This window comes from Gemmatimonadota bacterium, from assembly GCA_016714015.1.
Taxonomy (GTDB): domain Bacteria; phylum Gemmatimonadota; class Gemmatimonadetes; order Gemmatimonadales; family Gemmatimonadaceae; genus Pseudogemmatithrix.
In genome coordinates, this window is record JADJNZ010000009.1 from 57,672 (window position 1) to 115,342 (window position 57,671).

A 57,671-nucleotide genomic window follows, 5' to 3' on the forward strand; every position below is an offset into this window, starting at 1 on the left:
CGTAGACCTCGAGGCGCGTGGCGATGGCGCGGACGTGGGTGGGGTCGCGGAACCCCTCCTTCAACCGCACCTCGATCGACGCCGGCAGGATCCCCGCCTCGAAGACGTCCTCGAACTCGCCGAGCTCGCGGCGCGCGCGGTCGAGGGCCTGCACCTCGGAGACCATGCGGACGCTCGCGACCTCGGGGAAGGCGCCGATGTCGCCCACCGCCGCGGCGGTCGCCTCGGGGTTGGTCCCCTCGGCGACGAAGCCGCGGATCTCGACGCGCTCCTCGATGTCGGCGAGGGCCGAGCGCAGGTTGAGCGCGACGAGCCCGAAGAGACCGAACGCGAAGAGGGAGAAGGCGATGGTGGTGACGCTGAGCGCGCTGAGCATCGGCGCGCGCTGGAAGGCGCGGAGCGCCTCACGGAGGGCGAGGTTCATGGCGTCGCTCCCGTGGGGTCGGGGACCGGCGGGTCGAACTCGTCCGCAGGGACGGGGTGCTCGGCGCCCGTGTCGTACACGAGCTTGCCGCGGTTCATCTCGAGGGTGCGGAAGGCGTGCGCCTTCACCGTCGCCAGGTCGTGCGTCGCCATGAGCACGGCGGTGCCGGTCGCGTTGATCTCCTTGAGCAGCTGGAAGATCCCGCGCGTCGCGCGGTCGTCGAGGTTGCCGGTGGGCTCGTCGGCGAGGAGGACGAGCGGGTCGTTCACGAGCGCGCGCGCGATGGCGACGCGCTGCTGCTCGCCGCCGGAGAGTTCGTGCGGGAGGGCGGTCGCCTTGGCGGCGAGCCCCACCTGCGTGAGCACGCGCGCGACCTTGGGGCCGATGTTCTCCTGCGGCGTGCCGATCACCTCGAGGGCGAACGCCACGTTCTGCTCGGCCGTGCGGTCCTCGAGGAGCCGGAAGTCCTGGAAGACGACGCCGAGCCGGCGGCGGAGCGCGGGGATCTGCCTGGGGGTCAGCGTCGCCGAACTCTGGCCGGCGACCTTCACCTCGCCGTGCGAGGGGCGTTCCTCGACGTAGATGAGCTTGAGCACCGTGCTCTTGCCCGCGCCCGAGGGACCGGTCAGGAAGACGAACTCCCCGCGATTGACGTGGAAGGAGACGTCATCGATCGCGGGGCCGCCCTTCGGGTACTGCTTCGTGACGTGGGAGAAGCGGATCATCGGGTCACTTGAGGGCCTGCTCGAGGTCGGCGATCAGGTCGCCCACGTCCTCGAGCCCGACGCTGAGGCGGAGGAAGCCGTCGGGGATGCCGATGCGGGCGCGCTCCGCCGACGTCATCTTCGCGTGCGAGGTGTAGCGCGGCTCGCTCACGAGCGTGTCCACGCCGCCGAGGCTCGGCGCGTGGGTGACGAGGCGCAGGCGGCGCAGGAAGCGCTCCGCCGCCTTGCCGCCGCCCGCCAGTTCGAGCGCGAGCATCCCGCCGAAGCCGTCGAGGATCTCGGCGGCGATCTTGTGGTCCTCGTGCGTCGCGAGCCCGGGATAGTGCACGCGCTTCACTTCCTTGCGCGCGGAGGCCCACTCGGCGATCGCGCTCGCGCTCGCGTTGGCGCGCTGCACGCGCACGTCGAGCGTCTTCATGCCGCGCTCGAGGAGCCAGAGCGCGAACGGGTCGGGCGTCTGGCCCCAGAGCATCTCCTTCTGGAGCACTTCCTCGATGTACGGCTGCGAGCCCGCGACCACGCCGGCGAGGACGTCATGGTGCCCGTTGAGGTACTTCGTCGCCGAGTGGATCACCACGTCGGCGCCGTGCTCGATGGGGCGGAAGTTCACCGGGCTGGCGAAGGTCGAGTCGACGACGAGCGCGAGCCCCTCGGCCTTGGTCAGGTACGAGATGGGGCGCAGGTCGATCACGCGGCAGGTGGGGTTCACCGGCGACTCGACGAAGACGGCGCGCGTCTCCTTGCGGAGGCGCTTGCGGAACGACCGCGGCTCGAAGGGATCGACGAGCGTGACCTCGATCCCCATCGCCGCGAACTCCTCGAGGAAGAGCCGGTGCGTCCCGCCGTAGATGTACATCGACGACAGCAGGTGGTCGCCGGGGCGGAGCAGGGCCATGAGCGCGCACGCGGTCGCGCCCATGCCGCTCGACAGCACGAGCGAGGCCTCGGCCCCCTCGAGCATCGCGATGCGCTTCTGCACGCGCTCGGCGTTGGGCGTGTTGCCGTAGCGCGTGTACTTGAGGCCCGTCGGCGGTGCCGAGGGCCTGCAGGTGGTTCACCGACTGGACGAGCGGCTCGACGACCGGGTCGCCCGGACGATGCGCCTCGCGCGCGCCGTGGATGGCGAGCGTGGCGAGGGCGGGACCTTTGGTGGGCTTCGCGCGGGACACGGGAGACCTCAGGCGAGATTCGTGGTGAGCACCGGACGGTGATCGACATCCATCTTGACGAGCCGCACGATCTCGGTGATGGCGACGCCGCCGAGATCGCGGACGACGACGCCACCCTTGGGCAGCGTCTCATCGTACACCGCGGGCGCGAGTTCGTGGCGGCGCGGACCGTACACCCAGACGAGTTCGCCGTCGCCGATGAGGCGCATGCGGGCATCGTCCGGCCGGAGGCGCACCTGCGGTCCGCGGTCGGTGTCGCCCTTGCGGGTGGCGACGTAGCCGACGACCTGCAGCGGGAGGAAGGCGCGGCTCATCAGGCGACGCGTCCGAGGGGGCAGAAGCCGTCGGAGTCGCGCCGCAGGAGGCGACGGCGCGCGAGCGAGTCGAGCAGCTGCTGCGCCTCCTCGGGCGAGAGGTCCGCGTCGGCCGGCAGCGCCGCCGCGCTCGCGCGTCCCGCGTGCATGACGAGCTCCCAGACCCGCCGCTCGCGCTCGGTCACCGCGCCGACGAGGCGCGTGTCGCCGTCGTTGAACTGCACGACGAGCGCGAGCCCGTGCGCATGGAGCACCGACTCGATCGCATCGACGTGGCCGTCGTTCACTCCGCGGAAGATCACGTAGCCGTCGCGCGTGGGATGGTCGCCGCTCAGGGGGAGCATGAGCTTGGCGACGAACTCGTCGGCGCAGGAGCGGTCGAGCACGCCGATGTGCGTGAAGTCGAGGAACGCGACCGAGCCGTCGGCGAGGCCGGCGAGCTGGCCCTCGATGACCGTGCGCACGGCGGCGCCGGTGCGCCGCGTCACGAGGTCGTGATACGGCATCGACAGCGAGCTCTCCAGCGCGACCTGCACGTCGATGTGCGTCATGGGCGGGTCACCTTCTTGGGGATGATGACCTGCAGCTGCGCGCCGGGGAAGGCGGGGAGCCCGTCGGAGCGCGCCTCGTCCTCGTCCCAGTCGGGGATGACCGGGGCGATGCGCGACGTGCCGGAGCGGACGGTGAGCTTGCCGTCGAAGCGGTGCACGAAGCCGCGGATGCCCTTGAGGCCCTGCCCGCGGCCCGGATCCTGGAGGCGGCTCACGCCGTTGATCACCGCGCTCTCGAGCGCGATCCCGTCGTCCCACCGGTCGGCGAGGGCGCGCGCGCGGCTCGTCTCGAGGGAGCGGCGGAAGCCGATGCCGGCGTCGTTGACCGCGATCTGCACGACGTCGCGGCCCACGCGGCGCTTGGCCCAGCTGTATCGCTGCACCATCACCCACCCGCCACGCCCGGCGTGCTCGATGATGTTGGAGCAGGCCTCGGAGAGCGTCATCACGAAGCTCATCGTCGCGCGCGGGTCGAGGTCGAGCTTCTGCACGAGGATCTGCGTCGCCTTCTCCTGGATCCGCGACACGATCGCGTGCACGTCCTCGTTCCGCGCGACCGGCGTCACCTCGAGGAGCACGTCCGACTCCCGGCCGGGGCGCGGCCGCGGGAGCGTGCCCCGGATGGTGAAGAGCTCCTCGGCGTACTTGAAGAAGTCGCAGCGGCTCCAGTAGCTCGAGGTGTCCGCCTCCTCGGGCGGGGCGAGGTCGGGCTTCTCCTCGCGCGACTGCGCGAGGCAGAGGAGGGCGGTGAGCCCGTACGGCGTCGCGAAGCGGCAGTGGCGCGCGTCGACCAGCACCTTGGCGTCGGCGGGCACGCCCGCGAGCTGCTCGATGACCGACTCGAAGCTCTGCTCATCGAGCGACGACGGGAGGGTGATGACGGCGGTCACGGCGTGTGCAGTTCCCCGCGAAGGTGGTGGGCGAGGCCGGTCGCGCCCCGGTGCTCGACGTTCCGCGCCGCGGCCTCCATCGCCCGGCGCAATGCGCCACTCATTATATCACCCGCGAGCAACCGCGAGAAATAGGTCGCACCCCACACATCGCCGCAGCCGGTCGGATCGCCCGGGCCCTCGACGCGCGCCGCGGCCGCCGGCACCAACGCCGTGCGGAGTGGCCCGGCGCCCGGACGCGGCGGCACGCGCAGGTCGGCGAGCCGGTCGAAGCCGGGCTCCGCGAAATAGACGACCCCACGCTTGCCCAAGGTAACGAGGAGGTTCCGCACCCCCGCCCCCATCGCGGTCGCCGCGAGCGCCAGGCCGTCGGGCGCCATCATCGCCAGCTCGTCCTCGTTCACCTGCAGGAGGTCGAAGCAGCCGCACCAGGCCGCGACCTCGGGGAGCGGCCGGTACGTCCGCAACCCGTTCGCCTCGAGCGCCAGCACCAGCGAGTGCAGGTCGCAGTAGATCGGGCCCTTGAAGTGCTGCCGGATCAGGCGCGCCGTCGCGAGGTCGAGCTCGAACCCGCTGATGAGATTGATGTACAGCGCGTCGAGGTCCCGGAGCAGGGGCTGCAACCCGGCCCAGGTCCACGGCGGCACGCCGCCCGAGAGGACCTCGCTGCGCCGCTCGTCCGAGTGGTAGCGCAGCTCCACGCGGTTGTTCGCCTGCGGCACCTCGATCGGCGCGGCGTCGGGGGCGAGGTGCCGCAGCGTGCGCAGGAAGCGTCGCGCCTCGACGATCCGGTCCTGCCCGACCTTGGCGAGGGGGACGAGCGACCAGTCATCGCCGAGGGCGGCGTCACAGGCGCTGAGCGCGTAGGTGATCCCGCCCCACTCCTCGATCGCCGCCTGGCGGACATCGCGGCCGTGGATCACGTCCCAGACGAAACTGCCGATCACGCCGAGGCGCTTCGCGCGCCCCGGCCCGGCCGCCCCCACGATGCTCACGCCAGCCCGTGCGCCTGCACGAAGGTCGCGACGGCCCCGACCACACCCGCGTTGCCATGCAGCGCGCCCGGCACGATCCGGCACGCTTCCACCGCCGGCGCGAACGCGCGGCGCCGCACCTCGGCGCGCAGCGGCTCGAAGAGCGCCTCGCCCGCCTGCGTCACGCCGCCCGCGATCACGACCACTTCGGGATTGAAGATGTTGAGGAAGTTCGCGACGCCGATCCCGAGGAACTTCGCCGTGTCGCGCACGACATGGCCGGCGAGCTCGTCGCCGCGGTGCGAGGCATCGAACACCGTCGCGGCGGTGATGCGCGAGAGGTCGCCGTCCACGAGCGAGGGCATGATCGAGCTCTCGCCCCCCTGCAGCGCCTCGCGCGCGCGCTGCGCGATCGCCGGGCCGGAGGCGTACGCCTCGAGGCAACCGTAGTTGCCGCAGCCGCACTTGCGGCCGGTGCTGTCGATGGTGATGTGCCCGAGCTCGCCCGCGGCATCGCTCGCGCCATGGTAGAGCTTGCCGTTGAGGATGAGCCCGCCGCCGATCCCCGTGCCGATCGTCAGGCCGACGACCTGCTTCGCGCCCTTCGCGGCCCCGATCCACCACTCGCCGAGTGTGGCGCAGTTGGCGTCGTTGTCGAGCGTCCCCGGCATGCCGAGCGGGCCAGCGACCTTGTCGCGCAGCGGGAAGTTGGTCCAACCGAGGTTCGGCGTGACGATGACCACGCCACTCTCGCGGTCCAGCGGCCCGGGCGATCCGATGCCGACACCGAGGAAGTCCGCCCGCGCGCAGCCGGTGGCCGCCATCGTCTCGGCGATCACGCGCTCGCAGAGCTCGACGATCCGCGCGACGACGGCGTCGCCGCCGAGGTCGGCGCGCGTCGGCACGGTGAGCATCGCGTACTGCGAGGCCCCGTCCGCCGTCATCGCGCCCGCGACGATGTTCGTGCCGCCGAGGTCCACGCCGATGATGTAACGCTGGGCCGCGTCCGTGCGGCTCGTGATCCCGGTCACCACTCCTCCGTTCTCCTGTCGTCCCCGTCGGGCGCTGGCTAGCTTTCGAGCCGAGCCCCCGCGCCATCGCGCGGCCCAACAAAGGTAACGCCTCTTCATGCGCCTGTCCGTCGTCATCACGACCTACAACCATCCGGAGTGGCTGGAGAAGGTGCTCTGGGGGTTCGAGGCGCAGACGTTCCGCGGGTTCGAGGTGCTCGTCGCCGACGACGGCTCCGACGACCGCACCCGGACGCTGCTCGAGCGCGTCCGGTCCGAGGTGCGCTACCCGATCGTCCACGTCTGGCACCCCAAGGAGGGGTTCCGGAAGTGCACGATCCTCAACGAGGCCATCGCGCGCTCGCAGGGGGAGTACCTGTTCTTCACCGACGGCGACTGCATCCCGCGGGCCGACGTCCTCGCGGTGCACGCGCGCCTCGCGGCCCCCGGCCGCTTCCTCTCCGGCGGCTACCTCAAGCTCCCCATGGCGACCAGCCAGGCGATCACGCGCGACGACATCATGGCCGGCCGCGCGACCGACTACGCCTGGCTCCGCGCGCACGGCACGCCGGCCGACAAGCAGTCGCGGCGCCTCTACTGGGGCCCGACGGTCTCGCGCGTGCTCGACGCGCTCACCACCACGCGACCGAGCTTCAACGGCCACAACGCGAGCGTCTGGCGTGACGACCTCGTGCGGGTGAACGGGTTCGATGAGCGCCTCGAGTGGGGCGGACTCGACCGGGAACTCGGCGAACGCCTCGAGAACGCCGGCGTGCGCGGGACGCAGGTGCGCCATCGCACCATCGTGGTCCACCTCGACCACGGCCGCGGCTACAAGCGCCCCGAGGCGATCGCGAAGAACCGCGCGATCCGCGACGAGGTCGCGGCCGGGAAGCTCGTGCGCACGCCGGCGGGACTCGATCGCCACCTCGCCGGCGCAGGGACGGGCGCCTGAGGATCCACATCGTCAACTCGGTCGCCCTCAATGTGGGCGATGCCGCCATCCTGCAGGGCGAGATCCGCGCGCTGCGCACGGTCTTCGGCGCCGACGCCGAGATCGAGGTCTCGGAGCAGACGCCCACCGTCGCGCAGCGGCTCTATCCCGACATCCGCTTCCATGCGGGGCTGCACGCGCAGCACGCGCACTGGCCCCGCTGGCGCTCGCACGGCGGCGTGGCCTCCCTGCGGAAGCGGCGCACCTCGCTCGCGGTCCGGTTGCTGTCCACGTCGCCGTTCCTCGCGCGGCTGCTCCTCTCGCGCGAGCAGCGCGCGCACCTCGATCGCCTCGCCGCCGCCGACGTCGTGGTCGCCACCGGCGGCACCTACTTCGTGGAGCACTACAACTTCACCGCCAAGGCCGACGAGCTCCTCGCGGCGCAGGCACTGGGGCGGCCGACCTTCCTCTTCACGCAGTCGATGGGCCCGTTCACGCGCCCCAAGAGCCAGCTGACCATGCAGCGCATCGCCGCGGGGAGCCGCGGCGTCTTCCTGCGCGATGCGAAGTCCAAGGGGCACCTCACCGCGCTCGCCGCCGACGCGACCAAGCTGCACGTGCACGCCGACGCGGCCTTCGCGCTCGCCACGCCCGAGGCGCCGCGGCCGCCGCGCGCCGCCGGCGCGCCACGCGCGCGCGTCGCGATCTCGGTGCGCCAGTGGTCGCACTTCAAGCAGGGGAGCGGCGACGACGCGGGGACGCGGTACCGTCGCGCCGTCGCCGACGCGGCGCGCACGCTCGCGCGCGAGGGCGTCGAGGTGACCTTCCTCTCCACCTGCCAGGGCGTCCCCGAGTACTGGACCGACGACTCGCGCTTCGCGGCCCAGCTCGTCGCCGAGCTGCTCCCGGGCGAGCCGAACATCCACGTCGACACGTCGTTCCGCACGCCGGAACAGCTCGCCGAGGCGCTGCGCGGTTTCGATGTGGCGATCGCGACGCGGATGCACTTCGCCATCCTCGCGCTCGCCGTCGCCACGCCGGTGGTCGCGATCGCGTACGAGTTCAAGTCGCGCGAGCTGCTCCGCGCGATGGGGCGCGAGGCGTGGGCGTTCGACATCGAGGAGGTGTCGTCGGAGGGGCTCCTGCGCGCGACGCGCGAAGCGTTGGCCGGCGGCGATGCGCTGCGGGCGGGGATCGCCGCGCAGGTCGTCGGGTATCGCGATGACGCGATCGGTCCGGCGCGCCGGATCCGCGAGGCGCTCGGCGCCGGCACGCGCGGGGGGCGCAAGTGATCGGCGCGTCCACCGGCGAGCGCCGCTCCGCGATCATCTTCCGCAAGCGGATCCTGCCGTGGAGCGAGACCTTCATCGCCGCGCAGTCGGGGGCGATGACGCGCCACGCGCCGGTGCTCGTCGGCTACTCGCGCGACCCGAGCGGTGCGGCGTACCTCGTGGGCCGTCCGCAGCTGCTGCTCGACGAGCACAGCCTCTTCCCTGCGCTCGAGAAGTTCCTGCTCAAGAGCGCCGGCCGCGCACCGCGCCGCTGGTTGCGCGCCATCGCCGAGACGCGGCCGGTGGTGCTGCACGCGCACTTCGGGTCGAGCGCGCTCCCCGCGAGCCGCATCGCGAAGGCGCTCGGGATCCCGCTCGTGGTGACCTACCACGGGATGGATATCACCGTGCGCGCGAAGACCGAGGCCGAGGCCGCGCGCCGGCGCGCCGCGTTCGCCGCGGCCGACCGCGTGATCGCCGTCTCGCGGTTCATCCGTGACGCGTTGCTCGCCGCGGGATGCCCGGCCGAACGGATCACGCTGCACTACATCGGCGTGGACACGACGAAGTTCACGCCGGCGACCGCGCCGCGCTCGGCGACGGAGGTGCTGTTCGTGGGGCGGCTGGTGGCCAAGAAGGGCGTGATCCATCTCGTCCGCGCGATGGCCGCCGTACGGAAGGCGATCCCTGCCGCCGAGCTGGTGATCGCCGGCGACGGCCCGTTGCGCGACGGCCTCGCGACGGAGGCCGCGCAGCTCGGCGTGCCCGCGCGGTTCCTCGGAGTGCAGACGCCGGCCCAGGTGCAGGACCTCATGCGCCGCGCCGCCGTGCTCGCCGGTCCGTCGATCGCCGACGACCGCGGCAACGCCGAAGGGTTGCCCATCACCTTCCTCGAAGCGCAGGCGAGCGGGCTGCCGCTCGTCGTGTCCACGTCCGGCGGAACGGGGGAGGGTGTCGTCCACGGCGAGACGGGGTATCTCTTCTCGCCCGGCGACGAGACCGCCCTCGCCGCGCACCTCACCGCGTTGCTCGCGGATGCGGCGCTGCGCGAGCGGATGAGCCGCGCCGCGCGGGCGCACATGGAAGCACACTTCGACCTCGCGCGGCAGACGGCGGCGCTCGAAGCGATCTACGACGATGTCCGGACCCACCACGACGTACGGACCCGCCACGACGTACGGACCCACGCCCCCTGACCCACGCCCCCTGACCGGAGTGCACGACCGATGATGGACTCGACCACGCACGGGATGTCCCGCCCACTCGCGGGCGCGATGCTCGCCGCCGCCCTCCTCGGCGGCGCGGATGTCGCGACGGCTCAGGACCCTTATCGTCCGCTCCGCGTGGGGCAGCCGGTGACGGCGACCCTCGCCGAGTCGGATCCGCGCTACGGGCAGCGCGGCCGCTTCCACGCCTACAAGCTCGAGGCGAAGGCGGGCCAGCGCTTCGAGGTCACGATGTCCTCGGACGACGTGGACTCGTACGTGTGGGTCGCGCGGTTCGTGAGCGGCCTCACCGAGGAGTTCGCCGCGGACGACGACGGCAGCGGCAACACCAATGCGCGACTCCGCTTCCGCGCCGCGACCGCGGGGACCTACGTGGTGGTCGCGCAGTCGCTCGACGCCGCGGCGAAGGGCGCGTACGAGCTGCGGGTGACCGAGCTCCCGCCGGCCCCCGTGGCGACGGCGATCGCGCTGCAGGTGGGCCAGGCGCGCGAGGGGGCGCTCGATGATCGCAGCCCCATCCTCGACGAGGGACCGGGCGAGACGCGCTACCAGCTCTACACCTTCTCGGCGCGCGGCCAGCGCGTGCGCGTGACGGTGCGCTCGGGCGCGTTCGACGCGATGGTGCGCGTGACGAAGGTGACGACGGGAGGGGAGGAGGAGGTCGGGACCGACGACGACAGCGGCGGCGGCTCCGACGCGCAGCTCATCCTCACGGCCAACGGCGACTATCGCGTCTACGCGCGGCCGCTCGAGAGCGAGAAGACGGGACCGTTCACCGTCTCGGTGAGCGAAGTGGTCGTGCAGCCGGTGACGACGCGGCCCCTGCCGCTCGGCCAGACGACCGAGGCGTCGCTGACCGCGGACGATCCGTCGCTCGAGGACGGACGGCAGTTCCACCAGTACGCGATCACCGGCCGCCCGGGCGAGCGGTTCGTGATCACGATGCGGTCCACGGACTTCGACGCCTTCCTCGACTGGGGAAGCCTGTCGAACAACGTCTTCGAATCCTCGGCGACGGACGACGACAGCGCGGGCGAGACGAACGCGCGGCTCGAGATCACGCTGCCGGCGGACGGGACGTTCGTGCTGCGGGCGATGGGGCTGGAGAGGGGGAAGCTCGGGGCGTACACGATCGCGCTCGAGCGGCGGATGTCGAAGTGACGGGGCGATGTGAGTTGTGAGTTGTGAGTGGTGAGTTCGAACGGCGATGCGGGATTCGTGACCCCGCATCGCCGTTCGAACTCACCACTCACAACTTACAGCTCACCACTCGTCGTTCACCGCGAATCCCGCACCCCGCGATCAATCGACCTGCAACACCGCCAGGAACGCCTCCTGCGGGATCTCCACCGCGCCCACCTGCTTCATCCGCTTCTTGCCCTCCTTCTGGCGCTCCAGGAGCTTGCGCTTGCGGCTGATGTCGCCGCCGTAGCACTTGGCGAGCACGTCCTTCCGCAGCGCCTTCACCGTCGTGCGCGCGATGACCTTCTGTCCGATCGCCGCCTGGATCGCGACCTCGAAGAGCTGCCGCGGGATGAGCTCCTTCAGCTTGTCGGCGATCTTGCGCCCCCAGTCGTATGACTTGTCGGTGTGCGTGATCACCGAGAAGGCGTCGATCGGGTCGCCGTTGATGAGCATGTCGAGCCGCACGAGCTCGCTGCGGCGGTAGCCGAGCATCTCGTAGTCGAGCGCCGCGTAGCCGCGGGTGAGCGACTTCATCTTGTCGAAGAAGTCGAGGATGATCTCGGCGAGCGGGAACTCCCAGTCGATCTCGACGCGCGAGGTGTCGATGTAGCTCATCCCCTTGTACTCGCCGCGTCGCTCGGTGCCGAGCGACATGATCGCGCCGATGTACTCGCTCGGGACCATGATCCGCGCCTTCACGTACGGTTCCTCGACCCAGTCGATCACCGTGCTCGGCGGCATCAGCGCCGGGTTCTCCACCAGCACCTGCTCGCCGTCGGTCTTGAAGACGTGGTACTCCACGCTCGGGACGGTCGTGACGAGATCGAGGTCGAACTCTCGCTCGAGCCGCTCCTGCACGATCTCCATGTGGAGGAGACCGAGGAAGCCGCAGCGGAAGCCGAAGCCGAGGGCGGTGGAGGACTCGGGCTGGTACTGGAGCGACGCGTCGTTGAGCTGGAGCTTCTCGAGCGCGTCGCGGAGGTCCTCGTACTGCTGCGTGTCGGTGGGATAGACCCCGGCGAAGACGAACGAGCGCACCGCCTGATAGCCGGGGAGCGCTTCCGGCGCGCGGTTCTCGGCGTCGAAGATCGTGTCGCCGGCGCGCGTCTCCTTCACCGAGCGGACGTTGGCGACGACGTAGCCGACCTCGCCCGCGGTGAGCTGGTCGGTCACGACGCGGCGGAGCTGGTTGTATCCGACCTCCTCGACCTCGTACACCGAGTCGGAGGCGCCGAAGGTGATCTTGGTGCCCTTCTTGATGACGCCGTCCACGACGCGGACCGAGGGGATGGCCCCGCGGTAGCGATCGTAGAACGAGTCGTAGATTAGGGCGCGGAGCGGCTTCTTCCCGTCGCCGCGGGGGGCGGGCGTCTTCTTGACGACCTCCTCGAGCAGCTCGGGGATGCCGATCCCTTCCTTGGCGCTGACGAGGAGGATGTCCTCGGGCTTGCAGCCGATGAGGTCGACGATCTCCTGGCGGCGCTTCTCCGGCTCGGCGCCGGGGAGGTCGATCTTGTTCAGGATCGGGATGATCTCGAGCCCCGCGTCCATCGCGAGGAACAGATTGGACAGCGTCTGCGCCTGGATGCCCTGCGAGGCGTCCACGACGAGGATCGCGCCCTCGCAGGCGGCCAGCGAGCGCGAGACCTCGTAGGTGAAGTCCACGTGCCCGGGCGTGTCGATCAGGTTCAGCTCGTACGTGGTGCCGTCCTTGGCATCGTACGACATGCGGACGGCGTTGAGCTTGATCGTGATGCCGCGCTCGCGCTCCAGGTCCAGGGTGTCGAGCACCTGGGCCTTCATCTCGCGCTTCTGGAGCATCCCCGTCGCCTCGATGAGGCGGTCGGCCAACGTCGACTTCCCGTGGTCGATGTGGGCGACGATGCAGAAATTGCGGATCAGGTTCGGAGGGGTCACGGCGGCGGGTGCGGAGGGGGCTAGCCTTGAAAGCTAGTCGGGGGTCGGAGTCGGTCCAAGCCTTTGAACGGCAACGGCTTTCACCACAGAGGGCACAGAGGGCACAGAGAACGGCGGAGAACGGCAACGGCTTTCACCACAGAGGGCACAGAGGGCACAGAGAACGGCGGAGAACGGCAACCGCTCTACGGCAGGGGCTGTTCGGCAGGGGCTGTTCGGCAGGGGCTGTACGGCAGGGACTGTACGGCGGGGCTGCACGGTAGCCGCACGAAGACGACCACTCTCGGCGCCGTCCGCCCCTTTGCCCCATCCCCCCCATGCCCCCCGGTGCCCCTCTGTCCCCCTGACCCTGCGCCCCGTCTTGAACCGCAGCCCGATGCCTCTCTCCGCCGTTCTCTGTGCCCTCTGTGCCCTCTGTGGTGAACGCCGTTCGCCCGTGCCGTGTCAAAGACCCGAACGCCCGGACCAACCCGAGCGTATCCTTCCACGGCGGCACCACTTAGCTTCCCCCTTCGCATGACCGCACCGGCAACGCAGTCCGTCCGGGCTGACCTGATGGATCCACAGACCCTCGCGGCCCTCGGGCGCCTCGAGGTCGTCTCGCGTTGGCTGGTGGACGGCCTCCTCGCCGGCCTCCACCGGTCGCCCAAGAAGGGATTCTCCGTCGAGTTCGCCGAGCACCGCTCCTACCAGCCCGGCGACGACCTCCGCTTCATGGACTGGAAGGTCGCCGCCCGCGCCGACAAGTGGCTCATCAAGCAGTACGAGGAGGAGACCAACGTCCGCGCGACGGTCGTCGTGGATGTCTCCAAGTCGATGGACTGGCGCAGCCGGCCGAACCTCCTCACCAAGCTCGCGTACGCCGAGCGCCTCGCCGCGGCCCTCACGCTGCTCCTCATCCGCCAGCGCGACTCCGTCGGGCTCATCCGCTTTGATGAGCAGCTCCGCTCGGTGATCCCGCCGCGTTCACGCTCGGTGCAGTGGAAGCGCATCCTCTCGGCCCTCGCCGAGCCGGGCTCGGGGCAGGGCTCCGATGCGGCGGGCGCGCTCTCGCAGGCGGGGAAGCTCATCAAGCGGCGCGGCATCGTCATCCTCATCTCCGACCTGCTGCTCGACGCGCAGGAGGTGGACGACACCGTCCACGCGCTCCGCGCGCAGGGGCACGACATCACGGTGCTGCACGTGATGGATCCCGCCGAACGGAAGTTCGACGTGCAGGCCGGCGAGGCGCTCTTCGTCGATCCGGAACGCGGCGACTCGCTCGCCGTCACGCCGGCCGATGTGCGGGAACTCTACCAGAGCACCGTCGCCGAGGCGATCGACGAGTGGCGCGCGCGGTTCGCCGCGGCCGGCGCGTTCTACGAGCCGATCATGACCGACCAGCCCTTTGGCGTGCCGCTCCGCCGCGCCTTCGCCGCCCGCCAGCGCCTCTCGTGAGTTTCCTCGCCCCGTGGGCGCTCCTGCTCGCCGTCGCGGCGGGCGTGCCGCTCCTGCTCCATCTCCTCCGCCGGCGGTCGGGCGACAAGCTCGACTTCCCGGCGGTGCGCTACCTGCTGCGCATGGAGCGCGAGCACGCGCGCGAGGTGCGGCTCAAGAACATGCTGCTGATGGTGCTGCGCATCGCGATCGTCGTCGCGCTCGCGCTCGCGGCGGCGCGTCCGGTGGGCTGGCTCCCGGGGGTGGGGCACGCGCCGAGCGCGGTGGCGATCGTCCTCGACAACTCGCTCTCCTCCGCGGCCGCGGGCGCCGAAGGGCAGATGCTCGCGCGCCTCGTCGCGGCCGCGGGCGGCATCATCGACGGCTCGGCCTCCGGCGACCGGCTCTGGCTCATCACGATGGACGGCGCCGTGGTCGGCGGGGACAAGGGCACGCTCCGCGCCGCGCTCAGCGGCGTGCGCGCCCTCGACGGCGCGGGGGATGCCGGGGCGGCGCTGCGACGCGGCACGGCACTCGTGAAGGAGAGCGGCATCCCGTCGCGGCACGTCGTCGTGCTCACCGATGCGCAGCGCACGAGTTGGGAAGGCGTCGTCCCGCCGGCCGACGCCGAGGTGCCGGTCGCGCTCATCGCGCCGGGCGGGACGGTGGGGCTCAATCGCGCGGTGATCGCCGTCGCGACCGAGCCGCAGCACTGGGACCCGCGCGGCACGGTGCGCGCGACGGTCGCCGGCAACGACTCCGCGAGCTGGCGCGTGGTGCTCGACGGCCGGACGCTCGCGCGCGGGACCGCGCAGCCCGGCGCGACGGTCCTCGCCCGCGTGCAGCCCCCGTCGCGCGGCTGGGTGGCCGGCACGGTCGAGCTCGCGCCCGACGAACTCCGCGGTGACGACACGCGGCACTTCGCCGCGCATGTGGGCGAGCCGCCCGCGGTGAACGCCGACCCCGCGAGCGGTCCGTTCCTGCGGGGCGCGGTCGATGCGCTCGTCAACGGCGGACGCGCCCGCCGCGGCGACGGCGTGCTCCTCGCGAGCGCCGAACGCGCGCGCACGCCGGCGCTGCTCTTCGCGCCGGCCGATCCGGTGCGCGTGCCCGATGCCAATCGCGCGCTCGAGCGCGCCGGCATCCCCTGGCGGTTCGGCGTGCGCCGCGACGGGCCCGCGCCCCTGCGCGGTTCCGGCGTCGATGGTGCCGTCGCCAAGTCGTGGCATGTCCTCGAGGCCGCGGGCGACGTGAGCAAGGCCGACACCATCGCGCGCGTCGGCGGCGCGCCCTGGGCGGTCGCGGGTGAGGGCTACGTCCTCGTCGCCTCCGCCGCCGTCGCCGATGCGACCGACCTGCCGGTGAAGGCGAGCTTCCTCCCCTGGCTCGACGGCCTGCTGGCCCAGCGGCTCACCGCGGGCACGGCAGGCGTGACCGAGAGCGCACCGGGACGACCGGTCCGCGTGCCCGCGCTCGCCGATGCGCTCGAGGCGCCCGACGGGAGCGCGGTCACCGTCGTGCCCGGCGCCACCCGCGAAGCCCCGTGGACCGCCGGCGTGCACTTCTGGCGCCGCGGTGCCGAGCGGGTCGGCGCGCTCGTGGTGAACGCCGACGCGTCGGAGAGCGACCTCGCGCGCCTTCCCGCCGACTCGCTCGCCACGCGGCTCGGCGCCACCGTCGCGAGTGCCGATCCGAGTGCCGCCGCCCGCGCCGCCTTTGCCGCCGGCGGCGCGCGAGCGCTCGCCCGCACGTTCCTCCTGCTCGCGCTCGTGCTGCTCGTCGCGGAGACGCTCGTCGCCCGCCGCGGTCAGGCCAAGTCCGAGGACTGATGGCCCTCCCGATCCTGATGGAGCGCCTCGCGGCGCTCAGCGCCTTCACCGCGCTCACCCGCGCGCTGCCGGCGCAGGGCGGGCGCGTGGGCGTCACCGGGCTCGCCGGCTCCGCCGACGCGGTGCTCCTCGCGACGCTCGCCGCGCAGCAGCCCAACCGGCTCTTCGTCGTCATCGCCGACCAGCTCCCCGAAGCCGAACGGTGGCTCGCCGACGTGCAGAGCGTGCTGGGGGATGTGGGGATCAAGCTCTATCCGCCGCGCGAAGGGTTCGGCGAGGTGGAGCCCCACGCCGAGGTCGCGGGCGAGCGGGTGGAGACGCTCGAGGCGCTCGCGCGCGGCGCGGTGCGCGTGCTCATCACCACCGCGCGCGCGGTGCAGGAGCGGACGCGCCTCCCGCGCGCCCTCGCCGATGCGCGGCTCGAGCTGCGCCGCGGCGACGTGCGGCGGCTCGAGGACCTCACGGCGCACCTCGACGCCGTGGGCTTCGAGCGGGTGCAGCTGGTGGAGGACGTCGCGCAGTACAGCGTGCGCGGCGGCATCCTCGACGTCTACGGCTTCGGCATGAGCGAGCCGGTGCGCCTCGAGTTCTGGGGCGACGAGCTCACCGAGATCCGCCGCTTCGACGTGGCGACGCAGCGGATGCTCGCCAGCGCCGACCAGGTGCTGATCCTCCCGGTGGACGTGAAGGGCGAGGCGGCCGAGCTGCGCTACGAGCGCGCGACGCTCGCCGAGCTCTGGCCGGAGGGCTCGCTCGTCGTGATCCCCGCGGGCGTCGCGATCCGCCCGGAGCTGCAGCGCACCTGGGACGAGGCCGATCATCACGCCCAGCTCGCGCGGCGTCGCGGCGAGGACGTCCCGTCGCGCGACGAGCTCCTCCAGTCGCCGCACGACACGATGCGCGCGATCGATGCCTTCCCGTCGCTCGAGGTGATCGGCGCGGGGACGGCGCGGGCGCGCGAGGCGGGATTGAGTCCCGCCGCTGCGGCCGAGCTCCCCGACGCCGTCGCCGACGGCGCCGCGGCCGCCGAGGCGCACGCCGCCGCCGAGGAGGCGATGCAGGCGATGGGCCGCATCAAGCGGCCGCACGAGATCGTGCAGTTCCCGCTCCGCGCCCCCGAACCCGTGGAGCGCGACATCGCGCGCCTGAGCGCGATGACGCGCGACGGGACGCAGACGATCATCCTCTGCGACAACACCGGGCAGGCCGAGCGCCTCGAGGAGCTGCTCGACGCGCGCGGCGAAGGGCGCTCGCCCGCGGCGCTCGTCATCGGCGTGCTGGCCGGCGGCTTCCTCATCCCGCCGCGCGGGACGCCGGCCGGGCTCCGCGTCCTCACCGACCACGAGATCTTCCGGCGCGAGCGCCGCATCCGCCGCAGCCGCAAGTACGCGACCGGCACCGCGCTCGAGCAGGTCACCGCGCTCAAGCCGGGCGACTTCGTCGTGCACCTCGACCACGGCGTCGGCATCTACCGCGGCATGACGACCGTCTTCCACGGCGAGGCGACGATCGAGGTCGCGGTGATCGAGTACGAGGGCGGTGACCGCCTGAACGTGCCGCTCTACCGTCTGGACCAGGTGGAGAAGTACCGCGCCGCCGGCGATGTCGCCGACGACCTCCCGCCGCCCCTTCTCCACAAGCTCGGCGGCAAGAAGTGGAGCGCGCAGAAGGAACGGACGCGCTCGGCGATCCACGAGATGACGGCCGAGCTGCTCGCGCTCTACGCGGGGCGCCGCATCGCGAGCCGCCCGCCGCATCATCCCGACGGGGCCTGGCAGAAGCAGCTCGAGAGCTCGTTCCTGTTCGAGGACACGCCCGACCAGCGCAAGGCGACCGCCGACGTCAAGCAGGACATGGAAGGCGCGAAGCCGATGGACCGGCTCCTCGTCGGCGACGTGGGCTACGGCAAGACCGAGATCGCCGTGCGCGCCGCGTTCAAGGCGATCCAGAGCGGCCGGCAGGTCGCGGTGCTCGTGCCCACGACGGTGCTCGCCGAGCAGCATGCGCGCACCTTCGGCGACCGCTTCGCCGATTTCCCGGTGCGCATCGCGGTGATGAGCCGCTTCCAGACCAAGAAGGAGCAGGACGCGGCGCTGGTGGAGCTCGCGAAGGGCACGGTCGACGTCGTCATCGGCACGCACCGCCTGCTGAGCCCCGACGTCAAGTTCGAGCGGCTGGGGCTCATCATCGTGGACGAGGAGCACCGCTTCGGCGTGAAGCACAAGGAGCGGCTCAAGCAGCTCAAGCTCGAGACCGACGTGCTCACGCTCACCGCGACGCCCATCCCGCGCACGCTGCACCAGTCGCTCGCGGGGCTGCGCGACATGACGCTCATGCAGACGCCGCCGCGCGACCGCTCGCCGGTGCTCACCTTCCTCGAGCCCTGGGACGACGGGCTGATCGAGGAGGGGATCTCGCGCGAGCTCGACCGCGGCGGGCAGGTCTTCTTCGTGCACAACCGCATCGAGACCATCCTCGCGATCGCCGACCACATCAAGCGCGTCGTGCCGCGGGCGCGCGTGGGGGTGGGGCACGGGCAGATGAAGGAGCGCGAGCTGGAGCAGGTGATGAAGCAGTTCGTGAGCGGCGAGCTCGACGTGCTCGTGAGCACGCTCATCGTCGAGAGCGGCATCGACGTGCCCAATGCCAACACGATGTTCGTCAACCGCGCCGACCGGCTCGGGCTCGCCCAGCTCTACCAGCTGCGCGGCCGCGTGGGGCGCTCGCATCGCCGCGCCTACTGCTACCTGATCGTCCCCGAGAACACCGATGAGGACGCCGAGCGCCGGCTGCGCGTGCTCGAGCACCACACGGAGCTCGGCGCGGGGTACCGCGTGGCGCTCAAGGACATGGAGCTGCGCGGGGCGGGGAACCTCCTCGGCCCCGAGCAGTCGGGGTTCGTGCACGCCGTGGGGTTCGACCTCTACCTGCGGCTCCTCGACGAGGCGGTCACGCGGCTCATGCGCGGGGACGCGCCGCCGCCACCGCCCCCGACCGACGTCACGCTCGACCTGCCGTCGTACCTGCCGGACGACTACATCGCCGCCCCCGAGGTGAAGCTGGACCTCTACCGGCGGCTCGGGGCCGCCCGGGTGGTGGACCAGGTGGACGAACTGCGGGACGAGGTCCGGGACCGGTTCGGCCCCCTGCCGTCGCCCGCCGACGCCTACTTCGCCGTGGCCCGGCTCCGGCTCCTCGGCGCCCCCCTCGGGGCGGAGGGGATTCTGGTGCATGGGAACGAGGCCCGTGTTAACTTCCGGGCCGACGCGGTCCCGCGTCTGAAGCCGCTCGCGGCCGCCTTCCGGGACGTGCAGTTCCAGGTGGATGTGCGTCGCGTCCAGCCCCTGTCATTGAAGCTCACGCGCCTCGGCGGCGCGTCGCTCCTGGACGGCCTCGTCCGGGCGCTGCGAACGATTTCGCCCGACGCACGGTAGAAGGACCTCTGCGGCACTCTTCCCCTCATTCGCTCATGACTCGCACCCGACTCCTCACCGCTTCGCTCGCTGCCGTCCTCGGCCTCACCGCCTGCGAGGGCCTCAAGGAAGCGATGACCGCCCATGTGGACACGGTCGCCCGCGCCGGCTCGCAGGAGCTGACCGTCACCCGCCTCGCCGAGCTCGTCGGCCCGACCGACGTGCCGTTGCAGGCCGATGCGATCCGCACCATCGCCCAGCTCTGGGTGAACTACCAGCTCCTCGGCCACGCGGCCGCGCGCGGCGATTCGCTCTTCACCGACGCCGACGCCGATCTGGGCATGTGGTCGGCGATCGCGCAGATGCGCTCGCGCAAGCTCTACGACGAGCTCGCGAAGGGATGGTCGGGGAACCTCGACCCGGCGACGTTCGAGAAGGCCTACAACGACGGCGTGCTCCTCGCCGCCTCGCACATCCTGCTCAGCAAGCAGCCCGAGGGGATGTCGCCCGAGGCCAACGCGGCCACGCGCGCCGAGGCCGAGAAGATCGCGACGCAGCTCAAGAACGCGACGCTCGAGCAGTTCGGGGCGGTCGCGCGGGCCCGCACGCAGGATCCGGGCTCGAAGGATCGCGGCGGCGACTACGGCGTCTTCGCGCGCGGCCAGATGGTCGCCGAGTTCGACGCGGGCATCCTGTCGGTCGCGCCCGGCGCGGTGACGGGCGTGGTGGAGACCCAGTTCGGCTACCACATCATCCGCCGTCACACCTACGCCGAGATCGCCGACCAGTTCCCGCAGCAGTACATGCAGATCGCGGGCGCCTCGGCCGAGAGCACCTACTTCGCCGGCGTCGAGAAGGCCGCGAACGTGCAGGTCCGGGCGAGCGCCGCCAAGCTCGTGAAGGCGATCGCCGAGGACGTCGATGCCTATCGGGACGACAAGACCGTGATCGCGACCGCGCGCACCGGCGACCTGACCGCGGCGCGGATGTCGATGTGGATGGCGGCCTTCCCGGCGCAGACGCGGATGCGGCAGCAGGTCGTGCAGGCGCCGGACTCGCTCATCCCGATGTTCGTGAAGGACTACGTGATGCGCAACGAGCTCCTGCTCCGCGCCGCCGACTCGGCGGGCGTGACGCTGGACTCGGCCGACGTGAAGCAGATCCGCGAGGCCTTCCGCGCCCGCGTGACCGAGACGATGACCCAGCTCGGCCTCACGCCGAAGCTGCTCGCCGACAGCGCCGCCGACACCGGGGCGCGCGAGCGTCTCGCCGCGGCCCGTGTGGACGAGTACCTCGGCAAGCTGGTGAAGAACGAGGTGCAGTACGTCGACGTGGCCGAGCAGATCGCGCTCGTGCTCCGGGGGCGCTACGAGAGCCGTCTCGTGCCGGCGGGCGTCGATCGCGTCCTCGCCGAGGCGACGAAGCTCCGCGCCGTGGCCGACTCCGCCCGGGCCGCGACGCAGCCGCCGACCGCGGTGCCGATGGGTCCGCCGGCCGGCGCGCCGGTCGCCCCGCCCATGCCGCAGCCGTAATGCGCCTGCTCTCGCCGCGCGCGCTCGGTCGCGCCGTCCTCCTGGCCGTCGGCACCGCGCTCGTCGCGGCGCCGGCGGCGGCACAGCAGGTGCCGGCCTTCCGCGGCATCGAGGTGGACCGCGTCGCCGGCGTCGTCGGCAGCACGCCCATCCTCTTCAGCGAAGTGCTGGAGGCGATCAACTTCGCGCGCGCGCAGGGGCTCCAGCTCCCGCCCGACAGTCTCGGGCAGATCCGCGTCGCGCGCGAGTTCCTCAATCGCATCATCGACCGCGAGGTGCTCATCGCGGTCGCGAAGGACTACAAGATCGAGATCGCCGAGAGCGATGTCGCGCAGCAGGTGGAGCGCGACCTCGACCGCGCGCGCAGCCAGTTCCGCACCGACGCCGAGTTCCGCGCGGCGCTCCAGCGCGACGGGTTCGGCACGCCCGAGGAGTACCGCAAGAAGGCGGTGGAGGCGGCGATCCGCGACGAGAGCCAGCGCCGCGCGATCGATTCGCTCAAGGCGAAGGGGCGCATGGCCCCCGCGAACGTGACCGAACGCGAGGTGAGCGAGGCGTTCGAGCGCCTCCGCACCGAGCTCCCGCCGCGCCCGGCGACGGTCGGGTTCCGCCAGGTCGTCGTGAAGATCCGGCCGCGCGCCGAGAGCATCGCGCGCGCGCGGGCGCTCATCGACAGCATCCGCCTGGAGCTCGAGAAGGGCGCGAGCTTCGAGGATGCGGCGAAGCGCTTCTCGATGGACGGCACCGCCGAGAAGGGCGGCGACCTCGACTGGAACCGCCGCGGCGTGATGGTCCCCGAGTTCGAGCGCATGATGTTCGCGCTCATCCCCGGCCGCATCAGCCCGATCGTGGAGACGCAGTACGGCTTCCACATCATCCGCGTGGACCGCGTCCGCGCGGGCGAGGTGCGCGCGCGGCACATCCTGATCAAGCCGGCGGTCGATTCGCAGGATCTTGCGTCGTCGCGCGCGCTGGCCGACACCGTGCTCGCCCTCTGGAAGCAGGGGACGCCGTACGACACGCTGCTCGCGAAGTACCATGACTACGACGAGGAGCGGTCGATCCCCGAGGGGCTCGCGCGCGACTCGCTGCCCGCCGAGTATCGCGTGGCGCTGAAGGACATCCCCGTGCAGGGGTTCACGCCGATCTTCGCGCTCCCCGATCGCGGCTCGGGCTTCAACAAGTGGGCGATCGCGCAGGTGCTCGTGAGCAAGCCCGAAGGGCGCTTCACGCTCGAGGAGTACCAGGAGAACATCCGGAAGCAGTTGCGCGAGGAGAAGTCCATCCGCCGCACGCTCGACAACCTGCGACGCGAGATCTACGTCTCGCTCAGGATCTGACGCCGACGGCCGCGGTCCCCACGCTCGCGATCACCCTCGGCGATCCCCGGGGCATCGGCCCCGAGATCGTCGCCACGGCGCTCGCCACCCCCGAGGTGGCGGGCGCCGCGCGCTTCGTGGTCGTGGGGCCGACCGGCTGCGGCGTCGCGGTGGACGAGCCGGTGGGGGAGTGGACGGAGGGCACCGGCCCCAGCCCCGACACACCCGAGGGCCACGCGCGTGACGCGCGGGCGGGCGCGCTCGCGGGCCGGGCGATCGCGCGCGCTTTCGAGCTCGTGCAGGGCGGGCGGGTGCAGGGGATCGTGACGGCCCCGATCGACAAGGCGGCGCTCCTCGCCGGCGGCTACGACTTCCCGGGCCACACCGAGATGCTCGAGGCGCTCGCCGGCACGCCGACGGTGATGATGCTCGCGAGCGACCGGCTGCGGGTGGTCCTGGCGACGACGCACATCGCGCTGCGCGACGTGCACGCCGCGCTGACCCGCGAGCGGCTGGAGCGGACGGTGCGGATCACGCGCGAAGGACTGCGCGCGGGCTTCGGCATCGCCGCGCCGCGGATCGCGCTCTGCGCGCTCAACCCGCACGCCGGCGACCATGGGCGCTTCGGTCGCGAGGACGACGAACTGCTCGCGCCGGTCGCGCAGGCGATGGGGATCGCGGGGCCGTTCCCGGCGGACACGGTGTTCGTGCGGGCGATGCGCGGGGAGTTCGACTGCGTGATCGCGCCGTACCACGACGTGGGGATGACGGCGATCAAGATCGCGTCGTTCGGCGAGGGGGTGAATGTGACGCTGGGGCTGCCGTTCGTGCGGACGTCGCCGGACCACGGGACGGCGCTCGACATCGCGGGGCAGGGGCGGGCGTCGGCGACGTCGTTCGTGGCGGCGGTGCGGACGGCCGTGTCGTTGCTGTCCCGCTGAGGGAACCGCCTTCACCACAGAGGGCACAGAGGGCGCAGAGAACGGCGGAGAACGGCGAACTGCAACGGCGTGGACCACAGGGGCACAGGGGGCACAGGGGTGCTTCGCGCGTTGGGGCGGGGGTCGGTCTGGTCTCATCGTCTTTCTCTTTGGAACGACAACGACAGCCCTCGAGCAGGCGCTGTTCCACCCGAAGAGTCGTTCCCTGTGTCCCCTGTGCCCCTTTGGTGAAAGCCGTTGCTCCGAGGAAGGCGGAAGGATGAAGGGTGAAAGCAGAAGGGCGGAGAGCGCCAAGCGCCCTCCGCCCTTCTCTGTGTCCTCTGTGCCCTCTGTGGTGAACGCCGTTACGCCCCCGCAACGACCTCGATCACGAGCATCCGGATCCGCCGCCCCTCCATCTCCTTCACCACGAACGTCGCCCCACCCCCCGTCACGCGGTCGCCGGCGATCGGGAGACGCCCGAGCATCCCGAAGACGTAGCCCCCCACCGTCGTGTAGTCCTCCTCGGGGATCGTCAGCCCGTACTCCGCATTCACCTCGGAGATGTTCGAATCCCCCGGCACGACCTTGGCCCCCTTCGCGCCCGCGTCGAGCGCCGGCGCCGGCGCGTCGTCGTACTCGTCGAGGATCTCGCCCACGATCTCCTCGAGCAGGTCCTCCATGGTGACCATGCCCGCGGTGCCGCCGTACTCGTCGAGGACGATCGCCAGGTGCTCCTTGCGCCGCTTGAAGTCCGCCAGCACCTCCTCGACCTCGCGGGAGCCGGGCACCACGTGCACCGGACGCAGGATCGACTCGAGCGCGAACTCCGCCGGCCGCCGCGCGAGGACCTTCAGCAGGTCCTTCGCGTGCACCATCCCCACGATGTCATCGATCGTGTCGCGGTAGACCGGATAGCGACTGAATCCCGCCTCCTCCACCGCGTCCACCGCCTCGTCGAGCGACGCTTCGGCGGCGATGGCGACGATCGCCGTGCGCGGCGTCATCACCTCGCGCGCGTTCTTCTCGCTGAACTCGAAGACGCCCTCGAGGATCTCCGCGTCCGAGGTAGGGAGCACGCCTCCCTCGGAGGCCCGCTCGACGAGGAGCTTGAGCTCGTCCGCCGAGTGGGGGGTCTCCTCCTCCGACACCGACTTCTGCCCGAAGACCCGGAGGAGCAGGTTGCTCGACCCGTTGAGCACCCAGATGAACGGCCAGGTGAGCCAGGTGAACGCGAGGATCGGCGGCGCGAGCCACTTGGCGAACTGCTCGGGGTAGTTGAGCGAGAGGGCGCGGGGCGCCAGCTCGCCGAAGACCACGTGGAGGTAGGTGACCACGGTGATCGCGATGCCCGCGGCGAGGCCCACCCGGACCGACATCTCGAAGGGGAGCGGGAGCCCGGCGAACCAGTGCTCCAGGGCCTCGCCCAGGGTCGCCTCGGCCACCCACCCCAGTCCAAGCGATGCCAAGGTGATCCCCAACTGGCCCGCCGACAGCACCCGTGTGAGATTTGAACGGGAGGTCGCGGTGACCGCGAACCGGGCGAAATGGTCTCCACCTCGGACCATGGCCTCCAGGCGCGACCGGCGCGCCCGCACGAGCGCGAACTCCACCGCGACGAAGAAGGCGTTCAGGGCCAACAGGGCGACGATGGCGAACAGGCGCGAGAACACGGGCGAAAGCTATGGCGACTGCGTGATGAATCGCCAGTCGGCCGAGGGGGGCGCGGCGCTTGACAGCGCGCCCCTCCACGCCCACGCGCATCCCCATCCGCACGACCACGCGCATGGCCATTCGCACGATCAGGCGCACGGTCGCGCGCACGGTCATGCCCACACGCACGCCGTCGGCACCCGGCGCCTCGCCATCGCCCTCGTCATCACGGCGCTCTTCCTCGTCGCCGAGGTGGTGGGCGGGTGGCTGAGCAACTCGCTCGCGCTGCTGGCCGATGCCGGGCACATGCTCACCGACGTCGGCGCCCTCGCCCTCTCGCTCTTCGTCGCGTGGTTCTCCCGCCAGCCCGCGACGCCGCAGAAGACCTACGGCTACCTGCGGTGGGAGATCCTCGCGGCGCTCATCAACGGGGCCGTGCTGCTCATGGCCTCGGGCTTCATCCTCTGGGAGTCGTTCCGCCGGCTCTCGGCCCCCGAACCGGTCGCCGGCGGCCTCATGCTCGTCGTCGCCGTGCTCGGGCTCGTGGTCAACGCGGTCTCGGCCTGGCTCCTGCACGGGAGCGCGCACCACTCGATGAACATCCGCGCCGCCTATCTGCACGTCCTCGGCGACCTCCTCGGCTCGGTCGCGGCGATCGTGGCCGCCGTGCTCGTGCGCTGGCAGGGCTGGCTCATCGCCGACCCCATCGCGTCGATCGCGATGACCGGTCTGATCATCCTCGGCGCCTGGCGGCTGGTGAAGGAGGCCGTGGACGTGCTCCTCGAGGCGACGCCGGCGCACATCGAGCTCGAGTCGCTCCGTCGCGCCATGCTCGCGGTGCCCGGGGTGACCGAGGTGCACGACCTCCATGTGTGGAGCCTCACCTCGGGCGTGGTGGCGATGTCCGCCCACGCGGTCGCGCCCGCCGAGTCCGGGCACCAGCGCGTGCTGGAGGAGCTGCACGCGGCCGTGGGCCGCTTCGGCATCCACCATGCGACCATCCAGCTCGAAGGGGCGCCCCTCGACGCGTGCTGCCCACCGACCCAGACACTGGCCCACGCGTAGTGCCATCTTTCATCCTTCCTCCTTCCGCCTTCATCCCAGGGTAATGGCCCAACTCGACCGCCTCCTCTCCGTGATGATCTCCAATCGCGCCGATTCCCTCTCGCTCAAGGAGGGGGAGGCGGCGTCGCTCATGGTGGAGGGCCAGCCGCGGCCGGTGACGAAGGCGCTCACCGGGCCGCAGGTGATCGCGCTGCTCAAGGAGATCGCGAGCCCGCAGGCGACGGCGCAGCTCGACGCCAAGCAGCCGACCAAGTTCCGCTACTCGAGCGTGGACTCGGTGTTCGTGGTGCGCGCGATGCTGCAGGGCGAGCTGATCACCGCGACGATCGTCGTGGACGACAACGCCGAGTTCCAGCGCTCGACGGGGATGATGCAGCGCATCGTGTTGCCGGAGGACCTGCCGGCGCCGACGGTGAAGGTGCCGGACGTGAAGGAGGCCGCGGCCGACCCGGTCGCGGCGAAGGAGGCGATGGAGAAGCTCCTGCGGATGCTCGTGGACCAGGGGGGCTCCGACCTGCACATGCGCGTGGGCGAGCCGCCGATCCTGCGCAAGTCGGGCGAGATGGAGCGGATCGAGGGGCAGAGCAAGCTCGACCCGTCCACGACGGAGAGCCTGCTGCAGGCGATCATGCCCGAGCGGAACCGGCGGGAGTTCGCCGAGACCAACGACACCGACTTCGCGTACGAGATCGCCGGGGTGGCGCGCTTCCGCGCGAACGTCCTGCGCGACCGGAAGGGCGTCGCGGCGGTGTTCCGCGTGATCCCGAGCAACATCGTCACCGCCGACCAGCTGGGGGTGACGCAGGAGGTGCAGAACCTCTGCTACCTGACCAAGGGGCTCGTGCTCGTGACCGGCCCCACCGGCTCGGGCAAGTCCACGACGCTCTGCGCGCTGGTGGACCTCGTGAACCGGTCGCGGTCGGACCATGTGATCACGATCGAGGACCCGATCGAGTTCGTGCACGAGAACAAGAACTGCATCATCACGCAGCGGCAGGTGGGGGTGCACACCGGGAGCTTCAAGAGCGCGCTCCGCGCGGCGCTGCGCGAGGACCCGGACATCATCCTCGTCGGCGAGCTGCGCGACCTCGAGACGGTGAGCATCGCGATCGAGACGGCGGAGACGGGCCACCTCGTGTTCGGGACGCTGCACACGACGACCGCGGCGAGCACGATCGACCGCCTGATCGACCAGTTCCCGGCCGACCGGCAGGAGCAGGTGCGGACGATGCTGTCGGAGTCGCTCAAGGGCGTGGTGTCGCAGGTGCTCTGCAAGAAGATCGGCGGCGGCCGCGTGGCGGCGCGCGAGATCCTGCTGGTGACGCCGGCGATCTCGAACCTGATCCGCGAGGGGAAGACCTTCCAGATCCCGTCGATCATGCAGACGAGCAAGCGCCTGGGCATGATCACGATGAACGACACGCTGCTGGACCTGGTGGAGCGGAAGCTGGTGGAGCCGAAGGAGGCCTACATGAAGTCGGTGGACAAGGGCGCCTTCGTGAACCAGCTCAAGGCGAAGGGGCATGATGTCAGCTTCGTCGAGGCGGACCCGACGAATACCCCGGGCGGGGCGGGGCCCTCGGCGCCGGCGAAGCCGGGCGTGCGCCGGTAGGACGGCTGGGAGGAGCGAGGAGCGAGGGGAAATAGCGAGGGGCGAGGGAAAGGGAGAGGGGCGAGGCTGTGGGGCGAGGGAAAGGCTCCGCCCCTCCCCCTGAGCCCTCCCCCTGAGCCTTCCCCCTCCCCCTCCGGCCCTCTCCCTTCCCCTCGCTCCTCGCTCCTCCGCCACTGCAATGCGGGGGGCCGCCCACTTATATTTTCGGGCTATGCAGATTCGCAACATCGCCATCATCGCGCACGTCGACCACGGGAAGACCACCCTCGTCGACAAGATGCTCCGGCAGGCCGGGGCCTTCCGCGCGAACCAGGTCGTCGCCGAACGCGTGATGGATTCCAACCCGCTCGAGAAGGAGCGGGGCATCACCATCCTGGCCAAGAACACCTCGGTCCACTGGGGCGAGACCAAGCTCAACATCGTCGACACGCCCGGGCACTCCGACTTCGGCGGCGAGGTCGAGCGCATCCTGCGCATGGTGGACGGCGTGCTCCTCGTCGTCGACGCCTTCGACGGCCCGATGCCGCAGACCCGCTTCGTGCTCCGCAAGGCGCTCGCGCTCGGCCGCACCGTCATCATCTGCATCAACAAGATCGACCGCCCCGGCGCCGACCCGATGCGCGTCCACGAGGAGGTCCTCGACCTCCTCATCGAGCTCGAGGCCAACGAGGATCAGCTCGACGCCCCCGTCGTCTACGCCTCCGGCCGTAACGGCACCTCCACGATGGACATGGACGTGCCCGCCGTCGATCTCACGCCGCTGTTCGACACGATCGTGAAGCACGTCCCGGCGCCGCCGAGCGACAAGGACGGCCCGTTCCAGATGCTCGTGTCGACGATCGACTACTCGAACTACCTCGGCCGCCTCGCGATCGGGCGCATCGAGCGCGGGACCGCGCACGTGGGTGACGTCGTCCACCTCCTCCCGGTGGACCACACGCACAAGGGCGCCCCGGGGCGCATCACCAAGCTGTACGGCTTCGAAGGGCTCGAGCGCATCGAGGTCCAGAGCGCCGTCGCGGGCGAGATCGTCGCGCTCGCCGGCCTCGAGGGCGTCGAGATCGGCCTCACCATCACCGACCCGGAGCACCCGGAGCGCCTCGAGGGCATCGCCGTCGAGGAGCCGACCATCTCGGTCGACTTCATGGTGAACAACTCGCCGTTCGCGGGCCAGGACGGCAAGTTCGTGACGAGCCGCCAGGTGAAGGAGCGGCTGGAGAAGGAGCTCGAGCGCAACGTCGCGCTGCGCGTCGAGGACACCGAGACGACCGATGCCTGGACCGTCTCCGGCCGCGGCGAACTGCACCTCTCCATCCTCATGGAGACGATGCGCCGCGAAGGGTACGAGTTCCAGGTGAGCCGTCCGCGCGTGATCACGCACCTGGGCCCCAACGGCGAGAAGCTCGAGCCGTACGAGGAGCTCGCCATCGACGTGCCCGAGGAGTACATGGGCACCGTCATCGAGAAGCTCGGCCCCCGCAAGGCGAGCATGATCGAGATGAAGAACCCGGGCATGGGGCTCGTGCGCCTCGTCTACCGGATCCCGGCGCGCGGCCTCTTCGGCTACCGCTCCGAGTTCATGACCGACACGCGCGGCATGGGCATCATGCACCACCGCTTCCTCGAGTACGGGGCGTGGGCCGGCGCGCTGCAGGGCCGCCTCCGCGGCGTGCTCGTGTCGATGGAGGGCGGGACCATCATCGCCTTCGCGCTCGGCAACCTCCAGGACCGCTCCACGCTGTTCGTGAAGCCGGGCGACGAGGTGTACGAGGGGATGATCGTGGGCGAGAACTCCCGGCCGGGGGACATGGACGTGAACCCGACCAAGGAGAAGAAGCTCACGAACATGCGCTCCAAGTCGGCCGACGACGCGATCACCCTCGAGCCGCCGCGCCTCCTCACGCTCGAGAGCGCGCTGGAGTACATCGAGGACGACGAGCTGATCGAGGTCACCCCGTCGAACATCCGCCTCCGCAAGCGCCTGCTGGGCGTGAGCGACCGCAAGCGGATCAACCGCGACGCCAAGAAGGAGCGCGCGGGCACCTGATGCCCGTGCGCCCCGCCGGGGGCCCGGCGTCCGCGGGCCCGGCCATGGCCGGTCCTGTCACGTAACGGACCCCCCGCTTGACGCGTCCTACTCACCAGTAGATAGTCATCATCATCCGGGTGCGGTCTCGCCGCCGCGCCCTGGACCACCTTGTCTGGAGAAATGCGGAATGCCGGCGATCGTGCAGTCGTCCTGGGTGCTGGGCCCGACCGAGGACGATGAGGAACTCGAGGGGTTCGACGCGGATCTCGATGAGGACGACGAACTCGATGACCTCGACGACGAGGATCTCGACGACGACGACCTCGATGACGATGACCTCGATGACGACGACGACCTCGATGACGAGGACGACGACCTGATCGACCTCGATGACGAGTACGACGACGGCGAGGACGAGGACCGGCCGCATCCGGGCCGGTTCGACGAATAGTCGACCGGTCGATCGCTTCGGAGCGGACCTGGGGGCGCCTTTCGGGGCGCCCCTTTCGCGTGGTGGCGGTGCGGCGGTGACGCCCGCTCAGTCCAGCGCGCGCTCGATCCGGTCGGCGATCGCGCGGACGATCTGCACCCGGGCGAAGCGCTTGTCGTTCCCCGCGACCACCGTCCACGGCGCCGCAGGCGCCTCGCAGCGGGTGAGCATCTCCTCCACCGCCTCGCGATAGGCCGGCATCTTCTTCCGGTTCCGCCAGTCCTCGTCGGTGATCTTGAACTGCTTGTACGCGACGCGCTCGCGCTCCTTGAAGCGCTTGAGCTGTTCGTCCGGGCTGATGTGGATCCAGAACTTCGCGACCGCCATCCCGTGGTCGGTGAGCTGCCGCTCGAAGGCGTCGATCTCGTCGTAGGCGCGGGCCCAGTCGGCGACGGGGGCGAACCCCTCGACGCGCTCCACGAGGACGCGCCCGTACCAGGAGCGGTCGAAGATCGTGATCCGCCCGTCGCGCGGGACGTGGCGCCAGAAGCGCCAGAGGTAGTGTTGCGCCCGTTCCTCGTCGGTGGGGGCGGCGATGCCCACCACGCGGTAGAGCCGCGGGTCGATCGCCGCCGTGACGCGGCGGATCGCGCTCCCCTTGCCGGCGGCGTCCCATCCTTCGAAGGCGAAGACCGAGGCCACGCGCTGCTCGCGCGCCGCCCAGGCCAGGCGCGCGAGGCGTTCCTTGAGGCGTTCCATCTCGCGCTCGTACTCGGCGACGGTGAGCCGCTGCGTGAGGTCCACGGCGTCGAGGATCGAGGTGCCGGGCTTGTAGGCACGGAGGGCGGGGGCGGCGGCGGCGGCCGCGGCCGCCGCCTCGCGCTTCGCCGCCTTGGGCGTCGCGACCTTCCGGGTCGAACCCTTCCGGGTCGCGACGTGCTTCGTCGCGGCCTCCTCCGTCGCCAGTGTGAGGGCGGAGAGGAGCAATCGTCCGACGGTGACCTCGCGGTAGCGCCGGTCGGTCGCGTCCACCGGATGCCAGGCCGCCCAGGGTTCGTGCGTGGCCGCGAGCGCGCGCTCCGAGACCTCGCGGAAGCGGTCGTAGGACTTGAAGTGCGCCCAGTCGTCCGGCCCGATCCGCCCGTCCTTCTCGAGCTGCTGGAGCCGCGTGCGCTGGGCGTCCTTGGAGAGGTGCATCCAGAGCTTCACGAGGACCGTCCCGCCCTCGGCGAGCATCCGCTCGAAGGCGACGATGCGGTCCATCTCCGGCCCGAACTCCCGCTTGCGCCGCTGGCGCGTGACGCGCTCGATGATGGGCCGCGTGTACCAGGAGCCGAAGAAGATCCCCACGCGCCCCGCGCCGGGCATCGCCTTCCAGAAGCGGTAGAAGTGGGGCCGTTCCTCGTCCTCGTCGGAGGCGTCCCAGAAGGCGTGCGTGACGACGCCGCGCGGGTCGAGCCATTCGTTGAGGCGGTGGACGAGTTCGCCCTTGCCGGCGCCGTCGGCGCCGCCGACGATGACGATCACCTGCCGCTTGGTCTCGCGGAGGGCGAAGTGCGCGGCGAGCAGCTTGCTCCGGAGGGAGCGGACGGTGGTCTCGTAGCTGCGGTCGGAGAGGGTGCGGCCCTGTTCGGCTTGCTCGAGCATGGGGCGTGGCGGGTGAGGGCGGGCTGGGGGCACCGGGAGGCGCGATGCCAGAGCATGGGGCGCGGCGGGGCGCCCCGCCAGCGGGGATTCTGCCGTTGACCCGGCCCGCAGGACCGGCTTTATTTCATGGCTCGCCGGGCCTGTAGCTCAGGTGGTTAGAGCGCACGCCTGATAAGCGTGAGGTCGGAGGTTCAACTCCTCCCAGGCCCACTCCCGGACCCGACGGCCCGCCGGCATCTGCCCGGCGGGCCGTCGTGCGTTCGGGCCGTCGCCCGTTCGGGCCGTAGGCGCGTCGTGCTCGCGCCGTACGCGCGCGCGGCGCGAACCGATGAGCGGAGCCGCGCGTTCGACGCGCATGAGACTCCGCACCCTCGCGGCCGCCTTCGCGCTGTCGGTCCCGCTCGCCGGCTGTACCCCCATCCTGCTCGGCGCCGCGAACCTGATCGAGAACGGCGACCGTCCGCGCCTCACGGTCGCGTACGGCACCGGCGCGCGGCAGGCGTACGACGTGTATCGCCCGCTCGGTGCCGACGGGCAGCCGCTGCCCGGACCGTCGCCGGTGGTGATCTTCGTGCACGGCGGGAGCTGGGAGAGCGGCGACAAGCACGCCTACCGGTGGGTGGGGCAGGCGCTCGCGCAGGAGGGCTTCGTCGCGGTGCTGCCCAACTACGGCCTGATGCCCGCGACGCGGTTCCCGGCGTTCGTGGACGATGTCGCGGCCGCGGTCGCGCATGCACGGGCGCGGGTGGGGGCGTGGGGCGGGGACACCACCCGCCTCTTCCTGATGGGGCACAGCGCGGGCGCGCAGATCGCGGCGCTCGTCGCGTACGACGCGCGGTACCTCGCACGCCGGGGGCTCACGCCCGCGGTGTTCGCCGGATTCGTGGGGCTCTCGGGGCCGTACGACTTCCCGCTCGACTCGAAGCTGTTGCGAGCGACCTTCGCCGGGAGCGCCGAGCGCGAGCGTGACGCGCAGCCGGTGACGTTCGTGCGGCGCGACGTGCCGCGCACGCTGCTGGCGATGGGACGCGACGACACGACGGTGGACCCGCGCAACACGACCTCGCTCGCCGCGCACCTGCGCGGGGCGGGGGCGGCGGTGGAGGAGGTGTGGGTCGATGGCGCGCACGGCGCGACGGTGGGTGCGTTCGCGCGGATCAATCGCGGCGACAGCGAGCTCGTGCGGCGCATCCGCGCGTTCGTGCGGGGGGCGCCGTGAGCCGGGTCGCGGTGATGAAGCTCGTCAACCTCGCGACCCTCCTCGCGGTGCTCGCCCTGAACGGCCTGGCCGCGACCGGCGCGATGAGCGGTGATTCGATCGGCGTGCTCGCCAACCGGTACGAGTCGCTGTTCCTGCCGGCGAACTACGTGTTCGGGATCTGGAGCCTGATCTATCTCGGCTTGACGGCGTCGGTGGCCTACCAGTTGCTGCCGACCGCGGCCGCGGCGCGCGCGGTGGAGCGGATCGGTCCGTGGTGGGTGGTCGCGAGCGTGCTCAACGTGGCGTGGATCTCGCTCTTCTCGTTCTCCCGGTTCGGCGCGGCGCTGCTGGTGATGGTCGCGTTCCTCGTGGCGCTGGTGCTGACCGGTGCGCGCCTGCGCGCCCCGCTGGCGGGCGACGCCCCCGGCCTCCCCGGCGCCCCCGGCGCGCCGGGAGCGCGCCCGGTGCGCGACGGGTGGGCCGAGCGTGTGCTGGTGCGCTGGCCGTTCGACCTGTATCTCGCGTGGATCTCCGTCGCGCTCATCTCCAACACCTTCCAGTTCGCGCACGCGATCGGCTGGGGCGGCTTCGGGATCGCCGAGTCCACGTGGGCGGTGGCGATGATGATCGTCGCGACGGTGCTCGGCGTGGTGATGGCCTGGGGCCAGCGCGCCTGGGTCTTCCCGCTGGTGGTGGCCTGGGCGCTGCGCGGGATCGGCGTGCGCCATGCGGGGCTGCCCGTGATCGCGACGGCAGTCGGGTGGCTCGTGCCGCTGGGGATCGTCGCCGGCGCCGTCGCCGTGATCGTGCGCGCGGAGCGCGGTGCGCACCGCCTCCTGAGCATGTGAAGCATGTGAGGTCGGCGATCGCGATGCGCGTTTTCGGCGCCGCGCGAAATGGCGGGGTGCCGACCAGCGGCATCGGGAAGCGGATGTTCCCGCATGGCCCAAGGACCGACGTTGCTCGCGGTGCTCCGCGACCGCCTCCGCACGCGGCACTACAGTCCGCGCACCGCCGAATCGTACGAGGGGTGGGTGCGGCGGTACGTGCGGTTCCATGGGCGCCGCCACCCGCGCGAGATGGACGTGAAGGAGCTGCGGGATTTCCTGACGCATCTCGCGCGCGACCTCAAGGTGAGCGCGAGCACGCAGAACCAGGCGCTCGCCGCGATCCGGTTCCTGTATGAGGTGGTCCTCGAGCGGCCGATGGCCGCGCCGACCGATCATCTGGTCGCCAAGCGTCCGACCCGGCTTCCGACGGTCCTCTCGGCGGAGGACGTGGACCGAGTGCTCGGCGCGATGCGTGGCACGCCGCGGCTGATGGCACAGCTGCTGTACGGCAGTGGCCTTCGCGTGATGGAGTGCTGCACCTTGCGGGTGAAGGACCTCGACCCGGGCCGCGGCGAGCTGACCGTGCGGCGCGGCAAGGGCGGCACGGACCGCCGGACCATGCTGCCGGAGGGGGTGCTGGTCGGACTGCGCGAGCACCTGAAGGAGATGCGGGAGCAGCATGCGCTCGACGTGGCGCGCGGGGCGGGGTACGTCGCGTTGCCTGGCGCGCTGCGCGCGAAGCTCGGCCCCGAGTCCGGCCGTCGCTGGGAGTGGCAGTGGCTCTTCCCGGCCACGCGCGAGTACTTGGATCCGGAGTCGGGCGAGCGTCGTCGCCACCATCTCCACGAGACCGTCGTGCAGCAGTCGGTGACCGCAGCCGCGCGGGAAGTGGGCCTGAGCCAGCGGGTGACGTGTCACACGCTCCGTCACTCGTTCGCGACGCACCTGCTCGAGGCGGGGTACGACATCCGGACGATACAGGAGCTGCTTGGCCACCGGGACGTGAGCACGACGATGATCTACACCCATGTGCTGAACCGTGGCGGGCTGGGGGTTCGGAGCCCGCTGGACGGGCTACCTCGTCGTCGGCGCTGAGCGCGGCGCGGGGGCCGAATTAGACAGACCGGTCCAATTCACCCAAGCGGAGGCGGACGGGGGGAACGCGGCAGCTATGGCGTTCTCCTGCTGGGGGTTGCGGGGTGGCGGTCTTCGGGCGGAACGTTAGAGTGGCGGCTCGGCCTGGGGGATCTGGTGGGATTGGACAGGTCAAGCCAATACACGTTATGCGGCCGGGAACGAGTGAACTGGCAACGGCTTCCCCGCAGGTGTCGCCCGCGCCGACCCGCCTGGCCCCGCTGAACTCGGCCGTCGTGTCTTCTCTTTGGGGGGTGCGCTCGATCAGATCTGTCTGGCACCGCGGCCGGTCGCGCTCCGGTGATCTCGATTGCTCGCGCCAGCACGGGTGCCACGCGAGGTAGCGGTCCGCACGCCGGCTGGGCAAGACGTTCGCCTCTCGCAATGCCGCCGCATAACGCGGGTTGGTGACCGATGGCCGGCTATTGATGGCGGCCGCTCCGCGGCCGCATTATTGGATCGGCCACGGCACAACCAAACGTTAGCTCGCTGGAACTGACTTCGATCCAGGCAAGCACATGGAGAAGTTGCTGGTGATGCTTGTGTCGACCGTCGCGAGTGCCGCTGGCTGGTGGCTCGGGGCGCACGTCGGGATCATGACGGCCTTCATCACGAGCATCATCGCGCTGGGACTCGGCGTGTGGGGCGGTCGGCAGCTCGCGCGCCGATGGATGCTGTAGCCGACGCCTCGCGGCCCACGAGCTAACGGCAGTTGGTGCAGATGGCCGGCTAGGGTGGCGGGTTGGCGGCCCCGGCCTCATCGTACTTCAGGGTCGGCCGTGGCCGCCAACCCGCAATTATTGGATCGGCCACAGCACAACTAGACGTTAGCGAGACCGGAACACCTCTCGCGAGACACGAAGATGCCCTTCGAGAAGATGTGGAATACGAGGCTGGTGAAAGGCGTTCCGGTGCGCCGTCGGTTCATCCTCGCTGCGTTGAGCGCTGCGGTGGTTGCTCTCGTGTGGTCGCCAATCGAACGCATGTCCGATGCGAGGAGGGCTCAGTCTATCGCGTCGTTCGAGAGCGTCTTGCCGCCGAGCGACCCTGAAAACGGATTCGTCTGCTTGTTGCGGTACCGGGAGCCACTCTACGTCGTGGACGGCCAAGAACTGTCCCCTGCCGCGGCGAATCGCATCGTCCCGGAGGCGATCGAGTCGATCGAACTCATGGACAACAAGGCGGCAGGTGCAGTCTACGGCATCCGTGCTCGTGTTGGCGTAGTGTTGATCGCCACGCGAGCCAAGCGTCCGCCCGCGGCTCGCTAACGGCGGTTGGTGACCGATGGCCGGCTAGGGTAGCGGGGCGGCGGCCCCGCCTTATCGTCACGGGAGGGTCGGCGTGGCCGCCGCCCCGCAATTATTTGAACGGCCACGGCACAACCTTGACGTTATGCCGACGATCACACATCTCAGTCGTGCGCGTGAAGGTCTGCTGGCCGCCTGGAAGTGTTGCCTCTCGTTCACGAAGAGCGAGTGGCGGCTTGAGGACTATCCGCTGCGTCTGCGCCAGCAGTCGACGGGCAGCGGAGGCACCGTCCCCCCGTGGTCGGCTCAGATTATTGGCTACTGGCAGTTGTGCGGGCTTGGCGAGTCGCGTGAAGCCGCTATCGCCGACCTAACCTCGAGGCTTGAGCTCGTGCGTTCGCGCGGACCGCTTCCTCGCCCCGGGACCAAGGTTCCGGTGGTATTCGCTGCGTCGAGCGAGCTGGAACGCCACGGTGAGTTCGCCTTTGAGTTTGTGGAGCGAGTCACGGGCATTCGTCCCTTATTCATGTCGGACGAGTCATCGCTCGCTGACTTTGCGGACGGTGAGGGATTGGAGGAGTTCCGCGCAAAGATCTTCGCCGAGTACGGTCGAGAGGTACGGCTGGAGCTTGATGGGCCCCTCTGGCGGGTGCTTGACGCGGTCGGAGCTGGCGCGGCATAACGGCAGTTGGTGCTGATGGCCGGCTGGGGTAGCGGGTTGGCGGCCCCGGCCTCATCGTACCGCAGGGTCGGCCGTGGCCGCCAACCCGCATCTATGGAATCGGCCACAGCACAACGTGACGTTAGGCGGAGCTCTGTGAGGTCGATGACGCGGACAATCATGTTGCTCGCTGCGACGTCGCTTCTCGCGGCGTGTGCGCCCGAGATACCTCCAAGTTGGGAGCGCGGAAACTGTCTCGCTTCGACGCCAGAGGCTACACAACTGGCGCTCCTTCGTGCGCGGGCGGACTCGTCGCCGATCTTCCTGCTCGGCTCGACCGACGCCGCGCGGCTCCGCGGTGAACTCGATCGCCGCGCACGCGCGCTCGAGCAAGACACGATCTGGGTCCGTAGTGCCGACACGGTACTGACCCAGCCGCCGCTCAGCGATGCGTGGTGGCATGTCGTTCAGACAGTACATCCCGAGCTCGAGCCGATGGACTCGTCGCTGGCGCGCGCGTACGTCCAAGGTCGTTTCGCGCTTGATTCGACGCACACGGCGTTCCTCCTTCGTGTGCCCGGCGTTGAAGTCGCGTTCCGCGAGGAACTCTGGATTCACAGCGCCGTCGGACAGTGTTTCCTATTGCCCGAGCTCCTGGCACTCGCGTGGGGTGATGGTGGAGAGACCAGCGAGCTGGAGACATGGATTGTTGACTTGGACGCAAATGGAGTGCGCGAGCTTGTGCAGCGCAGCTATTCGTCGATTACGACGGAGAATCCGGACGACACGCTGGCCGTGACGGAGATATCTGATTCAGTCGCCGTACTCCGATGGAGAGTGCCGCGGTTCGTGCAGGACTCGAGCTTTGACCTCAACCGGATTCCGTGGGCGCGAATCCCCAGACCGTGATGGCGAGTGTCGAACCGCGGCCCGCCTAACGGCGGTTGGTGACCGATGGCCGGCTAGGGTAGCGGGTTGGCGGCCACGCTTTATCGTTCCTGAAGGACCGGCGTGGCCGCCAACCCGCATTTCATTTGAACGGCCACGGCACAACCTGACGTTAGCCCGACCTACATGAGATCGCGTCGAAGACACACTCCAACTCACCCACTGCTGCCTGAGGAAGCGTCCACGGCGCTCAATGTCGTGACGTTCCTCTTCGCATCGAGCGGAGGACTGTCGTTGCTGTTTCTCGCCGTCGGCCTCGTCGGCAAACTGCTCGGCTGGAGCGTGATGGCCGATGTCGCCATCAACCCACTCATCGTCCTCATCCGCCTAGCAGTCGCCGCTGGTTACCTCTGGACCGCGTGGCTGCTTTCCGAACGGCGCGAACTCGGCGGCTTCCTCGGCCTCGGGTTCCTCGGGCTTTCGATCGCGCCCCCCTTGCTGCTCGGTAGCAGGGTAGGCAGCAGCAACCTGTTGATTCCGGTCCTCGGCGCCATCGGCCTCGCGCTGTCCTGGTCGTACTTGAACGACGAGGATGAGGCAGCGCGAGACGCGTCTGCGAAGATCGGTCCGCGGGCGGGCTAACGACGGTTGGTGACCGATGGCCGGCTAGGGTAGCGGGTGGGCGGCCCCGCCCTCATCGTACTTCAGGGTCGGGCGTGGCCGCCCACCCGCAATTATTGGAACGGCCACGGCACAACCTGACGTTAGGCGGACGGAGGAGGCTCTGGAGCGCTACATGCAGGCGGCGTTCATCGCCATGGCCGTGGCCACGATCTCTAATGCCGCGAACGCTCAGCGCGCGCGCGAATGCGTCGCAGTGCCAGCGTCGCGCACTGCATCGCTCGACTCGGCGCAGCAAGCTCTCGGGTTCCGCCTCTACTGGCCAGCAATCGAGGCCTGCGGTCCCGAGAGAATTGTCGCTGCACTCTGGACGCCCGAGCGTGATCGCGACGGTGACTTCGGTTCGCGCATTGCATTGCTTCGACCCACGGACGGGCGCTCCTTCGTCGCAGTCTCGTTCTCGCGAGGCTTCCTTGAGTCGAGCCTGCCACGCGTGCGCGCGTTCGAGGCCCGGGGCCGAGTGCTCGCACTCGCGGACCTTGGTGACGAAGGAGGGAGTTGGGGTATCGAGGCATTCGAGGTGCTCCGCGACAGCCTTCTTGCGCTCGGCCGCCTGGATGTTGGCAAATCCTCGCGTGACGATGAGAATGACGGATCGGCCTTCAGCCACTTGGCCGTCGCGCTGAGTGCGGGAGAATGGCAGGTGAGCTTCGACACCGTTGTCGTGCTCGAACCGAACCGAGATTCTCGCTCCGTCATCGAGGCAAGTCCGCGCAGGCCGGCCCGGTTCCGCGCGCACGGCGGCACGTGGCGCCGTCTTCCGTGAGCCGCCGCCTAACGGCAGTTGGTGCTGATGGCCGGCTGGGGTAGCGGGTTGGCGGCCCCGGCCTCATCGTACTTCAGGGTCGGCCGGGGCCGCCAACCCGCATTAATGGAATCGGCCACAGCACAACTTGACGTTATGTTGACGACAGACCTCGTCGCGGCAGAATGAGTCGCTCGCCCATCATCCGATACGCCAACGACTGGCTGCATTCACGAACGGCCTTGCTCGGGTACGCGGGCGCGTTCGCCGCCGAGGCTCGCGCGCTCTCGGGGGTCGTGCGCATTGCCCTGCTCGGATCGATCCTGACCGAGAAGCCGGATCCGAAGGACATTGATCTGCTCGTCATCGTGAGCGAGTCGTGCGACCTCGAACGCCTCGCCATGATGGCCCGCCGCGTGAAGGGTCGGGCCCAGAGCCTTGGCCGTGGCGCGGACGTGTTCCTCGGCGCCGAGAACGGGACATACCTCGGGCGCGCGTGTTCGTGGCGCGATTGTCGGCCTGGCGTGCGCAAGGCATGCGACGCGAACCATTGCGGCCGACGGCCGTTCCTCCATGACGATCTGCAAACCATCACGCTGCCGACGGAGCTCGTTCGAGAGCCGCCGCTTGAGTTGTTTCCACATGTGCTCGCGCGGCGCGCTCTGCCCGCGGACGTAGCGAAGTGGCTCGCTGAGCTGGCCGGATCCGCAACATAACGGCAGTTGGTGCAGATGGCCGCGCTGGGGTAGCGGTTGGGCGGCCGCGCTTTATCGTACACTTCGGTACGGCGCGGCCGCCCAACCGCATCTTATGGAATCGGCCACAGCACAACTTGACGTTAGGTTGACCGGAATTGGCTCCGTCCGGATCACTTCACACCGCACCGTCGCCAGTTTGGAGGCTGAGTCGTCCATGCCGAGTAGGACGCTGACGTACAGGTGTCTGGTTATCTCGCCGAGCGACGTGGACGAAGCGCGCGACGCCGTGTGTGACGTGTTGGGCAGATGGAATGCGTCTATCGGTGTCGCGCTCGACCTGCGCGTCGAAGCAGTTCGGTGGGAGACGCATTCCCGACCAGAACTCGGCGGACATCCGCAGTCACTCCTTGACAGCCAGGTTGTCGCCGGCGCTGACTTCGGAATCGCAGTCTTCGGTGCGCGGATTGGCACTCCCACGCTTGAATGGGAGTCTGGCTCGGTTCACGAGATTGAGCGCCTCAGAGGTGGTGGCGCGGAAGTCATGGTCTACTTCGACGCGGGTGCGCTTCCGCGCGATGTAGATCTCGCTCAGCTCGAAGCACTGCGCGCGTTCCAAACTCGAGTGCGCACACAGGGAATCGTATTTGAGTACAGCTCTCTCTCTGATCTGCGCGAGCACATCATGCATCACGTCACCACGCTGCTCGGCAGTCGCGCAAACCACGAGCGCTTTAGCACCTTCATTGAGAAGCGCACGAGCGACCCGGACTCGCCACGCGAAGGGCAGATCTGGCTTCGCACCGATCTGTGACTGCGAGTTGCGCGAGCAACCTAACGGAGGTTGGTGCAGACGGCCGCGGTAGCGAAGCAGGTGGGCGGCCACGCTCTGTCGTACCTTTCGGTAGCGCGTGGCCGCCCACCTGCATTTTATGAAAGCGGCCGCAGCACAACCAAACGTTAGCCATTTGCAGAGGCCTTCGCGTGAGTGAAGTCGTCGGAGCTCCCGGTCGGTTCCTGACCGCGCAGTGGCGCGACTTGCTCATGCTCAACTTTGTCGTCGACCCGCGCCTGCTCGCATCGTACGTGCCTGCCGGCACAGAACTGGATCTGTGGCAGGGCGAGGCAATCGTGAGTGTCGTCGGATTCCGATTCGTCGACACGAGATTGCTGGGCCTGCCTCTCCCCGGGCACCGGAACTTTGAGGAGGTCAATCTCCGCTTCTATGTGCGCCGGCACGAGCCGACCGAAGTGCGCCGCGCCGTTGTCTTCATCCGCGAACTCGTTCCGCGACGGGCCATCGCGTGGGTCGCCAAAGCATGGTACAACGAGCCCTATCGCGCGCTGCGCATGAGGCACACGGTGCTCGCGCAGGGCGACGACCGCTCGGTCCGCTATGAGTGGCGTGAGGGCAGCGTCTGGACCGGGCTAGCGGCGCGCACCGTCGGCGCACCGTCCGCGCTTGTTCCAGGATCGGAGGCCGAGTTCATCACGGAACACTATTGGGGCTACACTCGCCAGCGCGACGGCGGCACCGTCGAGTACCAGGTGGCGCATCCATCGTGGCGCGTGTGGGCGGCGCATGACGCCACGCTCAGCGGCGACATCGCCGTGACCTACGGTGACGCGTTTGCCCCTGCGCTCGGTGGCGCGCCGCGGTCGGCGTTCGTGGCCGAGGGCTCGCCCATCACCGTGTATCGTCCCCGTCGCCTCTCGTTGGTCGAGCACGGCGCGCGCAATGGCTAACGGAGGTTGGTGCAGTCGGCCGCGCTAGGGAAGCAGGTGGGCGGCCGCGCTTTGTCGTACCTTGAGGTACGGCGCGGCCGCCCACCTGCATCTTATGAAAGCGGCCGCAGCACAACCAAACGTTAGGGCGACTTCCGCGAAGGAGAGAATGGAATCCGCAGAGTCTCGAGACCAGATCTTGACTCGTCTCGTCCGATGGACGCTTCTTGGCATCGGCACACTACCGACGGCCTTATTTGCTCAGGTGGTCGTGCGCGTGACCGACCCGGCGAATCATGCAGTTTCCGCTGCAATCGTTGAGTTCTGGTCCGCGAACGAACGCGTCGCAACGCGCGTGACCGACTCCGACGGTCTCGCGCGGTTCGTCGCGGGCGAACGCGCCCGTTCGAACGCCGCGATCGTCCGCCGGATTGGATTCCTTCCCGGTCACCTGGTCCTAGGCAGCACCAGCGACACCGTGGTCGTGAGCATGGAGCCTCTATCGGGCAGCCTGCCTTCCGTTACGGTGCTCGCGGCCCGCCAGGCATGCCCGCAGACCGATAGCCCCGAAGCGCGGAAGCTGTGGCAAGAGATTGCCTCTCGATACGAGACTCCGTCGACTCAAGGGAGGAAGGCGAACGTCGAGGAACGCCGAGCAACTGTTGCGGAAGACCAAGTGGGAGCCGTCGGCATCGGTAACCCGAGAACCGGCTGGCGTTTCTATACTCACGGCGGGATGACCGGAGCGCGAGCCAGCTTCGCCCAACGAGGATACATCCAGCCGCTCACGGGGACTCACTCTTACGACGACTTCGGCGCTTGGCGCTATCCTCCTCTCCACGCTGAGATGGCCGGACACTTCGTCGATGCGATCTTCGGCGAGGCACACACGCTGACCCTGAGTCGTGCTGGCTCCCGGAATATCGTATTGCGCTTCTGCGCGCGTGACCGGCGCCGTAACGGACTGGATGGTGTCATGCGCGTGGGCGAATCGGGCGGCCTCGCGGATGCTCGCTGGACCTACTGGAATCCTGCCCGCGACGGGGAGTCGGCCGGTGGTGAGGTTGTATTCACTCCGCTCGCGGAGTCGGGGCACGCCCCTCTGTTCTCGGCGAGCGGCTTATTCTGGCGACGCCTACCGTCGAAGCGCTATCTCCAGAGCTGGCAGGACTACTCCGCCTGGGAGCTTCTCGCGGACAGTGTAGGAACCAATAGCGCGAGCCGCCGGCCCGCGCCCTAACGGCAGTTGGTGACCGACGGCCGTCTAGGGTAGCAGGTGGGCGGCCGCGCCTTGTCGTACCTTTCGGTACGGCGCGGCCGCCCACCTGCATTTTATGAAAGCGGCCGCGGCACAACTTGACGTTATGCCTACGGAGACGAGAATGGCGCGAGCGGATAGTGGGCGCATTCTCCGCGCGAGTGCGGCCTGTGTGCTCGCTTCCTGCATCGCGTCGGGCGCTGGCGCGCAAGCGAACACACGATCCGTGTCGGCCCCCGACACTGCGGCCTTCTACACGTGGTGGGTTCGAGCGCACTCGACGGACCTCAGCGCAGAGGCTGATACCGTCGGGTTCAGACTCCCGACTGGTGTGCGTCGCATCGGCCTCGCTCTCGCGACGATTCGCGCGAGTACTGGAGTGCGTCGTCGGCCCCCGCTGAAGGACCTCGTAGGGAAGTGGCGTGTCGGAATCCTCGCGTCCGTCGACGCTGAGGACCTCGTGGTCTGGGTTCCCGATGACAGCCTTGAGCTCAATCGTAACGACGTGGCGTGTCGGCCGCGGCGCAGTTGGCTCAGCGTCGTGCCTTCGGGCCAGTGGTTGAGCGTCGACCTGGATCCGAGTTGCGACGAGACGTATGGAAGCGACGAGGTGGACTTCACGCTCTATTGGCTTGGGATGGATCGGTGGCCGCACGTGCAGATTACGACAAATGGGCCTGCCTGCGTGCCGTCCCGCCTCTATCGCTTCGATCCCCGGGAACAGCGATATGTCGAGGCGCGCGAGGCGTGCGCCGGATAGTCTGGCGCGCCCGAGGCATAACGGCAGTTGGTGCAGACGGCCGCGCTGGGGTAGCGGTTGGGCGGCCGTGCTTTATCGTACCTGAAGGTACCGCACGGCCGCCCAACCGCATTTCATGAAAGCGGCCGCAGCACAACTTGACGTTATGCCTGCACTGACGAAGATCATGACCCTATTTCAGCGTGCTTCGTTTGCTGTGGCCGTCAGCGCCGCCTGTCTGCCTTCGGGCGGTCAGGCGCAGGACGGCAGAAGTGGCCTATTGCTCCAGCCGCCCGCCAGCACAGCGCCCTTGCTCTGCCGTCGCGTCCCTCGCGATGATGCGATATCGCCGCGGGCGGCTCTCGTTCTTGAGTTTCGCTACGGAACGGATACGTCGCTCTACGACCTCGGGCAGGGAATGTCGCTGAATACGCGCCGTATCACCGTTGCCTGGGACTCGACGGGCAGGCCCCTTCTAGCGAGGTCGTCGTTCACACGCGACGTCGCGGTTGCGGCGCGCCTTGGTTTCGAGGTGCGCGCGACCGCGGACGGCGCGCTCAGTGGCGAGTGGACTGATCGCGACGCGAACGGAAAGCCGGCCGTGGTACCTCTCAGCCACGAGGAGTCGAACCGTGTGGAGGCGCTCATGCGGTGGCTCTGGTCACGTCGGTGCGAAGGTCGTACCCCGTGAGGCATAACGGAGGTTGGTGCAGACGGCCGCGGTAGCGAAGCAGGTGGGCGGCCGCGCTCTGTCGTACCTTTCGGTACAGCGCGGCCGCCCACCTGCATCTTATGAAAGCGGCCGCAGCACAACCAAACGTTAGGCGATGCGGAGTCAGAGGGTCATTGCAACACCATCCATCTTTCTCAGCATGGAGGTGTGCATGGAACTCAGCAGCAGCAGTCCGCGGGGCTTCACGTCGGAGCAGCGCGGCCTCCTATGGACGTGGCATCGCGAGGGCATCGCGCGACGGGCGATCGCCGAGCGGCTCGGCAAGCTGCCGGGCTCCGTTCACTTCATCATACGCGAAGCCGGTGGGATCGCCCCACGCCAGCGCGCCCGGTCGCCGCATCAACTCTCCCTCGCGGATCGGGAAGCGATCGAACGGGCGCTGGCGCGGGGCTCGAACTATCGGCAGATCGCGCGCTGGCTCGGGCGGGCGCCGTCGACCATCTCGCGCGAGGTCGAGCGCCATGGCGGCCCCGATATCTACTGTGCGGTGCGGGCTGACATCGCGGCCTGGGTGGCCGCGCGGCGGCCGAAGGTCTGTCGTCTGGCGACGCATCGCCCGCTCCGACGGCTCGTCGCCGCGAAGCTGCGCCTGCCGTGGTCCCCGCGCCAGATTAGTCGGTGGCTACGGCGCACCGCGCCGCACTCCCCGGAGCTTCAGGTGTCGCACGAGACGATCTACCAGTCGCTCTACATTCAGTCGCGCAATGTGCTGCGGAAGGAGCTGACGCAGGAGCTGCGGCGTCGACGCGTCGTGCGCGTGGCGCGCACGGCGACCCGGAAACGGCAAGGGCGCGGGCAGATCGTCGACGCGATCCCAATCAGCCAGCGACCGCCGGACGTCGCCGATCGCGCGGTCCCTGGCCACTGGGAAGGCGATCTCATCGCCGGGCGGAACAACAGCTACATCGCCACGCTCGTCGAGCGCACGACGCGCTTCGTCATTCTGGTGAAGGTCCCGAGCAAGGAGACGACGACCGTCATCCCGGCGCTCATCCGTCAGATCAAACGACTGCCGGCGCACCTGAAGCGATCGCTCACCTGGGACCGCGGCACCGAGCTTGCCCACCATCGCGTCTTCTCGGTGGCCACCGGCGTGCAGGTCTACTTCTGCGATCCGCAGAGCCCGTGGCAGCGCGGGTCGAACGAGAACACGAACGGCCTGCTGCGGCAGTACTTCCCGAAAGGCGTGGATCTCTCCAGCTTCACGCAGCGACAGTTGGACGCGGTGGCCGATCGGCTGAACGGCCGGCCGCGGGAGACGCTGGGGTTCGAGTGCCCGGCGGAAGTGATTGCTCGGCTGTTGCGTTGATCACCTGATTCTACCGAACTCCCACCATCTGTGCTGGACCAGCAACGCATTCAGTCCCTCGTGGACTTGCAGCTATCCTCGATCGCGGATCCGAGAGTTGCCGATGCTATCCGGCAACTGCTCGTCGTCCCGCGTGAAGAGCCGCGCCCTTGGGACTACGGCTTGCCGGATCACTCATATGCTTGCTGGATGGTTCTTGAGCATGCGGCCTCGAATACCGGCATCTGCTACTGTGCTCAGGGATTCGGGCCCAAGTCTCCGTGGGGCCTCCTGTTCCTCAAGGGCCCGCACAAAGGCATGGGCATGGACTCCTCGTGGTTTCAATCGCTCGAAGAGGCGTTCAGGGATTCGCACGCGTTCGATCTCGGTAGCGAGTCGAGCTGACGGTGCGTGTAGGCTCATGTGCCGCGAGTCGCGCGCGCGGTCGCCTAACGGAGGTTGGTGCAGTCGGCCGCGTTAGGGAAGCAGGTGGGCGGCCGCGCTTTATCGTACACTTCGGTACGGCGCGGCCGCCCACCTGCATTTTATGAAAGCGGCCGCAGCACAACCAAACGTTAGCCGGAGCAACAAGCAATGCTGCTACGCCTGTTGTTACTGCTTGCGTTCCTCGCGCCGCCAGGGATCGCACAGGAACGCCTGGAGCCTGACGTGCTTGCGGCAATCGCTAGGCTCGGTGAACGGCGTACTCTGAACCTCGTCTCGGGGTGGCGGGACTCAATTCCGGTGCGGACTCTCGTCCTGTCTGCGCGAGGCTTCTCGTCAGCGGATTCCGGGCTTGTGCTCGCGCCGCTGCGCGCGGCATTCGGCGCGAACGAGCCGGACTCGCTGCCCGCGCATTGGTTTAGCGTCGAGATCAGATTGCGCAGCGTTTCCGTCGACACCGTTGTGATTGAGTGGAGCGAGGTAGTAGACTCTCGCTGCCCGAAAGTCGGTGAGTGGGGCACCATGCTCATCGAAACGTTGCCGTTCACGCGAGCACCAGACGGCAAGTGGTCGAGTAGTACGTCTGGAGAGTTCGGTCAGACGCGTTGGCTTGCCTCTTGCCCCGATCGGTCCCCGCCCGGCTAACGACGGTTGGTGACCGATGGCCGGTTAGGGTAGCAGGTTGGCGGCCGCGCTTTATCGTTCCTTTCGGACCGGCGCGGCCGCCAACCTGCATCTATTTGAACGGCCACGGCACAACCTGACGTTAGACCGATGAGCAATCTTCGCACCCTAGCACACTTGTTGGCCTTCGTTGCCGCGGCGGCGCCGGCATCGCGTGTTCGTGCGCAGAGCGCATTCGACTGGGAACGGCGCGTTGGGATAGTGGTCACTGAGCCAGCCGGCTCGCACTGCCTGTGGATCAGATCCGACAGCATTGCGCCGGGTTCGGCGGTTCTCCTCGCGAGCCCGGTGGATTCGTCAGCGGTCGTGACTGCACGCCTGTTGCGCCGTCGCTCCGCACCGTGCCCAGCTCCCGACCCGGACATCCCCCTCGCCGATGCGCACTACGACATCGGGGTGCTGAGTAGTGTGCGCCCACAGCCCGGGAGCGTGTGGTTCGCCGCTCTTGCTGCTCCAGGCGCACTTGTTGCGACGGGCGACGGCATTCGTGGTGATCTCGACGGTGACGGAAACTTGGAGACGCTCCGCGTCTGCACGTCCATGGAAGGCCTGCACCTTACCGTGTGGACCGGAACTCCTCTCACGGGGCATCGACGCTGGCACCGCTACTTCTACCTCCAGTATGACGTCGAGCCCACGTGCGACGAGCGAGACTTCCAGGATCCGAAAGCATCGCCGAAGCGAACGCCGCCATCGTCGTAGCACGGTCTAACGGCAGTTGGTGCAGACGGCCGCGCTGGGGTAGCGGTTGGGCGGCCGTGCTTTATCGTACCTGAAGGTACCGCACGGCCGCCCAACCGCATTTTATGGAAGCGGCCGCAGCACAACTGGACGTTAGGTTGCCGCACATCGTTATGGAGCGTGGATGAGGATGCTGTGGCTGGCTCGCATGGCCTTGGAAATTCTCTGGCCGGTGTACGCGGTTCTCGGTGCGGTTGTGATGGCTGAAGCCTGGCGCCGTGGCGTGAAGCCGCAGACTCTCCCGGTGGCGGCGTCCAGTCGCGAATTGTCTGCAGTCGTCCTGGCTCCGTGGCTGCTCGTCCTGTGGAGTGGAGTCATGTACGGTGCGGAGCAGTATCCCTGGACTGGAGGCTTCCGCTGGGCTTCCACGATTCACTCCGTCGCCGCGCTCACCATTGCAGGCATCTCCTTTTACGCAATGGTGCGTTGGCGGCGGAACTGGACGGTGTCCGTTCCGTGCGGACTCGCGGCTTTGGCGGCCACCGCGATCAACTGGTTCGTCGGTGCCATGGCGATCGCGAACGACTGGATTTGAGCACGCGCGAACCTAACGAAAGTTGGTGCAGATGGCCGCGCTATTGATGGCGGCCGCTCCGCGGCCGCAATATTGAAGCGTCCACAGCACAACTTGACGTTAGCCTGATAGAACGAGGATCGCGGTGACGACAGCAGCACAGTTCGCTTCCAGCGGCTTCTGCATCGAAGCCGACGTCGCCACGCCCACCGAGATTGCGTCGCTGGTGAATGCCGTCGCGCCGAAGCTCGGCGCGACGGGCGTGCGCGGCGGGGTGAGACATGTTCTGCGCGATATCCCCGAGGTCCGCGCGCTGGCTGAGTCCCCCGGCATGCGCCGGCTCGCCGAGGCCGCCGTCGGTGTGGGGGCGTATCCCGTTCGCGGCATCCTGTTCGACAAGTCACCCGACGCGAACTGGAAGGTCGTGTGGCATCAGGATCTCACCATCGCGGTGCGAACGCGTCGCGACGTGCCGGGATTTGGTCCGTGGTCCGAGAAGGACGGAGCGCCGCACGTGCAGCCGCCCGCTGAGCTTCTGAGCGGCATGGTGGCGGTGCGGATGCACCTGGACGACTGCACCTCGGAGAACGGCCCCGTGTGCGTCCTGCCGGGATCGCACTTGGAAGGGCGGCTCAGTGCCGCGCAGATCGACGCGTGGCGTGAGCGCGTACCGGAAGTGGAGTGTATCGTTCCCGCTGGAGGCGTACTGGCGTTCCACTCGTTGCTCTTGCACGCCTCGTCGCCGGCACGTGTTCCTCTACATCGACGCGTGATTCACATCGAGTACGTCGCGCCCGACTGGCGGCGGTTGCCGTGCGACCTGGAGTGGCAGGAAGCATCGTAGCGCTACAGGCTAACGGCAGTTGGTGCAGACGGCCGCGCTAGGGTAGCGGTTGGGCGGCCGTGCTTTATCGTACCTGAAGGTACCGCACGGCCGCCCAACCGCAGTTTATGGAAGCGGCCGCTGCACAACTTGACGTTAGGTCGACGAGGATCGCATCTGTGCGCATCCGGCTTCTGATCGTGCTCGCCGCCCTGAGCGCCTGCGCGTCACAGCGCAGGGACTCGAGTTCGCCCACGCCACTGGCGAGTTCACGCTGCATCGAAGTCACGGTCGTTCCAGACGCCCCAGTCCCGACGCGCCTGGAGCGGGATCCGGCGCGCTACGAGCTGACCAACACGCCATCACCAAGTGCGTGGGCCGGTCAGGGCGCGCTACGCGCTGTGGGTGTCCCCGACGAAGGTCCCGTTGAGGGCTGGATTGAGAAGTTCTGGCGACTCGACGGAGACACATTGGAGATCGTCAGTCGGACCCATCTCTTCGGGACTGTCTACCGACTGGCGCAGTCGCCCGACACGATGAGGGGTCGCGCGAGGTTCTTTGGCGACGTGGAAGGAGCGGCTCGCGAGAGTCAGGCATGGGCGGTCCGCATTCCGTGTTCGGCGGTCGCGCGACCTAACGGCGGTTGGTGACCGATGGCCGGCTAGGGTAGCGGGGCGGCGGCCCCGCCTTATCGTACTACTCGGGTCGGCGTGGCCGCCGCCCCGCATCTATTGGAACGGCCACGGCACAACCTGACGTTAGCCCGATTCACATGGCATCGCGCAAAGTAGGGCTGCTGGTTGCGTCGCTGAGTGTGCTTTGCGCCTGCGTTGCCTCCGACGACGCGGGGGCACCAGAAGCCGCCACGCAAGTCGCTGAGGCCGTCGTTGCGGCCGAGAGCGACTCCGGTACTCGGCTAGGAACGCGACTCGCCGGAATGAACTCTTGTGTCGCAGTCGGTCAGTCAGTCAGCTACTCGCATCTCACCGATGACTCGCTGAGTGGCGACGTCGAGGGTTTCCGCGTGAATTCACGAGGGTGGATAGCACGAGGTGGGTGGGCGACGGAAGCGTCTCCGCCGGCGATCGCGGCCTTCCGGTTCCCGTCGTCGCGCAGGCGGCGTCGGAGGCGGACTCGGCCCTGCGCTTCGCCCTCGTTGAGTATGCGGACACCGTCTGGTTCAGAGTGCGCGTGAGCTGCGATGAGTTCACTGGCACAATGTGGCGTCGAGCGGATACGCTGACAGTGCGCGCCGCAGGGACGGTGTACTGGAAGCCCGGCGCCCGAACGGGCTAACGGCAGTTGGTGCAGGCGGCCGCGCTGGGGTAGCGGTTGGGCGGCCGTGCTTTATCGTACCTGAAGGTACCGCACGGCCGCCCAACCGCATTCTATGGAAGCGGCCGCTGCACAACTTGACGTTAGCCGGAGCAACAAGCAATGCTGCTACGCCTGTTGTTACTGCTTGCGTTCCTCGCGCCGCCAGGGATCGCACAGGAACGCCTGGAGCCTGACGTGCTTGCGGCAATCGCTAGGCTCGGTGAACGGCGTACTCTGAACCTCGTCTCGGGGTGGCGGGACTCAATTCCGGTGCGGACTCTCGTCCTGTCTGCGCGAGGCTTCTCGTCAGCGGATTCCGGGCTTGTGCTCGCGCCGCGCTGCGCGGCATTCGGCGCGAACGAGCCGGACTCGCTGCCCGCGCATTGGTTTAGCGTCGAGATCAGATTGCGCAGCGTTTCCGTCGACACCGTTGTGATTGAGTGGAGCGAGGTAGTAGACTCTCGCTGCCCGAAAGTCGGTGAGTGGGGCACCATGCTCATCGAAACGTTGCCGTTCACGCGAGCACCAGACGGCAAGTGGTCGAGTAGTACGTCTGGAGAGTTCGGTCAGACGCGTTGGCTTGCCTCTTGCCCCGATCGGTCCCCGCCCGGCTAACGACGGTTGGTGACCGATGGCCGGTTAGGGTAGCAGGTTGGCGGCCGCGCTTTATCGTTCCTTTCGGACCGGCGCGGCCGCCAACCTGCATCTATTTGAACGGCCACGGCACAACCTGACGTTAGGCAGAAGGAATCGGATTCGTGAAGTGCTAAGAGTCGCGGTAGTCGCGGTTTGTGCGATCTCCTGTGGGGGGCGCGTACCGGTCCAGAGTACGCTCCCGCCTTCGACGTTTTCCGCAACGGAGCAGGCCGTGTATGTGGCCGTCTTGGACTCGGTGCTTCCCGCTGAACGAGCGATGATTCTGCGCCCAATCCGCTCCGTCGGCTACCGTGGCGACACCGCGACCGCGGGCTTCTTCGCCATGCGCGAGTCGACAATCTCGAAAACGAGTCGTTTCCGGTGGGGGCCAGTCTTCGGCTTGCCCGGGGACCCCGATCTCCGCGGAGAGCATCTTGGCAGGTTCCGCGAGGTGGAGTTCATAGGTGACAGCACGCGGGCCGCAGTCGCGTTTCAGATAGTCTCGTGCACGGGACGCTGCAGGCCGGAGTCACTTGCGTGGCTTTCGCGCGACGAGCGGCAGGCGTGGCGGCTTGACTCGCTCACCTATCTGCAGCGCCACCGCTGAGCTCCGAGCGCCTCTGCCTAACGGCAGTTGGTGCAGACGGCCGCGCTGGGGTAGCGGTTGGGCGGCCGTGCTTTATCGTACCTGAAGGTACCGCACGGCCGCCCAACCGCATTTTATGAAAGCGGCCGCTGCACAACTTGACGTTATGCGGCGCCTCACCCGTCGCGATCGAGGTCGAAGCTCGGCCGAGATCGCTTGGGGTGAACAGCAACCACGAGGGACGACCGCACCGCACCCGTGGAGGTTGACCCGGTCCGCCCCTCGTCGCTCGTGCTGTCGGGACCTCTGCACGTTGGCCCCAGGTAGGGCGGATGGTTCGCCGCGCGATTCGTTCGCTCCCTGGCACCGGGCGGCGGCCTCGCATAACGCCGCTTGGTGCCGATGGCCGGCTATTGATGGCGGCCGCTCCGCGGCCGCATTATTCAATCGGCCACAGCACAAGCCAACGTTATGCCGATGTCTCACGCATCCTGACGAGGAGGGCTAGTGATCTCTGCGCGCGAGCATGCTCATGAGATGGCACGCCGCTGGCCCACGTGGTTCGGCGCGCAAGTCTTCGTTGCGATCTATGGTGTGAATGCGTTGCTCGATCAGCTGTTCGAGCTCCTCGGTGTCGCCGGATGGGAGATGTCGCCCTTTGTCATGCTCGTCGGCGCGATCGCTGGTGCGTTCGCGGCTACTGGAGTCACGCGCGCGAGCCGTCCAACCGGAGGCACTGGATCGCGCACGGCATAACGGCAGTTGGTGACCGACGGCCGCGTTACTGAAGCAGGTGGGCGGCCGTGCTCTTTTGTACCTTTCGGTATCGCACGGCCGCCCACCTGCATTCTATTGAAGCGGCCGCGGCACAACTTGACGTTATGCGGCGCCCCACCCGTCGCGATCGAGTTCGAAGCTCGGCCGAGATCGTTTGGGGTGAACGGCAACAACGATGGACGGCAGCACCTCACCCGTGGGACTTGACCCGGTCCGCCCCTCGTCGCTCGTGCCGTCGGGACCTCTGCACGTTGGCCCCAGGTAGGGCGGATGGTTCGCCGCGCGATTCGTCCGCCCCCTGGCACCGGGCGGCGGCCGCGCATAACGACGCTTGGTGCCGATGGCCGACTATTGATGGCGGCCGCTCCGCGGCCGCATTATTCAATCGGCCACAGCACAAGCCAACGTTATGCCGACCTCTGCAAGGAAAGTCTCATGGAGCTCGTGATCCTCCCACAGGGCCTGTTCCTCTTCTACGGTGCCCTCGTCCTCAGCTGCGGCGTCGGACTCGGCGCTGTGCTCGGTCGAAATCTGCTCCGCCGTCGGCACGCTCCGATTCCTGAGCCGCCAGACCTCCTCCAGCAGCGCGTCGCGCTCCTCGAGCAAGAACTCGACGCGACGGTCGCACAGTTGGCGCGGCTCACCGAGGAACGCGAGTTCATGCGCGAGTTGGAACGGCCGCGCCCGAAAGGCGTCGCGGCATAACGACGCTTGCTGCTGATGGTCGCGATGCGGATGGGTTTGGCGGGGCCTCCGTGATGACCTGGGTTGGTTGCGGAGGCCCCGCCAAACCCTTTTTATATGAGCGTCCACAGCAGAAGCAAACGTTAGGCGCACGGAACTGAGGTCTGCCTGTGTCGATATCGATACACGTCGCGTTGCAGGCCGAGCTGCGTCGAATCGGCGACACGTCGTCCCTGACAGCGATGGGCTCAAGCGGGCGCCTGGGCAAAGCTCCGACCGCAGCGCAGATTCTCGTTCGTCTTCAGGAACTGCCGGCCGGAGCGGACGCTGCGGCACTCGTTGCGGCTGTCTATCAACCGAGTGATACCGAGGTCTCGGATGTTCGCGCCGCCTTGCGGCGTACGTTCGAGCGCTGCGAGTTGAGTGTCGAAGAGCGCGTGCTGGTCGAGATCGACCGCATCGCCCCGCGCCTGCCCGAAGGAGTCGGAGTGAGCTTCCCAAGCGGCCCCCGCTTGGCAGCGATTTTGGAGATGTTACGAACATTACCGAGTGGTGCAGGCGCGGAGGTTCTCGGCGCCGCCCTCGCCGCTGATCTCGATCCGCCGGCGCCTAACGATGGTTGGTGACCGATGGCCGGCTAGGGTAGCGGGTTGGCGGCCACGCCTTATTGTGAAGGACGGGTCGGCGTGGCCGCCAACCCGCATCTATTTGATCGGCCACGGCACAACCTGACGTTAGACCGACGACTGAGGATTTGCGGCCCCTATGTTTCAACAGCGACGCTTTCTCCTCCTGTTGACCTTCGTGGGATGTGTGAGCATCCCCAAGCGTGATGTGGCTCCCCCGGAGGAGGCCTTCGCCGAAGCCGCGCGGCTTCACCTCACGCACCTGCCAGCGTATCGATCGCTCGACGCGACGTTGCAGCCCGCTGCCGCCGCGACGATGCGAGATCTGCGTCGTCGGAACCAGCGCCCGGTGGAGTGGTTCGTGGACCTGGGACTCAGCGAGGACAGCCTACAGGTGGACGTGAACTTGTGGCACATGTCCGGACTTCGCGCGGACACTCGCTTCATCCTAGGAAATCCGAGTGGCAGAGACCATAGCCTGCGGTACGATCGGCGCAGCGGCAAGGTCGCGATGATCGGGCTCTGGCAGTAAGCGGCCGCGCGGTCTAACGGCAGTTGGTGACCGACGGCCGTCTAGGGGAGCAGGTGGGCGGCCGCGCCTTGTCGTACCTTTCGGTACGGCGCGGCCGCCCACCTGCATTTTAATAAAGCGGCCGCGGCACAACTTGACGTTAGGCGGACACGTGCGCGTTCGTGGATTCTTGACTCTCGCGCTCTTGAGCGCCTGCACCGGAGCCTCAGGCGGGGAGCGAAACGCTCCGCCGCCGCGACTCGCCCGCGCAAGCCTTCGCGCGGAAGTCCTTGGCTGCTTCGAGCTGCGGGAAGTCAACGGCAGTCCGCTCGACTCGGCGCGAGCGTTCACCGCCGCTGCCGTACTCCGCCTGCGGCCCGACACGGTACCCGACAATCCGAGCGCGCTGATGGGGTACCATCCGCGGCGGTCAGTTTCGCTGCTGTCGCCTCGATTCAATCCTGAGTGGGATGAGAAGGCGACGGCCTGGGGATGGACCGTATGGATGGCGGACTCCCTGACAGACTCCGTCCGCATCGACTTCAGCACTGGCTTCAGTGGTACGATGGTCGTGCTTGACCACCCGCCGGGGATGCAGACCGAACTTGATGGACGGATCGAGGAGCGTTGGGATGCAGGTCCCAGCCCTACGAGTCAGCGCCGTGTTCGCGCGGTCCGCCGAGATTGCCCGGTCCCGTGAAGGGTGCCGCCTAACGACAGTTGGTGCTGATGGCCGGCTAGGGTAGCGGGTTGGCGGCCCCGGCCTCATCGTACCTCAGGGTCGGCCGTGGCCGCCAACCCGCATTTATTGAATCGGCCACAGCACAACTCGACGTTAGCCTGACGAGACAGAGGTCGGTCTCACTCCTAGAATGTCGATCTCACCCGAATCCGCCGTTGCATACGGAACGAGGACCGTGAACTATCCGGTCGTCGGAACCATGATCGCCCTTGGCGTTGGAGGCGTGGTATGGGCGGCACTCTCGTGGTCTCGACTGCCGCTCGCTATCTCCGTCTTCGCGCCGCTGCTAGCCTGGCCGGTTTGGTCCTGGCGCATCGCACGTTGGCGCGACTGGGTAGTCGACCACGGTCTTGAGCCGGATGACGTTCACGAGTTGGCCGTCCGAGCCGGGCTGCTCTGGCCGCGTGGGTCGGCGCTTGAGCGCACGGAGATGCGTCGCCGAAGTGGCCAGCGCGGGTGGTGACGCGGCGCCGCAGGCTAACGGCGGTTGGTGACCGATGGCCGTGGGTAGGGTAGCGGGTTGGCGGCCGCGCTTTTTCGTTCCTGAAGGACCGGCGCGGCCGCCAACCCGCATTTTGTTTGAACGGCCACGGCACAACCTGACGTTATGCCGACCTCCCAGGCCGTAGGTGCCGACAAGATGGATCCTTCATTCATTCCAACCGATAGCCTCTACAAGTTCGTCTCGATGAGCGGCGTAGTGCTCGTGTGCGTCTCGCTATGGGCGGTGCTGAAGCTCCGTGCAATCGTCTGGGCTCGACTATTCGACGCGGAGCGGAAGCTCGGCGTCGTCGACGTAGAGCTCTCGTTCTTGAGGCCGAAGAAGGGCTCAGCGGCAGCCGAAGTCTCTGTCGCCCCGGCCCCTTCGGTGCCACGCGAGGAGGTTAAGCGCGTCCTTCTGCTGCACGAGGAGAACCGTGTCCTGCATCGCGAGATTCGGCACCAGGTTCGCGAGTTGATCGTCCTTTCGGTAATCGCGTTGTTCACGACGGGCACCGGATTCGGAATGGCGTACTGGGGCTTCACCAATTGGTACTCCAAGATCCAGGTTCACAGCGACAAGCTGCTCGCGGCCGATTCGCTCCCCGGCGTCGAACAGAAGCCATAGTGTCCGGGCGGCATAACGGCAGTTGGTGACCGACGGCCGTCTAGGGGAGCAGGTGGTCGGCCGCGCCTTGTCGTACCTTTCGGTACGGCGCGGCCGCCCACCTGCATCTTATGGAAGCGGCCGCGGCACAACTTGACGTTAGGCGGACGAGCCAGCATTGAGGGAGGGCATGGCGAACGACTCTGTATTGATTGATCATGCCAAGATCACCGACGGCTTCGGTCAGCTCGTGGGCTTCGTCGCGTATCTGGCCTTTGAGTCGTTCTGTGGAATCTGCGACGATCCCATCGAAGTGTCAGCGGCAGAGCAGAAGTTCCTACTAGAAGTCAAGCAGGTGCCCGTAAAGATGCTGCTGCGCGGAGCGACGTTCTGCGCTCGCTGCCGAACGCGTCGCGCGAAGATCAACCAGTTGGCACAAGGCGAGCGCTGGCGCACGATCGAGGGGGCAGGCGAGGAGTTGGAGCGTCTCCGTGCGGAGGAGAGTGCCCTGATGCTGGAGTCGCGGAATCGATCACCCGGAACGAAGTGGCCGTATCGCGCCGCCTAACGACGGTTGGTGACCGATGGCCGGCTAGGGTAGCGGGTGGGCGGCCCCGCCCTCATCGTACTCCAGGGTCGGGCGTGGCCGCTCACCCGCAATTGTTTGAACGGCCACGGCACAACCAAACGTTAGGGCGACCTGAATCAGATGCTTCCCTCTCCGGAGTCGTGATGAACAAGTTCTTGCGCGCCGTGAAGGCAGGTATCGGCGCGGCGGCCGGATCGAGCGGACCTCGCCGCTACCAGGTCGCTGGGCGCGCGTTGAAGTGCCCGATGTGCGGCCACGATCACTTCGCGCGCGGCGAAGCGCAGTTGCACTCCATGGGAATGACGTTCGTCGGACTCGAGTGGGCGCAGAAGGAGGCGACCACTCTGGCGTGCGCGCAGTGTAGCCGCGTCGAGTGGTTCCTTGATGCGCCCGACGAGGCATAGCGCGCCGGCGCCCTAACGGCGGTTGGTGACCGATGGCCGGCTAGGGTAGCGGGTGGGCGGCCCCGCCCTCATCGTACCTCAGGGTCGGGCGTGGCCGCCCACCCGCAATTACTGGATCGGCCACGGCACAACCTGACGTTAGGCCGATGCACTCTACTTGGGAGTCTATGAGAGTCCCTCGCCTCGCACTGTTGTGTGCGGCGCTGGCCCCGTTTTCGACGCCAACCGCAGGGGCGCAGGCGCCTCAGGCGCAGCTCCCGGGCACATATGAGTTCTGGATCTGTCGCGGAAGCTGTCGGTCCTCGACGGATAGCGCGGTCTTCGCGCGCGGCGTGCTGGTGCTCTTCGAAGCGACCATTCCGGCGGAGTCGCTCTCTGTCTTGCCCCGAAACATCGAATGGGCGTTGCGGTCCAATGCGTGCTTCGTGTTTCTCGAGCAGCGACGCACGCACGCGCAGTCCTTTGCAGGCATCACGGTCAGTGGGCTCACGAACTGGGAGGTGGATTCTGCCTCCCTCCTCAGTCTGCTCCTGTATCGCTCTCCAGATGCTTGGTACAGCGTCCGGTTGGCGCCGCGACAGACGGGATGGCACGGAGGAGGCCACTCCCGCGGATTCGGTGAGACTCCAGAGGACGTGGACGATTCCGTGGGTGTACGTCGGGCTTCGGCTCCCGAGTTGTCCCACTGTCGTAGAGCGCCCGGACCGCGCCGTGCCTTTGGTCCGCTGCCACCACGGCCTAACGGCAGTTGGTGACCGACGGCCGTCTAGGGTAGCAGGTGGGCGGCCGCGCCCTGTCGTACCTTTCGGTACGGCGCGGCCGCCCACCTGCATCTTATGGAAGCGGCCGCGGCACAACTAGACGTTAGCCAGACGAGAGGAGACTCGATTGCGCGTTGAGCTTTCGGAACTCACAGAGCCTTCGTTTAGGCTATGCGATGCGTTCCTCGAGGGTTTCAGCTGGCTCAATGACGGGCACGACGTGAGGCTCGATCTAACGAACGGGTTCCAGCAGGCGGTTCAGATCACATGCAGGTGGGTGACGAACCTTCAGATTGAGCTGAAGCCCAACCCTAAGCCCTTCTCGTGGGAGTGTTCAGCGGAGAAAGTTGGGGTCCGATGGCACTTGCTCCTCGATTTCGCGAGCACAGGCTCAATACAGCTGGAGTGTGAATCCGCGATCTTGGAGTCGGCGACTGGCGACTGATCGAGTCGGGCTCGCCGCGG

General features: G+C 68.7%; 47 protein-coding genes, 1 tRNA gene and 1 pseudogene (1 of these 49 only partly in view). 38 read left to right on the plus strand and 11 right to left on the minus strand.

Annotated features, from left to right (window positions below; translation table 11 throughout):
- The 8 genes and pseudogenes from IPJ78_17085 to IPJ78_17120 form a co-directional block, all read right to left on the minus strand.
- Positions 1-424 carry the start of an ABC transporter permease gene (locus IPJ78_17085; protein MBK7908258.1) on the minus strand. The gene continues 425 nt to the left of window position 1, outside the view, so only the first 424 of its 849 coding nucleotides appear in the window; the start codon lies at positions 422-424; its stop codon lies beyond the left edge, outside the window.
- Entirely contained in the window at positions 421-1,149 is a 729-nt protein-coding gene (ftsE, locus tag IPJ78_17090; protein ID MBK7908259.1) for a cell division ATP-binding protein FtsE, read from the minus strand. Before ftsE ends, IPJ78_17085 begins: the two co-directional genes overlap by 4 nt.
- 4 nt (positions 1,150-1,153) lie before the next feature.
- A pseudogene (locus IPJ78_17095) lies at positions 1,154-2,176 on the minus strand (aminotransferase class I/II-fold pyridoxal phosphate-dependent enzyme).
- 150 nt (positions 2,177-2,326) lie between these two features.
- Positions 2,327-2,632, minus strand: a complete 306-nt coding sequence (locus IPJ78_17100) for a hypothetical protein (GenBank protein MBK7908260.1) — start codon at positions 2,630-2,632, stop codon at positions 2,327-2,329.
- Complete coding sequence (locus IPJ78_17105; protein ID MBK7908261.1) at positions 2,632-3,183, minus strand: hypothetical protein; 552 nt, start codon at positions 3,181-3,183, stop codon at positions 2,632-2,634. Before IPJ78_17105 ends, IPJ78_17100 begins: the two co-directional genes overlap by 1 nt.
- The gene (locus IPJ78_17110; protein MBK7908262.1) at positions 3,180-4,073 is read right to left on the minus strand and encodes an ATP-binding protein; all 894 of its coding nucleotides are present in this window, start codon (positions 4,071-4,073) and stop codon (positions 3,180-3,182) included. Before IPJ78_17110 ends, IPJ78_17105 begins: the two co-directional genes overlap by 4 nt.
- Positions 4,070-5,068: a carbohydrate kinase family protein gene (locus IPJ78_17115; GenBank protein ID MBK7908263.1), complete on the minus strand. Its 999-nt coding sequence runs from the start codon at positions 5,066-5,068 to the stop codon at positions 4,070-4,072. Before IPJ78_17115 ends, IPJ78_17110 begins: the two co-directional genes overlap by 4 nt.
- Positions 5,065-6,078, minus strand: coding sequence for an ROK family protein (locus tag IPJ78_17120; protein ID MBK7908264.1), 1,014 nt, complete (start codon positions 6,076-6,078; stop codon positions 5,065-5,067). Before IPJ78_17120 ends, IPJ78_17115 begins: the two co-directional genes overlap by 4 nt.
- Before the next feature lie 97 nt (positions 6,079-6,175).
- Between IPJ78_17120 and IPJ78_17125 the strand changes: the two genes are divergently transcribed.
- Genes IPJ78_17125 through IPJ78_17140 form a run of 4 tightly spaced genes read left to right on the plus strand, consistent with a single transcriptional unit; the run spans position 6,176 to position 10,649 of the window.
- Positions 6,176-7,012 carry a glycosyltransferase family 2 protein gene (locus tag IPJ78_17125; protein MBK7908265.1) on the plus strand — a complete coding sequence of 279 codons (837 nt, stop codon included), beginning with the start codon at positions 6,176-6,178 and terminating at the stop codon, positions 7,010-7,012.
- Positions 7,013-7,044: 32 nt separating this feature from the next.
- Positions 7,045-8,283, plus strand: coding sequence for a polysaccharide pyruvyl transferase family protein (locus IPJ78_17130; GenBank protein MBK7908266.1), 1,239 nt, complete (start codon positions 7,045-7,047; stop codon positions 8,281-8,283).
- The gene (locus IPJ78_17135; GenBank protein MBK7908267.1) at positions 8,280-9,458 is read left to right on the plus strand and encodes a glycosyltransferase; all 1,179 of its coding nucleotides are present in this window, start codon (positions 8,280-8,282) and stop codon (positions 9,456-9,458) included. Before IPJ78_17130 ends, IPJ78_17135 begins: the two co-directional genes overlap by 4 nt.
- Before the next feature lie 54 nt (positions 9,459-9,512).
- Complete coding sequence (locus IPJ78_17140; protein MBK7908268.1) at positions 9,513-10,649, plus strand: hypothetical protein; 1,137 nt, start codon at positions 9,513-9,515, stop codon at positions 10,647-10,649.
- A gap of 141 nt (positions 10,650-10,790) precedes the next feature.
- On the opposite strand, the gene lepA is transcribed toward IPJ78_17140, so the two are convergent.
- Positions 10,791-12,590, minus strand: coding sequence for an elongation factor 4 (gene lepA, locus IPJ78_17145; GenBank protein MBK7908269.1), 1,800 nt, complete (start codon positions 12,588-12,590; stop codon positions 10,791-10,793).
- A 516-nt stretch (positions 12,591-13,106) separates the two neighbouring features.
- On the opposite strand from lepA, the gene IPJ78_17150 reads away from it, so the two are divergent.
- From IPJ78_17150 to pdxA, 6 genes are read left to right on the plus strand one after another with little or no spacing between them, the layout of a single operon-like run.
- Positions 13,107-14,027, plus strand: a complete 921-nt coding sequence (locus IPJ78_17150) for a DUF58 domain-containing protein (protein MBK7908270.1) — start codon at positions 13,107-13,109, stop codon at positions 14,025-14,027.
- Positions 14,024-15,835 (plus strand): BatA and WFA domain-containing protein, encoded by a 1,812-nt coding sequence (locus tag IPJ78_17155; GenBank protein MBK7908271.1) that lies wholly within the window; start codon positions 14,024-14,026, stop codon positions 15,833-15,835. Before IPJ78_17150 ends, IPJ78_17155 begins: the two co-directional genes overlap by 4 nt.
- Positions 15,835-19,269: a transcription-repair coupling factor gene (mfd, locus tag IPJ78_17160; protein ID MBK7908272.1), complete on the plus strand. Its 3,435-nt coding sequence runs from the start codon at positions 15,835-15,837 to the stop codon at positions 19,267-19,269. The genes IPJ78_17155 and mfd overlap by 1 nt, the downstream gene beginning before the upstream one ends.
- A gap of 35 nt (positions 19,270-19,304) precedes the next feature.
- Positions 19,305-20,780 carry a peptidylprolyl isomerase gene (locus tag IPJ78_17165; protein MBK7908273.1) on the plus strand — a complete coding sequence of 492 codons (1,476 nt, stop codon included), beginning with the start codon at positions 19,305-19,307 and terminating at the stop codon, positions 20,778-20,780.
- Entirely contained in the window at positions 20,780-22,120 is a 1,341-nt protein-coding gene (locus IPJ78_17170) for a peptidylprolyl isomerase (protein ID MBK7908274.1), read from the plus strand. The genes IPJ78_17165 and IPJ78_17170 overlap by 1 nt, the downstream gene beginning before the upstream one ends.
- Positions 22,117-23,040 (plus strand): 4-hydroxythreonine-4-phosphate dehydrogenase PdxA, encoded by a 924-nt coding sequence (gene pdxA / locus IPJ78_17175; protein MBK7908275.1) that lies wholly within the window; start codon positions 22,117-22,119, stop codon positions 23,038-23,040. The genes IPJ78_17170 and pdxA overlap by 4 nt, the downstream gene beginning before the upstream one ends.
- Before the next feature lie 344 nt (positions 23,041-23,384).
- On the opposite strand, the gene IPJ78_17180 is transcribed toward pdxA, so the two are convergent.
- Positions 23,385-24,692, minus strand: a complete 1,308-nt coding sequence (locus tag IPJ78_17180; protein ID MBK7908276.1) for an HlyC/CorC family transporter — start codon at positions 24,690-24,692, stop codon at positions 23,385-23,387.
- A 25-nt stretch (positions 24,693-24,717) separates the two neighbouring features.
- Between IPJ78_17180 and IPJ78_17185 the strand changes: the two genes are divergently transcribed.
- The 4 genes from IPJ78_17185 to IPJ78_17200 all read left to right on the plus strand — a co-directional run bounded on the left by IPJ78_17185 (position 24,718) and on the right by IPJ78_17200 (position 29,829).
- A complete protein-coding gene (locus IPJ78_17185; GenBank protein MBK7908277.1) occupies positions 24,718-25,737 on the plus strand; it encodes a cation transporter in 1,020 nt (339 codons plus the stop codon).
- Between the two features lie 469 nt (positions 25,738-26,206).
- The gene (locus IPJ78_17190; protein MBK7908278.1) at positions 26,207-27,349 is read left to right on the plus strand and encodes a type IV pilus twitching motility protein PilT; all 1,143 of its coding nucleotides are present in this window, start codon (positions 26,207-26,209) and stop codon (positions 27,347-27,349) included.
- A 211-nt stretch (positions 27,350-27,560) separates the two neighbouring features.
- Positions 27,561-29,396 (plus strand): translational GTPase TypA, encoded by a 1,836-nt coding sequence (typA, locus tag IPJ78_17195; GenBank protein MBK7908279.1) that lies wholly within the window; start codon positions 27,561-27,563, stop codon positions 29,394-29,396.
- 169 nt (positions 29,397-29,565) lie between these two features.
- Entirely contained in the window at positions 29,566-29,829 is a 264-nt protein-coding gene (locus tag IPJ78_17200; GenBank protein MBK7908280.1) for a hypothetical protein, read from the plus strand.
- Positions 29,830-29,916: 87 nt separating this feature from the next.
- Here the strand turns inward: IPJ78_17200 and pap are convergent, their stop codons facing one another.
- Complete coding sequence (pap, locus tag IPJ78_17205; protein ID MBK7908281.1) at positions 29,917-31,455, minus strand: polyphosphate:AMP phosphotransferase; 1,539 nt, start codon at positions 31,453-31,455, stop codon at positions 29,917-29,919.
- Between the two features lie 136 nt (positions 31,456-31,591).
- Between pap and IPJ78_17210 the strand changes: the two genes are divergently transcribed.
- From IPJ78_17210 to IPJ78_17325, 24 genes are all read left to right on the plus strand, one after another.
- Positions 31,592-31,665 (plus strand) — tRNA-Ile (locus tag IPJ78_17210).
- A gap of 145 nt (positions 31,666-31,810) precedes the next feature.
- A complete protein-coding gene (locus IPJ78_17215; GenBank protein ID MBK7908282.1) occupies positions 31,811-32,674 on the plus strand; it encodes an alpha/beta hydrolase in 864 nt (287 codons plus the stop codon).
- Between the two features lie 14 nt (positions 32,675-32,688).
- Positions 32,689-33,504, plus strand: a complete 816-nt coding sequence (locus IPJ78_17220; protein ID MBK7908283.1) for a hypothetical protein — start codon at positions 32,689-32,691, stop codon at positions 33,502-33,504.
- A 93-nt stretch (positions 33,505-33,597) separates the two neighbouring features.
- Positions 33,598-34,581, plus strand: a complete 984-nt coding sequence (locus IPJ78_17225; GenBank protein MBK7908284.1) for an integron integrase — start codon at positions 33,598-33,600, stop codon at positions 34,579-34,581.
- Positions 34,582-35,138: 557 nt separating this feature from the next.
- A complete protein-coding gene (locus IPJ78_17230) occupies positions 35,139-35,300 on the plus strand; it encodes a hypothetical protein (GenBank protein MBK7908285.1) in 162 nt (53 codons plus the stop codon).
- 183 nt (positions 35,301-35,483) lie between these two features.
- Positions 35,484-35,888 carry a hypothetical protein gene (locus tag IPJ78_17235; GenBank protein MBK7908286.1) on the plus strand — a complete coding sequence of 135 codons (405 nt, stop codon included), beginning with the start codon at positions 35,484-35,486 and terminating at the stop codon, positions 35,886-35,888.
- A gap of 73 nt (positions 35,889-35,961) precedes the next feature.
- A complete protein-coding gene (locus IPJ78_17240) occupies positions 35,962-36,549 on the plus strand; it encodes a hypothetical protein (GenBank protein MBK7908287.1) in 588 nt (195 codons plus the stop codon).
- A gap of 144 nt (positions 36,550-36,693) precedes the next feature.
- Positions 36,694-37,437, plus strand: coding sequence for a hypothetical protein (locus IPJ78_17245; protein ID MBK7908288.1), 744 nt, complete (start codon positions 36,694-36,696; stop codon positions 37,435-37,437).
- Between the two features lie 237 nt (positions 37,438-37,674).
- Entirely contained in the window at positions 37,675-38,058 is a 384-nt protein-coding gene (locus IPJ78_17250; protein ID MBK7908289.1) for a hypothetical protein, read from the plus strand.
- Between the two features lie 154 nt (positions 38,059-38,212).
- Positions 38,213-38,863: a hypothetical protein gene (locus IPJ78_17255; GenBank protein ID MBK7908290.1), complete on the plus strand. Its 651-nt coding sequence runs from the start codon at positions 38,213-38,215 to the stop codon at positions 38,861-38,863.
- 164 nt (positions 38,864-39,027) lie between these two features.
- Positions 39,028-39,558 carry a hypothetical protein gene (locus IPJ78_17260; GenBank protein ID MBK7908291.1) on the plus strand — a complete coding sequence of 177 codons (531 nt, stop codon included), beginning with the start codon at positions 39,028-39,030 and terminating at the stop codon, positions 39,556-39,558.
- A 247-nt stretch (positions 39,559-39,805) separates the two neighbouring features.
- Entirely contained in the window at positions 39,806-40,351 is a 546-nt protein-coding gene (locus IPJ78_17265; GenBank protein MBK7908292.1) for a hypothetical protein, read from the plus strand.
- 230 nt (positions 40,352-40,581) lie between these two features.
- On the plus strand, positions 40,582-41,283 hold the full coding sequence (locus IPJ78_17270; protein MBK7908293.1) for a DUF2071 domain-containing protein: 702 nt from the start codon (positions 40,582-40,584) through the stop codon (positions 41,281-41,283).
- Between the two features lie 178 nt (positions 41,284-41,461).
- The gene (locus IPJ78_17275) at positions 41,462-42,502 is read left to right on the plus strand and encodes a hypothetical protein (protein ID MBK7908294.1); all 1,041 of its coding nucleotides are present in this window, start codon (positions 41,462-41,464) and stop codon (positions 42,500-42,502) included.
- A 1,629-nt stretch (positions 42,503-44,131) separates the two neighbouring features.
- Positions 44,132-45,301, plus strand: a complete 1,170-nt coding sequence (locus IPJ78_17280; protein MBK7908295.1) for an IS30 family transposase — start codon at positions 44,132-44,134, stop codon at positions 45,299-45,301.
- Positions 45,302-47,273: 1,972 nt separating this feature from the next.
- The gene (locus IPJ78_17285; protein MBK7908296.1) at positions 47,274-47,684 is read left to right on the plus strand and encodes a hypothetical protein; all 411 of its coding nucleotides are present in this window, start codon (positions 47,274-47,276) and stop codon (positions 47,682-47,684) included.
- A 124-nt stretch (positions 47,685-47,808) separates the two neighbouring features.
- Entirely contained in the window at positions 47,809-48,507 is a 699-nt protein-coding gene (locus IPJ78_17290) for a phytanoyl-CoA dioxygenase family protein (GenBank protein ID MBK7908297.1), read from the plus strand.
- 3,025 nt (positions 48,508-51,532) lie between these two features.
- Positions 51,533-51,781, plus strand: a complete 249-nt coding sequence (locus IPJ78_17295) for a hypothetical protein (GenBank protein MBK7908298.1) — start codon at positions 51,533-51,535, stop codon at positions 51,779-51,781.
- A gap of 375 nt (positions 51,782-52,156) precedes the next feature.
- Positions 52,157-52,507: a hypothetical protein gene (locus tag IPJ78_17300; GenBank protein ID MBK7908299.1), complete on the plus strand. Its 351-nt coding sequence runs from the start codon at positions 52,157-52,159 to the stop codon at positions 52,505-52,507.
- Between the two features lie 149 nt (positions 52,508-52,656).
- Positions 52,657-53,112 carry a hypothetical protein gene (locus tag IPJ78_17305; protein ID MBK7908300.1) on the plus strand — a complete coding sequence of 152 codons (456 nt, stop codon included), beginning with the start codon at positions 52,657-52,659 and terminating at the stop codon, positions 53,110-53,112.
- A 187-nt stretch (positions 53,113-53,299) separates the two neighbouring features.
- Entirely contained in the window at positions 53,300-53,644 is a 345-nt protein-coding gene (locus tag IPJ78_17310; GenBank protein MBK7908301.1) for a hypothetical protein, read from the plus strand.
- A 1,361-nt stretch (positions 53,645-55,005) separates the two neighbouring features.
- Positions 55,006-55,473, plus strand: coding sequence for a hypothetical protein (locus IPJ78_17315; protein ID MBK7908302.1), 468 nt, complete (start codon positions 55,006-55,008; stop codon positions 55,471-55,473).
- A 169-nt stretch (positions 55,474-55,642) separates the two neighbouring features.
- Entirely contained in the window at positions 55,643-56,020 is a 378-nt protein-coding gene (locus IPJ78_17320; protein MBK7908303.1) for a hypothetical protein, read from the plus strand.
- A gap of 176 nt (positions 56,021-56,196) precedes the next feature.
- A complete protein-coding gene (locus IPJ78_17325; GenBank protein ID MBK7908304.1) occupies positions 56,197-56,445 on the plus strand; it encodes a DNA-binding protein in 249 nt (82 codons plus the stop codon).
- The last annotated feature ends 1,226 nt before the right edge of the window (positions 56,446-57,671 follow it).

Coding starts and splice junctions, on each gene's coding strand:
- ftsE (MBK7908259.1), bottom strand. CDS start 1,149: ATGATCCGCTTCTCCCACGTCACGAAGCAGTACCCGAAGGGCGGCCCC.
- IPJ78_17100 (MBK7908260.1), bottom strand. CDS start 2,632: ATGAGCCGCGCCTTCCTCCCGCTGCAGGTCGTCGGCTACGTCGCCACC.
- IPJ78_17105 (MBK7908261.1), bottom strand. CDS start 3,183: ATGACGCACATCGACGTGCAGGTCGCGCTGGAGAGCTCGCTGTCGATG.
- IPJ78_17125 (MBK7908265.1), top strand. CDS start 6,176: ATGCGCCTGTCCGTCGTCATCACGACCTACAACCATCCGGAGTGGCTG.
- IPJ78_17140 (MBK7908268.1), top strand. CDS start 9,513: ATGTCCCGCCCACTCGCGGGCGCGATGCTCGCCGCCGCCCTCCTCGGC.
- IPJ78_17150 (MBK7908270.1), top strand. CDS start 13,107: ATGACCGCACCGGCAACGCAGTCCGTCCGGGCTGACCTGATGGATCCA.
- mfd (MBK7908272.1), top strand. CDS start 15,835: ATGGCCCTCCCGATCCTGATGGAGCGCCTCGCGGCGCTCAGCGCCTTC.
- IPJ78_17165 (MBK7908273.1), top strand. CDS start 19,305: ATGACTCGCACCCGACTCCTCACCGCTTCGCTCGCTGCCGTCCTCGGC.
- IPJ78_17170 (MBK7908274.1), top strand. CDS start 20,780: ATGCGCCTGCTCTCGCCGCGCGCGCTCGGTCGCGCCGTCCTCCTGGCC.
- IPJ78_17185 (MBK7908277.1), top strand. CDS start 24,718: ATGAATCGCCAGTCGGCCGAGGGGGGCGCGGCGCTTGACAGCGCGCCC.
- IPJ78_17190 (MBK7908278.1), top strand. CDS start 26,207: ATGGAGAAGCTCCTGCGGATGCTCGTGGACCAGGGGGGCTCCGACCTG.
- typA (MBK7908279.1), top strand. CDS start 27,561: ATGCAGATTCGCAACATCGCCATCATCGCGCACGTCGACCACGGGAAG.
- IPJ78_17200 (MBK7908280.1), top strand. CDS start 29,566: ATGCCGGCGATCGTGCAGTCGTCCTGGGTGCTGGGCCCGACCGAGGAC.
- pap (MBK7908281.1), bottom strand. CDS start 31,455: ATGCTCGAGCAAGCCGAACAGGGCCGCACCCTCTCCGACCGCAGCTAC.
- IPJ78_17215 (MBK7908282.1), top strand. CDS start 31,811: ATGAGACTCCGCACCCTCGCGGCCGCCTTCGCGCTGTCGGTCCCGCTC.
- IPJ78_17220 (MBK7908283.1), top strand. CDS start 32,689: ATGAAGCTCGTCAACCTCGCGACCCTCCTCGCGGTGCTCGCCCTGAAC.
- IPJ78_17225 (MBK7908284.1), top strand. CDS start 33,598: ATGGCCCAAGGACCGACGTTGCTCGCGGTGCTCCGCGACCGCCTCCGC.
- IPJ78_17230 (MBK7908285.1), top strand. CDS start 35,139: ATGGAGAAGTTGCTGGTGATGCTTGTGTCGACCGTCGCGAGTGCCGCT.
- IPJ78_17235 (MBK7908286.1), top strand. CDS start 35,484: ATGCCCTTCGAGAAGATGTGGAATACGAGGCTGGTGAAAGGCGTTCCG.
- IPJ78_17245 (MBK7908288.1), top strand. CDS start 36,694: ATGACGCGGACAATCATGTTGCTCGCTGCGACGTCGCTTCTCGCGGCG.
- IPJ78_17255 (MBK7908290.1), top strand. CDS start 38,213: ATGCAGGCGGCGTTCATCGCCATGGCCGTGGCCACGATCTCTAATGCC.
- IPJ78_17260 (MBK7908291.1), top strand. CDS start 39,028: ATGAGTCGCTCGCCCATCATCCGATACGCCAACGACTGGCTGCATTCA.
- IPJ78_17270 (MBK7908293.1), top strand. CDS start 40,582: ATGCTCAACTTTGTCGTCGACCCGCGCCTGCTCGCATCGTACGTGCCT.
- IPJ78_17280 (MBK7908295.1), top strand. CDS start 44,132: ATGGAGGTGTGCATGGAACTCAGCAGCAGCAGTCCGCGGGGCTTCACG.
- IPJ78_17285 (MBK7908296.1), top strand. CDS start 47,274: ATGAGGATGCTGTGGCTGGCTCGCATGGCCTTGGAAATTCTCTGGCCG.
- IPJ78_17300 (MBK7908299.1), top strand. CDS start 52,157: ATGGCGGCCGCTCCGCGGCCGCATTATTCAATCGGCCACAGCACAAGC.
- IPJ78_17315 (MBK7908302.1), top strand. CDS start 55,006: ATGGATCCTTCATTCATTCCAACCGATAGCCTCTACAAGTTCGTCTCG.
- IPJ78_17320 (MBK7908303.1), top strand. CDS start 55,643: ATGGCGAACGACTCTGTATTGATTGATCATGCCAAGATCACCGACGGC.